This window comes from Brevundimonas sp. (genome assembly GCF_046295775.1).
In the GTDB taxonomy this organism is placed as follows: domain Bacteria; phylum Pseudomonadota; class Alphaproteobacteria; order Caulobacterales; family Caulobacteraceae; genus Brevundimonas.
Genome location: NZ_JBKBML010000001.1, coordinates 1 through 54957 on the forward strand (window position 1 = coordinate 1; position 54957 = coordinate 54957).

Sequence of the window (54957 nt, forward strand, 5' to 3'; positions counted from 1 at the left end):
CATGTTCCTGCGTCCCACCGTCGTTCGGGCGCGTGAGGATGTGGACGCTTTGGGCCGGGAGATGGTGGCGCGGCTCAGCGCGCTAGGCCTGCCGGTGGAACGCGTTGCGCCCTGAGCCTGCTAACAGTCGGCGCAAGCGGGCGGGTTATGTGTCGCTGCTAGCGACGGCGTCTGCATTCGGGCTTGCGGCCCTTGGGACCGGTTTAGGCGCTGCGCTGACCCACTACATCCGATCCTCGATCGACCGTGAACGGGGGATCGTCGATCGCATAAGCCTGGAAAGCGCAGTGGCGTTAGCGGCCGGGCGTCTGGCGGCGGGCGCCGAACATCGCCTGGCGCCGCATGATGTCGAACCTGTCGTGCTCAATGGTCGAAGCGTGGCGCTTTGGATGTCATTGCCGGAAGGCAAGCATGACCTGGTGATGGACGAAGAGGCTGAACTCGCGGAAGTGCTGGAGGCGAGCGACCTGCCCAGGTCGCTGACCGTCACGGCTCAGAACGAGACGGGAACCGGACTGGCGAGGCTTAGCGCCTCATCGAAGTTGACCGCGGCGCAGGAGGACCAACTGCGCAGACGCTTCACGGTCGGTCGCGCCCCGGAGCCTCTGGCCCCAGAGGCGATGCAGCCAGACGGCGACGATGTTCGCACGATCGCGCCGGGCGACCAGATCGACCTGCGAGCGGAGCTTGCGTCGCAACGCTTTCAGTCAGTCCTGTGGGTGCGGCTGAGGTTTGGTGGTGAGCGGGTGTGGCGAACGCACGACTATCGGCAGCTTCGGGTCGGCGAATAATGGATGTGTCATCAAGTGGCGGCCCACGTCGCCGTCGCCAATAGCTTCGTTAGATATCAGCTACCGTCAGCATTGATCAGCCAGTTTAATCGCACTTTGGCAGGAACCTGCACGGCCTCATCTTCCATCACCGGGAGCCGGCCCCACTTTCAGCCGGGCCCAGAAGCCACCGCACGCCTCCTTCAATCAACTTGGCGTAGGGCACGTGCGTGCGGAAAGCCGCCAACGCCACCTCCCGTATCCGCACTAAAGCGCCTTTTTCGGTTGTCTCGCCTTCTGAAACGGCGTTCGGCGCCGTGGAGCCTGAAGCGCCGGCAATCGGTCGGCCCACTGTCGCGCTAAGGCTTTGGAGTTGCGCCACGAGTGCTGCAGCGACGCCCGCTCCCCACTGGCCAAGCGCTACGTCCTGAGTATCTGAGCCATCCACTAAGATTACTGTGCCATCAGGTATGAACTGCATTACGTACGGGCCGCTTGCTCCCGGCGCCTCTGCGGCCGTCGCGGTGTGCCGAAACGACGATAGGATCTCCGCTGAGCGTCCGTAGGCGTAGGCGTTCAACAGCTCATTGCAGGTCGTTGGATGGGAATTGGATGCGGGGTCCCGAACGGGCCACCGGACTAGAATCATGTTGGGCGCCGCCGCGCCTTGTTCGTTCAGGACGGCACTCAGGTCCGGCACCACAGCGGCGAAGCCCTCGCAAAAGCGGCGATTCCGGATCCCTTGATCCTCACGGAGTAGCACGACCGCGGTAGGCATTGGCCCAAGATAGGTGTTTGGCCCGACGGGTTGACGAACTGCGATCGCGGCGCCCGGCCTTCCGAGGCCCGAAAGCGATTGCAGTCCCGCAGCTTCGGACGTTCCTGCTGCTGAGAGAGAACGTGCCTGTTCAGTGGCGGCGCATCCCCCAAGCGTTAGAGCGATTAAGGGTATCCAGATCTTGCCCATCGCGTCCTCCCTCTGGTTCAGAAAACACTGAACTGCGAAGGAGGCAAGTATTCACCGGAGGGCAAGCGGCCAGGGATGCGCGTGGTGAAACTTGCAGCGCCTTATCGGGCCGTTGAAGTGTGAGGCAATCTGGAAGGATCGCAGAAGGTTGAATGGAGAGGGGCGAGGCCAACTTCTGTGAATGCCGCTTATGCGCATTTCGCGAACAAGGTGGGAACAGGGGGGGCGGGCGACCGCTTTGCGTCAGAAGCACACATTGCCGCCCCAGCCAAAACCTGACGTTTTGCCAGCATAAGTTTCAAGGCGTGACGCCGCCGGGGACGTCGCTCGGATTTCGTGCCTGATGACTGGCTGCTATCGGAAGTCAGCCTGCGCTTCTCAGCACGGGCCCGGCCGCGACTATGGCCTGCGATCGAGAGTTGACCTCCAGCTTGCGCAGGATGGCCGAGACGTGTTGCTTCACCGTGCCTTCGGTCAGGTCCATTTCGGCGGCGATCTGCTTGTTCAGCTTGCCGTCCGCCAAGGCGCGCAGGACGCGTAACTGGGCCTTGGACAGGCTCGCCAGTCGTCGATGCATGTCGATGCTGACGGGGTCGGGCTGGACGCCCGCGGGAAACAGCTCCTCGCCCCGCAGGATGGCGCCGACGGCGTTGACCAGGGTTTCGACAGGCTCGGACTTGGACAGATAGGCGCGGACGCCGAAGGCGCGGGCCATGGCGACGGTGTGCTGGTTGACGCGGGCCGACACGATGGCGATGTGGGTTTCGTCGAGAAGTTGCTGCAGACGCAGCAAAGCGCTGAAGCCGTCGGCGTCCGGCAGCATCAGGTCCAACAGGACCAGCTTCACCCGCGAACCGTTGAGCCGGACGTACTCTTCTGCTTCCGCCGCGCTGGTGACCCGCCCGACATCGAGGTGCGGGTAGGCGGCGCGGATCGACAGCTCGAAGGCCTGACCCACGAGCGGATGATCGTCGACGATGAGCACGATCCAACGCAAGGGCCGCTCCTTTCACACACGGCCAGATTGACCCTGATAGTCTTAACCGCGCCTTTCGATTGTGCATTGTGGAGGGGCGCACATGCCTGATCTGGGTCCGAACCTATAACTTTGGTTCGATTTAGCCGGTTTTGGCGGGTCGGTTTGTGGACCGCGCGGCGGATGTGGCTGATTTGGACGGCCAACGCAGTCACCCCTCTCGTTGGAGCTCATCATGTTCATCAAGACCCTCGCCTTCGCCGCCGCAGCCCTGACCGTTTCGGTCGCCGCTCCCGCCATGGCCCAGTCCGCCTCGACGACCGGAACCGGGTCGATCACGGTCCTGCGCCCCCTGACCCTGACCAAGAACGCCGACCTGAAGTTCGGCACCGTCGTGCGCCCCACCAGCGGCGCCGGCACGGTGGCGGTCAGCGCTGCGGGCGCCCGGTCGGTTGCGGGCGGCGTGGTCGGCCTGAGCTCGGGCGATACGCCCCAGGCCGCGCAGTTCACCGTCGACGGTGAAGGCGGTCAGTCGATCTCGGTCACCATCCCCGCCACCTTCTCGATCGTAAACGGCACCGACACCCTGACCGTCACCACGACGAACAACCTGTCGGGTTCGGCCGCCAGCCAGACCCTGAGCAACGCCCTGGGTTCGGCCGGCTCGCTCAGCTTCCGTGTTGGCGGCAGCGTGCCGGTGGCCTCCACCACCCCGACCGGCGCCTATGCGGGGACCTTCACCGTCTCCGCCGCCTACAACTGACCGCAGCCGTGTTTCCGCTGAAGGATCCGGGGCTCGACGAGACGGGGATTAACCCCCTGAAGTCGGCAAGCTGTCATTCTGCGCGACGTTCCAACGCCAAGGCGCGCGCCATGCTGTATCGACTGTTGCTTCCCGTCCTTCTGTTGCTGGCCAGCGTGCTGCCGGCCAGCGCGCAGAGCGGCGCCGACCTGAACATCTCGCCCAAGCGTGTGGTGTTCGGGCCGGGAGAGCGCGCGGCGACGGTCTACATCTTCAACCAGGGCGACGCCGAAGCGACCTACACGGTCGAACTCGTCGACCGGGCTATGACGGCGGACGGGCAGATCGTCCCGGCCGCCGACCGGCCTGACATCGCCGTGGCTTCCGCACTGGAGCTGGTGCAGCACACGCCGCGCCGCATCACGCTTCAGCCGCGCGAGAGCCAGGCGATCCGCGTGCGCGCGCGTCCCGGTGCGGGCGGCGAACATCGCACGCACCTGACCGTGACCGCCCTGCCGGCCGAAACCGCCGGCTTCACCGCCGAACAGGCCGCGCGTGAGGGGGCCGACGAACTGTCGGTCCAGGTGGTCGCGCTGTTCAGCATCAGCATCCCCGTAATCGTCCGCGACAGCGTGGCTGACGCGCAGGCCGCTGTCGAAAACCTGCGCCTGGTCCAGGGCGAGAGCGCTCAGGGCGTGGGCCTGGACCTGGTTCGACTGGGCGAGAGCTCCGTCTATGGCGATATCGAAGTCCGCCAGGGCGCGCGGCCTGACGGCCCCCTGCTGACGGCGGTGCGTGGTGTCGCCGTCTATCCCGAGATCGAGCGGCGCGCGGCCGTGGTCGCTCTGCCTCGCGCCCTGGCGTCTGGCGAAGCCGTCACCATCGTCTATCGCGATGACGACGCCCGTCCGGGTGAAGTGCTGGCGTCGGCGACGCTCATCGCGCCGTGAAGACCGGGCTGTCGGCCGGTCTGGCGCTGCTCGTGCTGGGCGTCGCTGACGATGTCCGAGCCCAGGCAGTCGTGCGCAATCTGGTGATCGCCGCCGACCCGCAGCCATTCACGCCCGACGATCTGCTCTGGATGGAGGTCCGGTCCGGCGAGCTGCTGCTGACCGACTCCCTCAACGTCTACTCATCGCGCGCCGGCGTGTTCGTGCCGCTGGGCGAGCTGTCGCGGGTGCTGGACCTGGCCGTCGGCGTGTTTCCGGCGCAGCGCCGGGCGGAGGGCTGGGTGCTCTCGCCGGATCGGCAGCTGATCGTGGACCTGGCCGCCGGCCGTGCGACGGTCAACGGCCGCGTCACGCCGATCGCTCCCGGTCAGGCCGCCTTCTACGGCGACGACCTCTATGTGCGGCTGGACCTGCTGCAACAGTTGCTGCCGCTGCAGCTGCGCGCCGATCCGGCGGCCCAGGTCATGGAGCTGACCCCGACCGAACCGCTTCCGTTTCAGCAGCGAGAGGCCCGGCTGCGCCGTCAGGCCGGCCTGGGGCTCCTGGTCGGCGAGGCCGACGCCGTGGCGCTGGAGACACCCTATCGGCCGTTCACGCCGCCGGCGTTCGATGTGAACATCGGCGGCCAGCTGTCGCGAGACGGTTCGGACCTGGCGCGACGCTATGATGTTCGGGCGGCCGGCGATCTGCTGTGGGCGGGCTTCGAGGGCTATGTGGGCTCCGATGACCGTGGCGACATCGGCGACGTTCGCGTGATGCTGACCCGCAAGGATCCAGGCGGACGCGCGCTAGGCCCGCTGGGCGGGACGCGGGCCGGTCTGGGCGACGTCTTTTCGCCGTCGATGGCCATGGGCGCGGCCGGATACGCGGGCCGGGGCGTATTCTACACCTCCGCCCCGCTGGAATCGCTGGACCTCGCCACGCCGCTGAACCTGCGGGGAGAACTCGCCCTGGGCGAGGAGGTGGAGCTCTACGTCAACGAAGTGCTTCAGGCGGCCCAGACCTCGCCGGTCCAGGGACGCTATGAGTTCCTGAACGTGCCGCTGGCCTACGGCCTGAACACGATCCGACTGGTCTTCTACGGATCGCAGGGTCAGAGCCGTGAGGTCGTTCGACGCATCAACTTCGGCTCCGGCCAGCTGGAGCCCGGCCGTCTGGCGCTGCGCTTCGGCGCGGTGGAACAGGGCGCCGCCGTCTTCGACGTGGGCCAGGCGCCGTCCGTGCCCGACCAGGGACGGTCGCGCATCGTGGCGACGGCCGAGTACGGCCTGACGCCCGCGCTCACCCTGGCGGCGGGCGCGGCCCGCTATTCGCCCGAGACCGGCCCGGCGCGCACTCTGGGTTCATTGGGTCTACGCGGGTCGCTGGGCGCCGCCGCCAGCCAGCTGGACCTGGCTTTCGACGATCAGGGCGGCAGCGGCGTGGGACTGGGCCTGGCATCCCGGGTGCTCGGCGTTTCAGCGGTTGGGCGGCATGCCGAATATTCCGGGGGCTTTGTCGACGAGACGCGCCAGCTGGGCGTGATCGGACAGGCGCCGTTGCGACGCGCCACCGACCTGCGCCTAGACGGACAGGCTCGCGGTCCAGCAGGGCTGGCCCTGCCGGTGTCCTTCAATCTGCGTCGGCTCGAACGCATCGACGCCCGTGCGCTGACCAACGCCGAACTGCGCGCGTCCGCCCCGCTTGATCGCTACTATGTGTCCAGCAGCGTCGTCTGGGAGGACGAGCGCGGCGGCGGTCTGGAAAGCCGGCGACGGCTGGCCGGCGCCACCGATGCGGCGACCCTCGTCGCCTCCGTGGTCCAAGTGCGAGGTGGGCTGTCCTACGTGCTGGCGCCCGACGCCGCGATCGAGAGCGCCTATGTGCTGGCCGACTGGCAGACGTCGCGCTCGAACGCTTTACGGTTCGGCGCCATCCGCACCCTGGGCCCCAATCCCACGACCAGCCTTCAGGCCTCGAACCTCTGGCGCGCGTCGCGCTTCGATCTGGCGTTCAACGTCTCGTACGAAACCGGCTCACGCGACTGGCGCATCGGCCTGCAGATGGGCTTCGGATTCGGCTACGATCCCTTCGCGAGGGGGTATCGCTTCACGCGGCCGGGCGCGGCATCGGGCGGCGCCGTCGCCGTCAACGCCTATGTCGATGATAATGGCGACGGCGTGCGTCAGGCCGGCGAGATCGGCGTGGGGAACGTCGTGGTCGACATTCCCGGCAGCGTCGATCTGACCGACGATCAGGGCCGCGCGTTCGTGTCCGGCTTGGGCGACAGCGCCTCGGCGCGCATCCGCCTGGACGCGCAAGGCGTGGATGACCCTTTCCTGACCGCCGGACCGCCCGTGTTCAGCGTCACGCCGCGCGCCGGCCGGGTGGTGACGGTGGACTATCCCATGCGCCGCAGCGCCGAGCTGGAGCTGACGATCGCCCTGCGCCGCGGCGACGGCTCCGCCCGTCCCCTGTCCGCCGTCAACCTCTCCCTTGTGCCCGAATCGGGCGGCGAGCCGCTGGCCGGGCGCAGCGATCACGCCGGCGTGCTGTTCCTGGAAGGCGTGCGTCCCGGCGCCTATCGCGTAGCCCTGGACCCCGCCCAGGCCGCCGCCCTGGGCCTTGAACTGGTCGAGGCGCCGACCGTCGTCGTGCCGCCCAGCGGCGGCTTCGTGCGCGCCGGCGAAGTCGTCGTTCGCCTCGCCGCGGGAGAATCGTGATGCGCGTCATCTGGCTTCTGCTCATCCTCGCCCTGGGCTGGTCGATGGCCCCCGCGATGGCTCACGCTCAGCTCAGGGTCACGCCGTCCCCGGCCGGCGCGCCGGTTCTCGGCAACACGATCCGCGGCTCCAGCGCGACGGTCTTTTCGATTTCCACAACGGGGGGCGTGACGCGTGTTTCGGGCGACGCCATTCGCCTGGGTCCCGGCGTTGTCACCGCCCCGACCGTGACGATCGACTGCGGCTTCCTGAACCTTTCGAGTCTGTGCGCCCTGCGTTCGGTTCGCGTGACCATCACGCCGGTTAACGGGTCGAGCGCGGCCCACATTACCCGCTTCCGCGTCGCCTCGGTCAGCGGCATGAGCTATCGCAGCGGATCGGCGCCAAGCGAAGCCTCCAGCATGAGCTTTGACATCAACCCCATCGGCCTTTTGGGCTCGGCGGTGTTCCGATTGGGCATGGATATTCGCTTGGATGCGAACGCGCCGAGCGGGAACCAGCCAGTCAGCTATATCGTAACGGCGCAGTTCATCTAATGACGCTGATCAGGCACCTCATTATCGCCGGCGCCATCGCTGTTTGCGCCACCGGCGCTCAGGCTCAATCCGCCGAGGGCGGCGCAGCCCTGCAGGTTCATCGCAGCCTCAGCGTGGCGACCCTGAGTCCCATGCGCCTTCACCGCGACAGAGACGCAGCCGCCCTTGTCGCCCAGAACGGCGTTACCGCCGACAGTGCCGCAGTCATACGCTTAAGCGGAGATGCGGGACGAGCCTATCGCATCCGCCTGCCGCGCCGAAACCAAGCCGACTGGCGTGAGCTGAGCATCTGGAGCGCCAACGATGGCGACATATCCGACGGCCTTAGCGGTCGTCTGGATGCGGAAGGGCAGGACACGCTCAGGATCACCGGCCGAACCTCTCAGCATGCGGGGATGGCCGTGCTTCCAGTCAGCATCGACTACGACTAGGTGACCGCCCGCGCCGCGCGAATCAGGTCGCGCATCATGGCTTGATCGAGAGGATCGCGGCGAGCGAACTGCGCATCCAGCGCCACAGCCTTCTCGCTCAGTGCTCGATAACCGAAGAGCCCAGCCGCCCCCGCAAGTCCATGAACCACCCGCTCCATTTCCGACCGTTCGCCCTGCAACAGCGCCCGCTCCAGCACGTCAGCGTCGGCATTCGCGCGTTCGACGAAGCGCCGCCTCAGAGCCTCCAGCGGATCACTAGTCATGTCGTCCCGCCGCCAACAGGGCCCGAACGTCCGCCGCAAGCGCCATCGGATCGAAGGGCTTGTTGATAACGCCGATCGCGCCAAGGGTCGCGTAGCGATCACGTTCCTCCGCCTGCACGCGTGCTGTCATGAAGATGACCGGCGTGGTTTGAAGCCCGTCGATTTGGCGCAGCCGATCAAGGGTGCTCGGTCCGTCCATGCCGGGCATCATGACGTCCAGCAGAATGACGTCCGGCCTGAGGCCGGAGCCCAGCTTGGCCAGCGCCTCCGCGCCGGAAGATGCGGACGCCAGTCTGATGGCGGGATCGATCTCCAGCGCGTAGGCCGCAACCTCTCGGATGTCGTCCTCGTCGTCGACGTGCAGCAGATGCAGATCGCTCATCGCGCCGAGTCTCCCTTGCGTGTCAGTTTGCGTACAGTACGGGCCAGTGTGGCCAGAGACGTTCGTGATTTCACCAGAACCGCTTCGACATGGGCGCCCATTACGGCATCTGTCTCCTGCGCCGAATAGATGATTACGGGGATAGGGCCGCCGATGCCGTCTTCAATCAGCGGCAGGAGCTCAAGCCCTGATCCATCGGGCAATCCGAGGTCGAGGATAACGAGATCATGTCTTCGCTCGGCCAGCGCCTTTCGGGCCGCGGCCAGATCCTCGGCACGCTCCATGTCGGCGACGCCGGACAGGGCGGACGCTGTGACGGTCAGAATGTCGGGGTCGTCATCGACGTGCAGTATCCTCGGCCGCTGCACCCCACTGCGCGACAGCATGGCCGCTACAGCGCCGCGGAGTCGCGACTGATCAAAGGGCTTCTCCAGCCAGTCGACCACTTCCAATGACCGGCCTCTGGCGCGGCCGCGAGCAACATCGCCCGACACGACCACGACCGGAAGATCACGCGACGAAGCCCTGGCCCGCAGCGCCCGGATCAGGCTGACGCCGTCCGCGTCCGGCAGTTGCAGATCGACCAGCACCGCATCGTATCGGTCCGAATGCGCGGTAGCGAGCGCCTCGCGGGCGGTCGGGGCGATGTCGGCGACGAAGCCGTCCATGATCAGCATTTCGCGCAGAACCTGAGCCGCATCCGCATCGTCCTCGACGATCAGAAGTCGGGCCTGCTCGCCGCCTGCGGAGGGCAGGTCCTGCGTCATCGGCAGGTCGAGATGGAACGTGGCCCCCGCGCCAGGCTCGGATTCGAACCACAGGCGGCCGCCATGCCGCTCCGCGATCTCGCGCGCGATGGCCAGGCCGAGGCCCGTGCCGCCCTTGGCGCGCGTGTCGGACCCGTCAGCCTGGGCGAACTTCGAGAAAATCCGCGACCTGAACGCGTCTGGAATGCCCGGGCCTTCGTCCCGCACGCTGAGGCGAGCCAGGCGGGATTCGGGATGCACCGACACCTCGACCACGCCGCCGGTCGGAGAAAACTTGGCGGCGTTCGACACCAGATTCACCACCACCTGGATCAGTCGATCAGCGTCTCCGCGCACCGGGGCCGCCGCGCCTTCGGCCAGAGTGATCTCTACGCCCAGGTTCTCGGTGAAGCCGCGCAGACTTTCGATCGAGCGTTCCGCGACATCGCGCAGATCGACCGGCGAGAGGTCCAGCGTCATCTGGCCGGATTCCAGCTTCTCCATGTCCAGAATGTCGTTGATCAGCCGCACCAGACGCTGGCTGTTGGCGTGGGCGATGGCGATGAGGCGCGCCGGACGCTCCGGCAAAGCGCCGGCCGCCCCGCCGGTCAGCAGGCCCAGCGATCCGGCGATCGAGGTCAGAGGCGTCCGAAGCTCATGGCTGACGGTCGACACGAACTGCCGCTTCATCTCTTCGACGCGCCGCCGCTCGGTTATGTCGCGGATGACCGCGACCAAATGCACGCCGGTCGGCAGTGTCATGGGGCTGAGCGCCACATCGACCGGGAACACGACGCCGTCACGCCGTCGCGCCGTCATCTCGCGCACCAGGCCGCCTTCGAAATCGCCGTTGCGGGCGCCCAGTCGCGCGAGAAAGGCGGCCTCGTCATCCCCCGCCACATCGAGCAGAAGCGAGACGTCGCGGCGCGTGATGTCCTTCGCCGACCAGCCGAACATCTTTTCCCCGGCGGCATTCAGCGTTTCGATGCTGCCGCTGGGGTTCAACGTCAGGATGGCGTCAATGGCGCTGTCGAATATCGTCGTCTGGCGCGCGGCCACCGCCTGCACCTCTGACAGCAGACGTCGCCGGGTGACGACGTAGCGCCAAGTCAGGATGAAGGCCGTCGCTACGCTGGCGAGGAGCAACAGGAACAGCACGCCGACGAGAGTCTCGGTCGACCGGGTCCGGCGGTCCGCCCGACTTGTGACCTCACGCAGGGCCTCGGCCTCGACCGCGACCATGCGGTCAATCTCCTCCCGGATCGCGTCCATGGCGGCCTTGCCGGATCCGCTGGCGACAAACGCCAGGGCGGCATCACGACCCTGTTGCTGGCGGGTCTGGATTCCTTCAGTGAGCGTCGCCTGCTTGCGCGCCACCAGCGCCCTCAGATCGACCATATCCTGGCTTCGAGCGGCGTCGCCGCCGTACAGGCCTTCCAGGCGTGAGATCTGTTCATCGAGATTCGTCTCGGCGACGTCATAAGGCTCCAAAAACCGCTCGTCGCCGGTGATGATGAAGCCACGCTGCCCGGTCTCGGCGTCTTGCAGCAAGGAAAACACACGCTCGATCTGCGCCCGGGTTTCATGGGATTTTTCGACCTCTTGCCGAATCTCGCGAGACCGTTCGAACTCCCGCGCCAGTTCGAAACCGATCACCCAAAGGCTGAGCACGACCAAGGCGATGCCCACAAAGCCCAGCCAACGCTTGAGGCTCCCGGACGCGTGGCGATCAGGTGCAGAACGGATCATGCGCGCATTCAGCGGTGAGCTTCATCATCAGACCGTTAAAATCGGCATGATTACGCCATGAGGTTGAAGTGGTGGATTGCGGCTATCTCTGGAAGGGTCGCAGGTTCCGGAGCCTGTCGCCCATCGCCCTGGAGATCACCGGCACGCGCTGGAACGGCCCGAAGTTCTTCGGCCTGAGGCCCAGGGGATGACTGCATCACGCTGTGCCATCTACCCCGCAAGAGCTCCGACGAGGGTCTGGAGCAGGACTTCAACTCGCTCGACGCCCAGCGCGAGGCCTGCGCCGCCTATGTGACGTCGCAGAAGGGCGAGGGCTGGGTCGAGTTGCCGAAGCGGTATGACGACGGCGGTTACTCCAGCGGCAACATGCAGCGACCGGGCCTACTCCGGCTGCTCGCGGACATCGAGGCCGGGCGCATCGACGTGGTGGTGGTCTACAAGGTCGATCGCCTGACCCGGTCGCTGTCGGACTTCGCTCGCATCGTCGAGAGGTTCGACCGGTGCAATGTCAGCTTCGTCTCGGTGACCCAGGCGTTCAACACCACCACCTCCATGGGGCGTCTGACCCTGAACGTGTTGCTGTCCTTCGCCCAGTTTGAGCGCGAGGTCACCGGCGAGCGTATCCGCGACAAGATCGCTGCGTCCAAGAAGAAAGGAATGTGGATGGGCGGAAACTCCCCGCTCGGCTACATCCCGGACGGCCGCACCCTGAAGGTCATACCGGAAGAGGCCGACACCGTGCGCTGGTGCTTCGTCCGCTATTTGGAGCTGGGCTCGGTCTATGAGCTCCAGCGAGAGATGAAGGCGGCGAGCATTGTCTCTCGAATACGCACCTCGAAGGCGGGCAATACGACCGGCGGGCAACGTCGCCTCCCATTGAGCCGCGTGCTTGGAGTTATTCCAGGCGACCTTGTTGGCCTTGATGTAGGCTTCGGCGGCCTGTGAGAAGGTGACCGCCTTCGCGTCCTCGAGCTTCCTGGAGACGCGTTCGGCGTTCCGCGCGTCGATGGGGTCGATGCCGCGGAGTTTCAGCTTGCGCGCCTCAAGTGCGAGCTCCCGCGCTTCAGAGAACCACACCGATCCGAGCGGAGAGAACGCCCTTCTTTTGGCAGCTTGTGCGGGGCCGCAGGCGGTTGCCTGTGGAGGTGCTGTGCTTGTCACGACGGCAGTTGTCTACTGCGCGGCCTCTGAGGGGTGCCGAGGAGCAGTCGGGAGCCTGTTCGGAAGCATTGTTGATCTGTTCCGATCAGGGCCAGTTTACAACACCCCGGCCATCGAGGTGGGTGAGCCGATCACCGTCCCCGATGGCGAACAATCTCAGGAAGAGGGCGGTATTTACTGCGTCCCTGGCACGGCCACTCAAAGCGGCGACGACTACATCGGTAGCACCGACAATCCGGGAGACCGGCTAAGGGATACGAATGACGGGCGAGACAGAACGCAAGCCGAGGTCGTTGGGGGGTATCCACGCGGCGACCGTGACGCTCGCCGGAATGCAGAACAACAGACGATTAATGATCGCGGTGGAGTCAGAAATCTCGACAACAAGAGAAACGAAGTGCGCGAGCGTGATTGGGAGCGTCGGGGCGTCCGAACGCACCGCGCTTGAGACTGATCGAAGTCTCCAAACCGAAAGGGTCATGCTGTCCGAAGAAGCTGTTGTCGCGGGACGGGTTCTTGCGGAGCGGCAACTGATGGCCGCGGCGCAACTGCGCCCGCGTGAAGAACAACTGCTCGCCAACCGGCAACAGCTGAATGCGCTCAACCGACAACTTGAAGACAATCGATATCAGCAGGAGCAACTGGCCGCCCAACTCAGTCAGTTGGAGAGCGAGCGAGCAGAAGCCTTGGCCGCGATAGACGTGCAGTCGGCGCAGTTCGCCCAATCGCGGGTTTCTTCCCACGCAAGCTCGTCGCAAAACATCGTCGCGCCCCTGTCCGGTCGCATGTTGTCCGTCAACGTACAGCCTGGAATGCCCGTCGAACCCGGCCGGACGATCGCCACGATCCTCCCCGAGGGCGCTACGATCGAGGCTGAACTCTGGCTGCCATCGCGCGCGATCGGGTTCGTGCGCGTGGGCGACGACGTGGCGATCAAATATGATGCCTTCCCCTATCAGAAGTTCGGGACGTCACGCGGCGTCGTCCGGGCGATCAGCCGCTCGCCGACGTTGCCGAACGAGTTGCCGATACCGCTCGACGTAAAGGAGCCGCTCTACCGGGTGTCCGTTACCGTCCCGGTCGAGACGATCATCGCCTATGGCCAGCATTGGGATCTCGCCCCAGGGATGCGCCTATCGGCGGATGTGACGCTGGATCGCCGCAGTCTCGCCGAATGGCTGCTGGAACCCGTCATGGCGTTGCGCGGCAGGGACGGCGCGTTCCGAACGGCGCGGTAAATCATGGCGAACATCAACATCAATCAATCCGAGCTGTCGGAATGCGGGTTGGCTTGTGTCGCGGTCTGCTCGACATTGCTGGGGCAGGAAATCAGCCTCCGAGAACTGCGCACGCGCTACAACGTGCCGTCGCGTGGCATGACGGTGGCCGACATCGTCGACCTTGCCGCGTCAATGAACATCTCGGCGCGGCCTGTGAGTTGCGACCTCGACGAACTCGGCAAACTCAGCATGCCGGCCATCCTGCACTGGGACATGACGCACTTTGTCGTGTTGAAGCGATATCACCGGAACCGAAGCGCGACGATCTTTGATCCGGTATACGGCGAGCGCGTGGTCTCGTACGCCGAACTCAACCGGTCCTTCACCGGCGTCGCCGTCGAGATGAGCAAGAGCGCGGGTTTCACGCGACGTCGGGAACGGTCTCCGCTTCCCATCAACTCGTTCATCGTATGGTCGCAGCCATTCAAGAGGGCGCTGCTTCAAATCCTGCTGCTGTCGTTGGTCATCCAAGTCTATGTCCTGGCGAGCCCACTCTATCTGCAAGTCGCCGTCGACGAAGGCGTTGCCAGAGGCGACCAATCCCTGCTCATGACGCTCGCGATCGGTTTCGGTCTGTTCGCGTTGTTTAACAGTGTCGCCGAGCTGCTTCGCGGGTTTCTGGTCCAGCGCGCGTCCCTTCTTCTCAACTGGGACATGTCGACAAGGCTGATGAACTCGCTGGTCCGGCTTCCCCTCGGGTGGTTCCAGCGCCGACATCTTTCCGACGTGCTTGTCCGCATCGAATCTCTTCAACCTATCCGGCAGCTCTTCACCAATGGGCTGGTGAGCGTGGTCGTGGACGGCCTCTTGTCGATCACGACTTTACTGATGATGTTTCTCTTCGCGTGGCAGCTCGCGGTCATCGTGCTTGTGACATTCGCGCTGGCGACTCTCGTCAGGGTGCTGAGCATCCGTAGATCCATCCGGCTATCGGCCGACGTGCTGCAAGCGACGACACTCGAGCAGGGCAAGCGGATCGAGACTGTCCGCGCGATCCAGACCATCAAGTCAATGGCCGGAGAGAGCGCCCGCTATCGCGAATGGAGCAACGAGCTGGTGAACTTCCTGCGCGCGGTGCAGAGAAGTGGAAATTTCAGCATCGCCATAAAGTCGGTGAGCGCCACGCTCGACGCCGTCTCGCTGATCCTTGTGGTCTATGTCGGCGCGACCATGGCGCTGGGCGGAGCGATCACCGTGGGCGTGCTCTTCGCATTTTCATCTTACCGGCTTCAATTTCAGAACCGAGCGACCACGCTGATCGAGACGGCGCTGGCGTGGAAGATGCTCGACCTTCATGCCGACAGACTCGCAGATATCGTTCTGACCCAGCCGGAGCCAGGGCATGACAGCCGCGAGACCGTCAATACGGCGCTCGACGGGCGGATCACGGTCGAGGGAGTGGGTTTCCGGCATGGCGCCAACGACCCTTGGATTCTGAAGGGCGTCAACCTCAGTGTCCAGCCCGGCGAGTTCGTGGCCATCGTCGGCCCGAGCGGTTCGGGCAAATCGACGCTGCTGAAACTCTTGGCCGCCCTCTACCAACCCACCGTCGGCGCAGTGACCATTGATGGCCGGTCGGTGTCGTCGTGGGGCGCCCGTGCAGTGCGCCGGGTCATCGGAACGGTTCTACAGGACGACGAACTCTTATCGGGCTCGGTGCTCGAAAACGTGTCGTTCTTCGCGGACCAGCCTGACGTAAAGTGGGCGGAGCAGTGCCTTGAGCGGGCGGCGGTCCTCGACGAAATCATGGCGTTTCCGATGGGGTTGAATACGCCGGTGGGTGATCTTGGGTCGCTTCTGTCAGGCGGACAGAAGCAGAGAATCCTCATTGCGCGTGCGCTATACAAGAGACCTTCGATCCTGCTTCTGGACGAAGCCACTAGCCATCTCGATCCGAAAACTGAAGGCGCCGTCAACGCTGCGCTGAAAGAACTTAGAATCACGCGCTTGATCGTCGCTCACCGCCGAGAATCAATCGAAGCTGCGGATCGCGCCGTCGTTCTTGTCGATGGAAAAATCCAATCCATGCCGCCTCCACCTCCACCCACCCGCGAAGCCGCCTGATCACGCCTTCGTGATTTCCTTAAGACTGTATCAGCGATGCAGAAAACTACCTGACCGCGAGTGGTCGCGGTGTTTGGGAGGCTTGGAATGCGATTACTCAGTGAGATCGAAATGCAGTCGGTGGCGGGTTGCGGCGCACAGCCTCAGGGCCAAGGTAAACGGGTGGGGGTCGACACCGACGGCGACGGCAAGGTCGACAAGATGGCGACGGTGTATGCAAACGGCGTTCTCGTCGTGGACGGCGAAGAGGCTACGACGAACTTCGCCTGGGCAGGGACAGTCACGTTCACCGCTTTCTTCCTTAGCCTGGGCTATTCCGACGGCGCCAACGGCCCGTCCGGCTACGCTGGCGTCGATGCAATCCCGTTTAACTGGAACTACAGCAATGTGGATAACAGCGTTCAAGATCCGTCATTCAACTACAATATCGGCAGTGATGGCCTGAACGCTGGCTGGTGGAGTAATCTGAGCCCGGAATCAAGCACAGGCTTCTACTCCGACCACTTCAACAGCTACAACCCATACACCGGCCACTGATGAACGGAGCAGGCGTGCATCAATCTGTATTGATAGATCTATGATCGCGCGCCTGCCAGTTCTGTTTCTCGTAGCGTGGCTTGCCGGATGCGGCCAGCAAGGTCAGCTTTCGAATCTGCCAGAAAACGCGATCGTTGTTAACGCGGATATCAATCAAGATACGTTCGACAACTACAAGCGTGAGTTCTCTCGCACCGGTTCTCGGGATCTTGTTATAAGTTCTCGGGGCGGCAACAACTCGGTGGCGTTAGAGTGGGCGCGGTTTATCGTCGATAACCGCATCCGGGTCACCGCCCGAACCTTCTGCGCTTCGGCGTGCGCCTCGCATCTGTGGATCGCGTCAGCGGACAGGGGCGTTTTCGGTCCGACCTTTCTCGGCTTCCACACGACATCCGAATCCAATCGCATCATGATTGACCTGACCCCGTCCGTGCCCACGGCACATGACGTCTTGGATCGGGCTGAAGGCGAGCGATCCCTCTATCAATCCGTAGGCGTGAGTTACGATCTGCTCGTCGACCCCGCGTGGCATCTCCAACCAGTGTGCGGTCAAATCGGCGAGGACGGTAAATTCGGGTTCGTAAGCAAGTTTGGGCTCTGGGCTGCCACCCCCGATCAGCTCGCCTCCTACAAAGTCAGCTACCGCGGGAGCCTGCCCGCCACACGCGAAGAAGCGGAACAGATTCTGGCGGACATCACCCGTTCCGGCTCGGTGAGTTTCGCGTTCGGGGGCGACGCCTCGCCCCTAGAGGAATTGCCAAACTGCAATACCCTGCCGATGATCGTCGCGCCCTAGGCAAGTCCTTTGCGAGCCGTGTAAAGCCGCCGCGTCAGCGACGGCTGGCAAGTCGATCCGGCCGATCGGTTCATGCAAGAGGGAACTGGACTGGGTCGTCGTCCCAGGGATTGAAGATCGCCGCGCCGCTGTGAAGCACGTCACGGGTGTTGCGGATGGCGAGGAACAGCTCGTGCTCGAGAGCCGTCGCTGTGAGGAGCGTGTCGATGAGGCGGGTGCCTGGCCGGTCCGCCGCTTCGTTTCGCCAGAGATTTCGCCCCATCGCCGGACCACGAGATCGTCGACCGACAAAATCCGACCGGCGAACCGCCCCTCAAGCGCATCGCGGGCGGTGATGCATCTTGACGGCTGAGGATGTTCGTCCGGCAGGTTGTGGATGCCCTTCTTCTTCGTGCGCGTCGATCGGGCCGGGAACATCTCCAAGCTGCAGTCGGCCAGGGTGCCCAACCAGTTATTGATCTCGGCGCGGACCCGCGCGGCGTAAGCGCCTCTGAGGCCATCATCAGGGTGGTGACCCAGGATGATGGCGACACCGAGCCGAAGATCTGACTGGACGAACGTGCCGTAGAAATGGGCCTGAAGCGAATCGCGGAAGTTCCCAGCCGGCGCACAGACCAGAGGCGTGCTCGGCGGGAGCACGGGCGCATCCCCTTCAGTCGGCGGATGGATGCGGAGTTCGTCCCGAAGTGCGGCGGCGTAGAACCCGCCGCTGCTGGGGATGAGGGCGTTGTTTGCTTGAAGGCAAGATGGACGGTCTGAAAGACGCGCTGCTGGGGCCAGGGCAGCTGTATGAGTCGCTTCGGGCACGGACGACCGGCTGACGAGCACTGATCAGAAGGCTCGTTTCTAGGGCGGAAAATTAACTGCGCGGGACGGAAGGCAGACCGCTTCTGACTCATAGCGGCGGTTCGCGATGTCTGCTCTCGGGGCTAAGCGCCGAGGCCGCACGATAGGACCGAACCTGACGCTTTGCGGATTATCGAGATAATTGCTTCCAAGCTCATGCTTAGTGAGATGATTTAGAGCCATTGCGCGAAGCGCAACCAGAAACCATCGCTGATCGTATCTGCCGGCAGGCGCATTTGATCGCGTCGCTCCACTAACGATGTGAACCCATGCGCCGTGTGTCCTTGCTGATCGCTTTCGCAATCTTGTCAGCCTGCGCCGCCCCGTCGCCGCCCGAACGGGCTCAACCGACCAACGCCGCGACGGCGGTGTTCGCCGCAGGGTGCTTCTGGTGCGTCGAGCAGGCGTTCGAGAAGACGGAGGGCGTGGCCCAGGCGGTTTCCGGCTACACAGGGGGCATCACGGTCAATCCGACCTATGAGCAGGTGTCAGGCGAGGGGACCGGCCACTACGAGGCGGTGAAGGTGATATATGACCCGGACGTGGTCACTTATGCCCAGCTGCTGGATGTCTTTTGGAAGAACGTCGATCCGTTCGATCCGATCGGCCAGTTCTGCGACAAGGGCTCGTCCTATCGCGGCGCCATCTTTCCCGCGACGCCGGAAGAGGCGGCCGCAGCCGAAGCCTCCAAAGACGCCGTGGCCGAACGGTTCGGCCGCAAGGTCGAGGTGCAGATCTTGCCCTCGGCGCCCTTCTATGACGCCGAGGCGTATCATCAGGACTATTATCTGAAGAATCCGCAGACCTATGCCTTTTACAAGTGGCGCTGCGGTCGAGCTCAGAGGCTGGAGCAAATCTGGGGTCCGGCGGCGGATTAGACGGGCCGTCGGTACGTCTTTTGTCCGCACAGGCCAGATTAGCGAAAGGTTCCGATGATCCAACTTTCGAGGCGAGCCTTGATCGCCGGCGGGGCGGCCGCTCTGAGTTCTTGGCCCGCCTCTGCCCAGAGCGTGGCCGGGTTCGCGGTCAATCGCGCCGGCGCCGGCGCCGCCGATCATGCCGCATTTGACGCACTGCTGGCGCGACGCGCACGCAACTCTCGCGATGGCGTGGTGCGGGTGGATTACGCCGGTTGGAAGGCCTCGGCGGCGGACCGGGCGGCGTTGAAGGCCTATGTCGCCAGCCTGTCGCGCCTGGCGCCTCTGACCCTGACCCGGCCTGAGCAGTTCGCTTTCTGGGCCAATCTTTACAACGCCGTGACCATCGACGTGGTGCTGGACGCCTATCCGGTGCGCTCGATCCGCGACATCCGATCGGGTCTCAGCGCCGGGCCGTGGAAGCGCAAGGTCGCCTCGGTTGGCGGCGTCGAGCTGTCTCTTGATGACATGGAGCACAACATACTGAGAAAGGGCTGGAGCGATCCGCGCGTCCATTATGCGGTCAATTGCGCGTCCTACAGCTGTCCCAACCTGCCGCTCAGGGCGTGGCGAGGCGCGAGCCTGGGGCCGGCGCTGGACGCGGCGGCGCGGGCCTATGTGAACAGCGCGCGTGGCGTGACGTTCGAGGGCGACGTCCTGGTCGTGTCGTCGATCTACGACTGGTATGCGCCGGATTTTGGCGGCACGGACACCCGCGTCATCGCCCATCTGGCGCGTTATGCGAACGAACCGCTCAAGACACGGCTCCAGACCGCGACCCGGATCGGGCGCCACACCTATGACTGGTCGTTGAACGCGGTCCCCAGAGGCTAGCCCATGGACAAGATCAAACGCTTCCTGCCGCTCGTCGTTCTGATCGTCGCGGTGATAGCCATCTTCGCCAGCGGAGTGGGTCGCTATTTGAACCTGGAGGCGCTGCAGACGCACGAGACGGCGTTGCGCGGCTTCGTGGACGACAATCTGATCCTGGCGCTTCTGGCCTTTGTGGGCGTGTACGCCCTGGCCACGGCCGTCAGCTTTCCGGGGGCGGTGGTGCTGACCCTGGCCGGCGGCTATCTGTTCGGGACCTGGATCGGAGGGAGCGCGACGGTGGTGGGGGCCACGATCGGCTCTATCCTGGTCTTCTATGTGGTCCAGACCTCGCTTGGCGAGGCGTTGCGGGCCAAGGCCGAAGCCGATGGCGGCACGTTGAAGAAGGTCATCGACGGGGTAAGGGACGGGGCCTTCGGCTACATTCTGACGCTGCGTCTGATCCCGGTCGCGCCGTTCTGGCTGGTCAATGTCGCGGCGGCGCTCGCGAACGCCCCTCTCAAGGCCTATGCGTTGGCGACCCTGTTCGGAATCATGCCGGCGACCTTCATCTACAGCGGCATCGGCGCGGGCATCGGGGCCGTGATCGCGCGCGGGGAAACGCCGGATCTGGGCGTGATCTTCGAGCCAAAGGTGCTTCTGCCGCTTGTGGCGCTGGGCCTGCTGTCGCTGGGCACCACTCTGTACCAACGCCGCAAGGGAAAGACGCTGTGAGCGAGACGCTGAAGGTCGATCTGGTCGTCATCGGCGCCGGCTCCGGCGGGCTGTCGGTCGCGGCGGGGGCGGCGCAACTGGGTCTGTCGGTTGTGCTGTTCGAAAAAGGCGAGATGGGCGGAGACTGCCTGAACTACGGCTGCGTCCCGTCCAAGGCTCTGATCGCCGCCGCCGACAAGGCGCACCAGGCACGCGCCGCCGGCCTGGGGGTCGGAGCGACGGAGCCCGCCATCGATTTCGCCGCCGTCATGGCCCACGTCCATCAAACCATCTCAACCATCGCTCCGGTCGACAGCCAGGAACGCTTCGAAGGGTTGGGCGTCCATGTCGTCCGCGCCGCAGCCAGATTTGTCGATGACCGAACCGTGGCCGGAGGCGACGTGAAGGTGCAGGCGCGCAAGATCGTCATCGCCACCGGCTCTCGCGCCGCTGTTCCGCCGGTCCCGGGGCTGGACGCCATCCCCTATCTGACGAATGAGACGCTGTTCGGACTGACGGAGCTGCCGTCGCGGCTGATCGTGCTCGGCGGCGGGCCGATCGGGGTCGAACTGGGTCAGGCCTTCCGGCGCCTGGGTTCGGACGTGGTGATCGTCGAGGCCGCTGAAATCCTGGGTCGCGAGGATCCGGAGGCTGCGCGGGTCGTGCTGGATCAGCTGCGTGCGGATGACGTCGAACTGCTGGCCCGAACCAAGGCGGTCCGGGTTGAGGGCGTCGAGGGCGCCCTGGTTGTGACCGTCGATGGCGCTGATGGCGAGCGCCGGATCGAGGGGTCTCATCTGCTGGTTGCGGTCGGCCGGACCCCCTCGATGAGCGGCCTCGACCTCGACAAGGCGGGCATCGCCCACGACGCGAAGGGGATCAAGACCGACAAGTCGCTGCGGACCAGCAACAAACGGGTCTATGCGGTGGGCGACATCGCGGGCCGTGGCCAGTTCACCCACCTGGCCGGGGCCCACGCTTCGCTGGTGGTGCGGCGGGCGATTTTCGCCATGCCGGTCAACGCCGACAGCCTGGCGGCGCCGCGCGTGACCTATTGCGATCCGGAACTGGCCGCCATCGGCCTGTCCGAGGCCGAGGCCCGCAAGGCTCATGGCGACCAGGTGCGCATCGAGACCTTTCATTTCGCAGACAATGACCGCGCCCAGGCGGAAGGCGACGTCCGCGGGCTGGGCAAGCTGATCACGACGAAGAAGGGCAAGGTTCTGGGCGTCACCCTGGTCGGACGAAGCGCGGGTGACCACATCCACGTCTGGGCTCTGGCCATGTCGGCCAAGCTGAAGCTGAGCGCCCTGACCGGGATGATCGCGCCCTATCCGACGCGCGGTGAAATCGGCAAGAGGCTGGCGGGGATGTGGTACACGCCGGCGCTGTTCAGCGACCGCACGCGCAAGCTGGTGTCTCTCCTGAAACACGTGGCCTGACGATCAGGCGCGCGATCGCGCCACGAAGCCGAGATCCAGACGCCGCTTCAGCGCCAGTGACGCGCGACCCTGCCACCACAGACCGCCGCGCATCGCCAGGCCCGACCCGTCGCCCAAATCCATGATCGAAAGCCAGCGGTCCTGAGGTCGGTACTGCCGGGCAGGCGCGCCGGTTTCCAGAGCGCGCAGATTGGCGACCAGGATGTCGACGGCCCTGACGCCGAACACGCCGGCGAACGGTCGCGGCCACCCCTGGATCGTCGCGCAGTCGCCGACCGCGAAGACCCGGTCATCCTCTAGGCTCGCCAGCGTCGGCGCCACTTTGATCCGCCCGACATCGTCCAGCGCCAGACCCATGGTCCGCGTCAGAGGCGGGGCCCGCAGCCCTGTGGCGAGGACCAGATGGTCGCAGGCGAGTTGCCCGCCGTCGGACAGGCGGACGCAGTCCTCGTCCAGCGCGGCGATTTCGCCCGCAACCCGTTTCACGCCTCGCCTTTCGAGGTTGGCGATCAGGCCGCACCCCGCACGACCCGGCGCCCAGCGCGCCTGGGGGTCGGGCCCCGCCAGGACCAGCTTGACGGTTCGGCCGTGGCGCTCGTGCAGGCCCGTCAAGGCGGCGGCGATCTCGAAGCCCGTCGGCCCTTCTCCAGCGACGACGATGGCGGGTGTCGGCGCACCGGCGTCGAATCTAGCCTCGAGCGTCAACCTCAGGGCCGTCAGGGAAGCGAGCGGCTTGACCGGCCACACGTTCGCACGGCCGGTCAGCGCCTCATGATCGCCCACGCGGCTGCCGATGTTGAAAGACACCGCGTCATAAGCCTGGATCGACCCGTCGCTTAGGGTCAGGCGCCGGGCGGCGCGATCTACGGCGACGACCTCGGATTCGAGGTGTGGGACGTCATGCTTTCGCGCCAGGGCCACGACATCGATCCTCGCGCTGTGGGCGGCAGGGCACCGGAGAGAACGCCGGTGATCAGACCGGAGTAGTCGAAGGTCGGCGGAGCGATCAGGATCGGTTCGACACCGGCGGCGCGTAGCCGGCTCGCCTGCGCCAGCACGGCAAGATGCGCATGTCCCGCCCCGACGAGCGCCACCATGACCGTCATGGGTTCGGCCCCGCGCTCAAGCCGCCGCGGTTCGAGAGGCGCTATAGGCGGTCCGCCACATCGGCCAGATACCTTTCGATCCGCGCAGCATTGGCGCCCAGGTCGCTGAGCCCGACGCGCGAGGTCGATCGCACATCGATGACGGACCCGGCGCCTTCGGCTCGGACGCGGACCGCCACATCGTCATGAAAGCCGAACCAGAAGGTCGTCGCCGTGGCGTTCAGAACGCCAGCGCTGGCGTCCTGGCTGACGATGGTCCAGCCCTGATCTCGCGCCGCGGCCAAGGCGGCGTCATAAGCTGCGGCGGGGTCCGCCGCTGTGGTCAGGGGCCTGACGGCGGGATAGGCGTCGGCCGCGATCTCGCCCAGCGAACGGTCGGCCATGTCGGCGAAACGCGGGCCTTGGTATTTCTCGAGGCTGGAGACCGGCGCGGTCAGGCTGACGATCGGATTGACGTCGGGCGTCAGGGCCCTTTGGGCCAGCGTTTCCGCTGAGAACAGCGGCGGATCGGCGGGCCGGGTTGAAACATCGTGGATCGGGGGGATGTCCTGGGACTGGCCACGCACCCAGGCCAGATAGCCCAGTGCGCTGGCGGCGATAAGGCCAGCGATCAGGGCGGACCGCCAGCCCGTCCGGGGGGCTTTCAGCAGCACGGCGAGCAGGATCAGCGAGGCCAGGATCAGAACGCCGATGATCAGTCTCGGTCCCCATCCGACGATCAGCGTGCCCAGGCCGAACCGCCAGTCGAACACGTCAAACCGAGAGCCCAAGGCCGCGACGGCGAAATAGACCGGCAGCAACAGCGCCAGGATCAAAACCAGTCGGGCGAGTGTCGAACGCATGATGGGAGATCTCCGCAGGCCTCGTTTCGCATTCCTTCCACGCCTTCGCCCGCAGCGCCAGACAGGGCCAGGTGATGAAACCGCGCGGGCGCTGGGGTCGTACTTGAAGGCTGACGACTTGCCTTGGCCGTACGCCCCCTTCAGATGTCGAGACAATGACCCTGGCCGCCACATCCCCCTTTGTCACCGAGCGCCCCCGCACCTTGTCGCCTCGCAAGTTCGTCGATCCGCTGCGCACGCTGGACGGATCGCCGCGCGCTAGCGTCGCCCTGGAGCGGATGGCGACGCTTTGGTTCAACACTGGAACGCTGTGCAATATCGCCTGCGCGAACTGCTACATCGACAGTTCGCCCACCAACGACGCCTTGGCCTATCTGAAGCGCGCCGACGCTCGTGCGTTTCTGGACGAGATCGATGCGCAGGGCAGAGGGCCCGTCGAAATCGGCTTCACCGGGGGGGAGCCGTTCATGAACCCCGACATCCTGGCCATGATCGAGGATGCGTTGGCGGCAGGGCATCGGGTGCTGGTTCTGACCAATGCGATGCGCCCCATGATGCGCTGGGGCGATCGTCTGGCGCGGTTGGGTGTCGCCGGCGGGGACCGGCTGACCTTGCGTGTCAGTCTGGACCACTACAGCCAGGCCATTCACGACGCGGAGCGGGGCGAAGGGGCATGGGGCAAGGCGTGGCTGGGGCTGCGCTGGCTGCGCGACCATGGCTTTCGGGTCGCCATCGCCGGCCGTCGCTTGGCGCAAGAAGATGAGGCGGCGGCCCGCCGCGCCTTCGCCGCGGTGTTCACGGCCGAGCGCCTGGAAGTCGACGCCGGCGATCCGGGCGCGCTCGTCCTGTTTCCAGAGATGGAGCCGGCCGCCGACGTGCCCGAGATCACCGAGGCTTGCTGGGGCATCCTGCACAAGTCGCCCAGCGAGATGATGTGCGCGAGCAGCCGCATGGTGGTTCGGCGGCGGGGCGCCGCCGGGCCGGTCGTGGTGGCCTGCACGCTGACGCCTTACGACCCCGGGTTCGAAATGGGCCGCACACTGGCTGAAGCGTCGAGTCCGGTGTCGTTGAACCATCCCTTCTGCGCGCAGTTCTGCGTGCTCGGCGGGGCCAGCTGCAGCGCGTGAACAGGTTCGAGCGCCTGGATGTCGTCATTCCGACCCTGAACGCCGGGGCCACGCTGGCGCAGACGCTCGCAAGCCTTCCGTCCGGCGCGGCGGTGACGATCACCGACGGCGGCTCAGGCGACGACACCCTGTCCATCGCCCAGGGAGCCGGACGACGGATTGTCCAGGGGCCGGCGGGGCGCGGTCGCCAGTTGGCGGCGGGCGCCGCGGCGTCTGAGCGCCAATGGCTGCTCTTTCTGCACGCCGACACGACTGTTGAGACCGGTGGCTGGGGGACGATCGCCGCCCACATGGCGCGTCCGGAAGGCGAGGGCGTGGCCGCCTCGCTGCGCCTGGCGATCGACGACCCTTCCTGGCCGGCCCGGATCATCGAGCGCGGCGTGGCCCTGCGCGTCCGATGGCTCGGCCTGCCCTACGGAGACCAAGGTCTTTTGATCCATCGCGATCTGTACCGCGCCGTCGGCGGTTATCGCGATCTGCCCTTGATGGAGGATGTGGACATCCTGCGCCGCATCGGCCGCAGGCGGCATGTCGCTCTGGACGCCGAGGCGCATACGTCGGCCGTGCGCTGGCGCAGGCGCGGGTGGCTGGGTCAGACCCTGCTGAACCTCACCTGTCTCTCTCTGTATGGTCTCGGTGTGCCCGCCGAGCGGATCGCGAGACTCTATGGGCGCTAGACAACGCCACCTGGTGATCTTCGCCCGGCAGCCCCGGCTGGGAGTGGGAAAGCGCCGCCTGGCCGCCGACGTCGGTGATGTCGAAGCCGTGCGGTTCGCGCGCCACGCCCTGGACCGGCTGATCCGCGTTCTGGGCCGCGATCCGCGCTGGCGGCTTTGGATGGCCGTGTCCCCTGATCGTCCGCTGGACTGGGTGCGAACCGGCACGCCTCTCCCGCAGGGACAGGGGGACTTGGGCGCGCGGCTGGCCCGAGTCATCCAAGCCCTGCCGCCTGGACCGGTGGTGATCCTGGGCAGCGATACGCCGACCGTGGCGCGCGGAGATGTGGCGGACGCCTTCGCGGCGCTAAGGGCGAGCCGCGCGGTGTTCGGGCCGGCGCGGGACGGGGGCTATTGGTTGATCGGCCTTCGTCGCGCGCCGGGAGAAACGCTGCCGTTCTCGAACGTGCGCTGGTCCACCCACGACACCCTGTCCGACACCCTGGCCAACCTGGAGGGCGAGCGTGTGAGCCTGCTGCGCGAGCAGGAGGACGTGGACGACGGCCCCGCGCTGCGGCGCTACCGCGCCCGCCGCCTCTAGCCGAACTTTCGGGGGCAGATGGCTGACAGCCGGGCCTTCAGCGCGGGGTCCCATCGTTCGGGCGGCGTGACCACCGCCATGTCCAGGGTGGTGTCGAGCGGCGATGGCGCCCGATCCGCTGGCAGAGCCTTGACCAGGGTTGCGACGAGGCTCTTGGCCGCTTCGGCGTTGGATCTGAGAATGGCCAGCACATCCGTCACCTGAACGTCGGCGCTCTCCGCACGCCAGCAATCGTAGTCCGTGACCATGCCCACGCAGGCGTAGGGCAGCTCGGCTTCGCGAGCGAGGCGCGCCTCGGGCATCCCCGTCATGCCGATCACGTCGCAATCCCAGGATCGATACAGATGGCTTTCGGCCCGGGTTGAGAACTGGGGGCCCTCAATGGCGACATAGACGCCGCCCCCCACAATCGAGATCCCCTCGCTTCGGCCCGCCTCGAGCGCGAGGTCTGACAGGCGGGCGCAGACCGGGTCGGCCATCGAAACGTGGGCGACGATCCCCGACGAGAAGAACGACGAGGGCCGCCCGACCGTGCGGTCGATATACTGGTCGACGACCACGAAGGAGCCCGGTGCTCGCTCTTCCTTGAGCGATCCGACGGCGGAAACCGAAAGCAGGTCGGTGCAGCCGATCTTTTTCAGTGCGGACACGTTGGCCCGAGCGTTGAGATCGCCCGGTGGTATGCTGTGTCCGCGGCCGTGCCGCGGCAGGAAAGCGATCCTGACGCCATGCAGGCGACCGGTCAGTATTTCGTCGGACGGCGATCCCCACGGGGTGTCGACGCTCTGCCAGGCCGCGTCTTCCAGTCCCTCAATGCCGCTCAGTCCAGAGCCGCCGATCACGCCCAAATACCACTCACTCAAGACCGCGCTCCTACAGTTGATCTGTCTCCGTTTAACCCGCGACGGATTGTGGTCGCTAGTCGGGCTGGTCCCTACGGCTTCCTCCGATGCGCCCGAAGATCATCCGCTCAATTCCAGGGCGTGAAACCCGCAGTGAACGCCGGCGGCTACGACCCGAAGCTGGCAGACGGCGGCCAGGAAGGCCTGCTTGGGATCGCTCTGTGGAGTCCAGACGCCGTGGTGATCGACTTTGGCCTCAAGATCGAGGCCTTCCACCGCAGCGCGAACGACTATGTGGAATAGCCGTTCGGCGTCGGCGAATTCCTGGCCCCGCATCCGCGCCGGCTTGCGCCAGACGTCCGATCCCACGGTGCATCGGGGGCCGATCGTCGCCGGGGATATAGTCATTGATCTCGACAGTCGGCTGGTGACGCGTCACGGCCAGCCCGTGCGCCGGACGCCCAAGGAATACGATCTGCTCGGACGTTCGCGCGGCATGCCGGCAAGTTGGTCGGTCACGCGAACCTGCTCAGCGCCGTCTGGGCGCAGCGTATGCCGCTGAAACCCAGTATCTTCGGGTCGTCATAGGCCAGCTCCGGCACAAACTGGAAGCCGACCCCGCGCAGCCGTCACTGATCCTGACTGAACCCGGCGTGGGTTACCGACTCCAAGCTTGACTGGGCATTGAACGGCCGCTTCTGGCGGAGGGACCAATGTCTGGTCTTAGCGCACCCCGGCAGTTCCGCTCAGTAGGCTGAAGCTCCCTCGGTCCACGCACAGCGACGTCGCCGTCTTAGGCCGGGCTTAAGCGAAAGAGCGCATGATCGGCTAGTGAAACTGTCCAAGACCTCTTCCAATCCGACTTGGGCCGCGTTCCGCGCGTCGATGGGGTCGATGCCGCGGAGTTTCAGCTTGCGCGCCTCAAGTGCGAGCTCCCGCGCTTCAGAGAGGCTTACGGTATGCAGGGGGCCAAGCCCCATTTCTCGCTCCCGGCCCTCCATCGCGTACCGGAAGATCCACGATTTTGACCCGCTTCGGCTGACCTGCAGATAAAGGCCGCCCCCATCTGCATACATTCCCGGCATCTTCTGGCGGCTGACGGCGAGCGCGCCTAGGCGATTATGAAGTCGCAAACTGACCCCCGAGTCTACCCACGTTTATAGATTGGACTATGTCGAGCGCTAAAAGCCGTGTCCAGATGGAAGCGGACAAAAAGGCCAGCAAGTACGATAGTTTGCCGGATGTTTGCGGACACGTATGGATGTGCTGAAAGTGCGCCGTGGCGGACAGAGAGGGATTCGAACCCTCGGTAGGCTTTCACCTACACACGCTTTCCAAGCGTGCGCGATCGACCACTCCGCCACCTGTCCGTTTTCCACGCCCGGCGTGAACTCCGCCGGGTGGTCGCCCGGGGAGGCGAGGCAGATAGAACAGGTCGGGCGGCTGGGCAAGCCGGGTTGGACGCCCCATATGGCGTTCGAGACTTTTTCGGAGCCTGACCATGCTGTTCTCGAAGCCCGCCGAACTGCCCACCGCCGACACCGCCCTGCCGGGGCGCGACCAGCCGCTGAAGACCGACGAGGTGCATTACGTCACCGGCCGGCCGCTGAAGGGTCCGCATCCCGACGGGTTCGAGACCGCCATCTTCGGCATGGGCTGTTTCTGGGGCGTGGAGCGGGTGTTCTGGAACCTGCCGGGCGTCTGGGTCACCTCGGTCGGCTATTCGGGTGGGATCACGCCCAACGCCACCTATGAAGAGGTGTGCTCGGGCCGCACCGGCCACAATGAGGTGGTGCAGGTCGTCTTCAATCCGGCCGAAACGAGCTACGACCAGCTGCTGAAGGCGTTCTGGGAAAACCATGACCCGACCCAGGGCATGCGCCAGGGCAATGACGTGGGCACCCAGTACCGATCGGCCATCTATACGCTGAGCGACACGCAGCAGCAGGCGGCCGAGGCGTCTCGCGACGCCTATCAGTCGGCGCTGGACGCGGCCGGGCGCGGCCGGATCACGACCGAGATCGTGCCCGCCGGGCCCTATTATTTCGCCGAGGACTATCATCAGGGCTATCTGGCCAAGAACCCCGGCGGCTACTGCGGCATCGGCGGGACCGGGGTGACCTGCCCGATCGGCGTGGGCGTGGAGGCCTAGGCGGCCGGACGCGCACGCTCAGCCGCGATCCAGCCGTCCATGTAGTCGTCCAGCAGGGCAAGCGGCAGCGGGCCGGGCACCAGAAGGGCGTCATGGAAGCGGCGCACGTCGAAGCGGTCGCCCAACGCTGCCTCGGCGCGGGCGCGGATCTCGCGCAGGCGGATCTCGCCGATCTTGTAGGCCGTGGCCTGGCCGGGCCAGCCGACATAGCGCTGAAGCTCGGTCTCGATGTTGTGCGGGGCGAGCGCGGAGTTGTCGCGGAAGCAGGCGCGCGCCTGTTCGACCGACCAGCCCATCCAGTGCATGCCCGTGTCGGCCACCAGGCGGCAAGCGCGCCACATCTCATAGCTGAGGCGGCCGAACCGCTCGTAGGGCGTGCGATAGAAGTTCATCTCTTCGCCCAGGAACTCGGCGTAGAGGCCCCAGCCCTCGGTGAAGGCGGTGACGCCCGCACGCTGGCGGAACCACGGCTGGGCGGCGGCTTCCTGCTGGAGGGCGATCTGGAGATGGTGGCCGGGCACGGCCTCGTGCAGCGTCAGGGCCGGCAGTTCGTAGAGCGGGCGCTGGTCAAGACGCGAGGTGTTGACCAGATAACCGCCGGCCACCCCGTTCGCCATTGAGCCCGAGCTATAGCGGCCGGTGGTGTAGTTGGCTTCGATCTCGGCCGGCACGGGGCGCACGCCATAGGGCAAGCGGGGCAGGGTTCCAAACAGGCCGGGCAGGGCGTCGTCGGCGCGCTTGGACATCTCGGACGCCTTTTCCAGCAGCTCTTCGCGGCTGACGGCGTAGAATTTCGGATCGGTGCGCAGATACTCGAGGAAGCCCGCGAAATCGCCGGTCCAGCCCGAGGCTGCCATCTCGGTATCCATGCGGGCGCGGATGCGGGCGACCTCTTCCAGACCGATGCGGTGAACGTCGTCGGGCGTCAGGTCCGTGGTGGTGTAGCGCTTGACCTCATAGGCGTAGATTTCGCGCCCACCCGGGCGGTTGACCAGGCCAGGGGTGTCGGGCGCGGCGGGCCGGGCTTCGTCGGTCAGGAAGCTCAGCCAGGCTTGACGGCGCGGCGTTACGTGTCGGGCCACAGCCGCGGCGGCGCGCTCGCGCAGGGCCTGGCGCTGAGCTTCAGGCAGATTGGCGGCGTCGAAGGGCTTTAGCAGGGGATCGGTCTGCGGCGTCAGGGCTGTGTCAGCCCGAGCCTGGACGATGGCGCTCTCGACGACGGAGCGGGGCTGGGCCAGACCGGTGGTCAGGCCGCGACGGGCGTTCTCAAGGGCATTGTCATAGACGCCGCCAAGCGCGGTCAGCCGCGCGATCCAGGCCTCAGCATCGGCCTGAGACCGAATGCGCGCGCCTGAGCCCAGATAGACGGCCCATGTGCCTGGCCCGCCCTCGGAGTTGAAGGCCAGGCGGCTGGTGTCCAGGTCGATCCCCTCAAGCCGCCGGGAGACCAGGGTGATGATGAAGTCGCGGTCGATGCGGTCCGACTGAGACAGGGCGCCGGCCGATATGGCCTCGGCCCGAGCCAGGAAGTCTTGCAGGGGCGCGCGCTGCGCCATTTCGAAGGCGCGCGACGTGTCGGGCAGGCGCGACAGGGCGGCGCGGTCGCCGTCGTTGCCCGCCGCTACGGGGTCGTTTGCGCGCAGATAGGCGTCGTAGTCGGCGATCAGGGCGGCGAGCCGTGCATCCCTGGCCGGCGCTGGCGCGGCGGCGGCGGGCGGCGTGGTCTGAGCCGTGGCCAGGCTCGGCGTGGCCATAATCAATCCGGCGGCGACCATGACAGCGCGCATGCGACTTCCCCTCTGTGCGTCGATAGCCGGAAGGGGAGCGGACGCGAGCGCCAGCGTCAAGCCAAGGGCGCGGATCAGCCGCAGGTGGCGAAGAAGCGGTCGATGTCGGGGGTGGTCGCCGGATGAGCTGTATAGACTTCGCGGGTCTGACCCCGCCAGCGCGCGATCCAGCCGAGGGTACGAAACCGCTGAAGCACCGGTTCCTTCGCCCCGGTCTCGGTGGTCAGGAAGACGCCGTCGCGCACGCCCAGAGGCTCGGCCTCGGCGCGGTACCGTTCGGTGTCACCGCCGGATTCAAGATGAAGTTCGCGCTCGCCCGCTATTCCCGGCGCCATGATGGCGACCCGGCTCGCCCCGGCGGCGCACTCGAAGGCGAGTTCAAGATCGTCGGAAGCTTCGGATCCAAAGGCCAGCTTAGCTTCGCCGCCGTCCTGCGTCAGGCGCCAATCCAGCCCGGAGACGGGCGCTGGAGCCCCCGAGGACGGGCTGTCCGTCGTGACCGGGGCTGTGGCGCACGCGCCGAGCGTCAGAACGCCCAGGGCGGCTACGGTGTAAGCGATGCGCCTCATCCGCTGCACAACTCGGCGAAGCGGCGCAGTCGGGGCAGGGCGGCGCGGCCGATCTCTACGACCTCTTCCCGGTCGGCAAATTCCAGCTCGAGCCGGCCGCTGGCGGCGAACGTGGCGAAGACAGGGTGGTCGGTGCGGAGAGCCGTCTGCAAACGGCCGCGCGTGCTGGTCACCTCGACCGCGGCGGTGGCCTGGCCAGATCGGGCTGTGGCGAAACCGGCGGCCGCTGCGGCCTCATAGAAGGATACGCGCGTTACGCCCGATCCCGGCTCGCATTCGAGCGTGGCCCGAAGGCGCGGCGTGTCGGGTATCTCATTGGCCAGCACCAGGGGGCCTTCGCCCTCATAGAGAGTCCAGGTCCAGGCGGAAGGGTTTACGGTCTGGGCCGCGGCCTGACCGCCCAGCACCGTAACCGCAGCCGCCAAGGCTCCGAGCAGATGGATCATGGCTTCAGCCCCCGCTGACGACCGAGACGGTCATTGTGGCTCAGGCGCGGCTGGAACCGCAATAGGCCAGGAAGGTCGCGGCCATGTGACGCTCGTCGTCGCTGGCGGTCAGGCGCGCTTCGCCGGCCTCGCCTCGCACCGGCAGGGCCCGGCCCTCAACCAGGCCGCGCAGGGCGGCGTCGTTCAGCGGCAATGTGCTTTCCTCGAAGTCGCCGGCGGACAGGGGGTCGAGGTTCTGAGTACCCATGGAGGCGCGGACCAGATGCGGCGTGTCGGGCTTCATGTCGCCGTAGATCACGACCTCCGCGTCGCCGGGCGAACAGGTCATCATCAGAGCGAGCTGATCAGAGTTGGGCATGCCGTAGGCCAGCTTGGCCATGTCGTCTTCGTGGCTCAGATGCCAGCCGGCGCCGTCCGCGCCCTGGTCGTCGGTCGCGTTGGTGTGCACCGCGAAGGCGGTGACGGCGAGGGCGGCTAGAGCGGGGACCACAACCTTGATCATGATCGCTGAACGCGGGTTGGGCGTTAAGAGTTCACGGCTCAGCTTGGAGAGAATTGGATTCTTTCGCACAGACGGCTATCAGGCGGCCCTTCCTGTTCGCGAGCGCCTTCATGTCCGACGCCCAGCCCGACCAACTGCCCGACCGTCTGTCCGTCGATCCCGACAGCCCTTTCCACGACGCCGATCTGCTGGCGCGCGGCATCGGCGTCCGCTTCAAGGGCGAAGAGAAGACCAACGTCGAGGAATACTGCGTTTCAGAAGGCTGGGTCCGGCTGGCCCTGGGTAATCGCGTCGACCGTCGCGGCAAGCCCCTGACGGTGAAGCTACAGGGCGCGGTCGAGCCCTATCTGCAGAACGACTGACGCTTTCGACAGCGGCGACTCAGGTCTAGGGTCCGGCGTCTCTTTTCGCCGGAGCCGCTCGTGAACCGTCTGTCTCGCCTCGTCGTCCTGGCCGCATCGGCCTCCATGCTCGCCGCGCCTGCACTGGCTCAGGACGCGCAGGCGATCCGAACAGCTGAGCAGCTTCGCGACCGCGCCATGGCGGGGTCGGGCGCCTATTCTATCGTCGAGGCCATCACGACGCGCTTCGGCCCGCGCCCGGCGGGCACGGCGTCCGAGCGCGCGGCGGCCGAATGGGGCGTCGGCTATCTGCGCGCCGAAGGGTTCGACAACGTCCGCCTGCAGGACTTCCCCCTCAGCGCCTGGTCGCGGGGTCAGGAGTCGGTGGAGATCGTCGGCCGCCACGCTCAGCCCCTGGCCGCCGTCGGCTTGGGCGGCGGAGAGGCCACTCCGCCTGAGGGCATTGAAGCCGAGGCTGTGGTTTTCGAGACCTGGCAGGGCCTGCTGGATGCGCCGGCCAGTTCGCTGACGGGCAAGATCGCAGTCGTTCTTCAGGACACAATCCGCGCCCAGGACGGACGCGGCTACGGCTCGTCCTCAGTCATGCGCTTCCAGGGGCCGACCGAGGCGGCGGCCCGCGGCGCGGTCGGTTATGTGCTGCGCTCGCTGGGCACCCACGATCACCGCTTCCCGCACACCGGCGCGACGCGGGTGGGCGAGGGGACCGTCCCGGCCTTCGCCATCAGCCCGCCCGACGCCGACCAGATCCGCCGCCTGGTGGCGCTGAACGAGGGCCCGATCCGGCTGCGCCTGAAGTCCACCGCCGCCTTCCAGGCGCCCGGCCGGTCACAGAACGTCATCGCCGAGGTGCGCGGCCGCGAACGTCCCGACGAGATCATCACCATCGGCGGTCACCTGGACAGCTGGGACCAGGGCACGGGCGCCATCGACGACGCGGCCGGCATCGCCATCACCACCGCCGCGCTGAAGCTGATCGCCGACCTGCCCCAGGCCCCGCGCCGCACCATTCGCGTCGTCTGGTGGGGCGCCGAGGAGGTCAGCCAGCCCGCGCCCGCGCAGGGCCTGGCCGGCGCCCGAGCCTACGCCGACTCTATCGCGAACGAGGTCGCCAACCACGTCGCCATTTCCGAAAGCGATTTCGGCGCCGGCCGCATCTACGGTCTCAGCCTGCCGAGCGGCCAGGCCGACAGCGACTTTCAGAAGGCCGCCATGCGCGTGCTGACCCCCATCGGCGTGCTGTGGAATCCGGCGCCCGCGCGCGGCGGCGGCCCCGACACCGGCCCCAGCGTCGCGCTGGGCGTGCCCGCCTTCCAGCTGGCGCAGGACGGCACTGACTATTTCGACGTGCACCACACCGCCGATGACGTCATCGACCGCATCGACCCCAAGGCGATGGATCAGAACGTCGCCGCCTGGGCCGCCCTGCTGTGGCTGATCGCCGACAGCGACGTTGACTTCCGCGCCGCGGCGCCGACGCCCTGAGGCTTGGCGCTTACCCGCACGGCCGATATATGAGGCTTCAGTGCGGGCGTGGCGAAACTGGTAGACGCAACGGACTTAAAATCCGTCGGGCCTAGCCCTTGCCGGTTCGACCCCGGCCGCCCGCACCATCAATCCTCGGCCTGATTGTCTGATCGGTCATGAGGCGATCAGCCTGTGGGCGCGGCCAGTTCAAACGACAGGCTGTAGCGCACGCCGGTCGGCACGTAGTCGATGCTCAGTTCACCGCCCAGGGTTCGCTCTATGCTGGAACGGATCAACTGAGAGCCGAAGCCCTGCCGGCTGGGGGGTGAAACCTTGGGGCCGCCGCGCTCGGCCCAGCGCATCACGATGCGCCCATCCATTGTCTGCCAGTCTACCTCGACGCATCCGTCGGGCGTGCTGAGCGCGCCATGCTTGGCGGCGTTGGTCGTCAGTTCGTGGAACACCAGACCTAGCGACAGGCCCTGCTCGGCGTTCACCCAGACTTCCGGCCCTTTGAGCATGGCCTGCTCCTTGGCGTAGGGCGCCAGCTCCGAGGCCAGCAGGGCCCCGATCTCGGCACGGGTCCACGACTGGGCGGTCAGCAGATTCTGCGTATTGGACAGGGCCTGGAGCCGCGCTTCGAACGCGGACAGGAAGCTGGACAGGTCGGGCGACCGACGGGCCGTCAGCCGAGCGATGGACTGGATCGAAGCGAGGGTGTTCTTCACCCGGTGATTGAGCTCGTTGATCAGGACGCGCTGGCGCTGTTCGCTGGCGGCGACCGCCTCGAACGCTGCGCGTTGATCGGTCAGGTCGGTGATGATGCCGCTGATCTTTAGTGTGCGCCGAGAGCGGCCACGGTGCACGCGGCCGCGCAGTCCGACCCAGCGTTCGTCGAGCAGTTGATATTCGGCCGAATAGTCTCCGCCCTCTTCGAGAAGGCGCGCGACAAGCGCCGCCCGTTCTCGACGCGACCCGTTTGACATCCTGTCAGCCCATTCCTGGTCGCTGAGCAGCGTTCCAAGCGGCAGGCCCATCAGCGTACGCGCACGCGCGGAGGCCTGGACGGCGCCGGTGGACGGATGCATCTCCCAATGACCCACGCCGCCCGCGTCGAGCACCTCCAGCAACCTCTGGCGCTGGTCGTGCAGCGACGCCGCCAAGGCTCCGAGCAGGGCGACGGCTGTGACAGCCGCCAGGCTTACAGCGAGAAACGCGGCGGATCCGCCACCCGTCGCGCCGGACGGGTCGGCGGAAGCCGCCGTCACGCCGATCATGGCGGTATAGTGCATGCCGGCGATGGCCAGACCCATGAGCCCGGCCGCCGCCATCCGCCATGCTGACGAGGTTTGACGCGGCGCCGCCCAAAGCGCCGCAGTCGAGGCGCTCACGGCGACCGCGAAGGCCAGCATCATCCACACCGGATCGTGTCTCAGTTGGACCATCCGGATCGCGGCCATGCCGACATAGTGCATGGTCCAGATCGACAGGCCCATGGCTGCGCCGGCCGTCACAAGCCGCAGCGCGCCTTGCCCGCTAGAGACGGCGAAAAAGGCTCCGGCCGTGCCGACGATCGCCACGACCAGGGAGAAGGCTGTCAGTCCGGGATCGTAGTCGAGGGGCACGCCGACATCGAAGCCCAGCATGGCGATGAAGTGCATCGACCAGATGCTCAGACCCATGGCCGTCGACGCGACGCCGACCCAGACCATGCGTCGTTCGCGCGTGTCGGTTCGGGTGCGCTGAAATAGTTCGAGCGCCGTCCAGGCTCCCCCGATCGCGACCGCAAGGGAGAGGACGACGAACAGCACCGGATGGTGATGATGCAAATGGACCTCGCGGTGCGGGCGAATGGCCCAGCGTCAGGGTGAAGCTTGGGCGCAGCGATTGCAACGCGCCAGGTCGGCCGGTCCGGCGCTGACCCCAAAAATCCGCTCTGCGACAGCCTTGACCCTCCAGGTCCGGGACGCCAAGGCCGTGGCCTCGCCGCACTGGATCGCCGCATGCCTCAGCATAACGACACCGTTCACGTACGTTTCTCGATGCGGGGAGCGGGTGGGCCGTTCTGGCAAACCAACGCCGTCATATCGTCCGCAGCCGGCGGTCTGGTCGTGCTGGACGGCTTCGACCGGCAGGTGACGGCGGCGGTCAGCGAACTGAAACCCTCCGGCGCGAACCGGTGGACGCTGGACTGGGAAATCCGGACCCGGCCTTAGATCAAATGGCGTGTCACGAACGGGGTCGATCCAGCCGCCACCAAGGTCGCCAGGGTTCGAGGTGGTGCTCGTGATGCCGGCCGAAATGGAAGCAGGTCAGCAGCGACAGCAGGGAGCCGAAGCCGTTGCTGCGAGCGTTGTGATGATCGGCGAACGGAACGTCGCTGGCCCGGTGCGGCAGCCAGGTGCCGAAGGTGAAGAGCTGCAGAGCCGAGGCCAGGGCGGGGACGGCCCAGAACAGCAGCAGGTTGGGTATGCGCGCGCCGAGCAGCAGGACAGCTGCGGCCACCAGGGCGGACAGCACCGCCATCTCGCGCCATCCGAAGTAGGTTCGAAAGAACCGCCAGAACCACTGCCAGAAGGCCTTGGGGTCGTCGGCGTGGAAATCGGGATCCTCGGCGGTGCCGGGCGCGCCGTGGTGATTGAAGTGCGCGGCCTTGAGGCGCTTGAAGTGAAAACCGGCGTATAGGCCCAGCGCCAACTGGCCCATGAACGTGTTGAGGCGCGGACGGCCCGGCGCCAGCGAGCCGTGCATGGCGTCGTGCGCCACGATGAAGAGGCCCACCGATAGCCAGGTCTGGACCCCAATCACGACGGGCACGATGAGCACGCTCCACCCGGTCCAGCGATGAAAGTAGACGCCGTAAATGTGCAGGGTCAGCCAACTGGCGATCAGTCCGCCCGCCAGCGCGAGCCCGATCAGGGTTTGGCGCGGCGCCACGAAGGCTGTGTGAGTGGCGACCATGGCCCAATCCTAGCGCATTGTCGCGGCGACGTCGTCCTGTCCTTGCTCCGGACGGCGGTGCGTGTCACCTGTCGCGCATGCAGGCCGACGCCTTCGATGATCTTGGGCCGGACCTCCTCCTTGTCGGCGGCGGCCTGGCCAATGGCCTGCTGGCGCTGCGCTTGTCGCAGGTTCGGCCGGACCTGGACGTGCGGATCGTGGAGGGCGCCGACCGCCTGGGCGGGGTGCACACCTGGTCGTTTTTCGACGCCGATCTGACCGAGGCGCAGCAGGCGTGGATCGCGCCGCTGATCGTGCATCGCTGGCTCGCCTATCACGTCCGTTTTCCCCAGTTCGAGCGCCGTCTTTCGACGGGGTATCGCAGCGTGACCGCCGAGCGGTTCGCGCAGGTCGTCCAGGCCGCGCTGCCGGAGCGGATCATGCTGAACGCGCCCGTTGTGTCGGTGTCGCCGCGCGAGGCCGTTCTGACCGACGGGCGACGGCTGAGGGCACGCGCCGTGATCGACGGGCGCGGGCCGACGGCCACGCCAGACCTAGCGCTGGGCTTTCAGAAGTTCGTCGGGCTGGAGGTGCGGCTGGCGCAGCCCCATGGTCTGACCGAGCCGATCGTCATGGACGCCTGCGTCGATCAGGCCGGCGGCTATCGCTTCCTCTACACTCTGCCGTTCGATGAGCGGACGCTGTTGATCGAGGACACGCGCTACACCGACGGCGCCGACCTGGACCGCGAGGTGTTTCGCCAAGGCGTGCTGGACTATGCGGCGCAACAGGGCTGGCTGATCGAGACGATCCTGCGCGAAGAGGACGGGGTGCTGCCGGTGGCGCTGGATGGCGACATCACCGCGCATCTGAAACGGCATGGGCCGGTCGCGCTGAGCGGGCTTCGCGCGGGACTGTTTCATCCGACCACCGGCTATTCCCTGCCGGACGCGGTGCGGCTGGCCGACCATCTGGCGAAAAGCCTGCGTGTCGACGATGTCGCAGGCGACATCCGACGCCGTGCGCGCGACGTATGGGCCGAGCGAGGCTTCTATCGTCTGTTGAATCGGATGTTGTTTCGCGCCGCGAAGCCGCAAGAGCGTTACAAGGTGCTGGAGCGGTTCTATCGTCTGCCCCAGCCGCTGATCGAGCGCTTCTATGCGGCTGGATCGACGCTGGGCGACAAGGCGCGGATTCTCAGCGGCAAGCCGCCGGTGCCGGTGGGCGCCGCGCTGACCTGCCTGATCGAAAAGGGACGTGCGTAATGCGGGCTGCGGTGATCGGATCGGGTTTCGGGGGGCTGTCGCTGGCCATCCGCCTGCAGTCGGCGGGCATTCAGACCACAGTCTTCGAGGCGCGCGATAAGGCCGGCGGCCGCGCCTACGTCTATCAGGACAAGGGCTACACGTTCGACGCCGGCCCTACGGTCATCACCGACCCTTCGGCGCTGGAAGAGCTGTTCGAGGCCAGCCGGCGCAAGCTGTCGGACTACGTCGAACTGCTGCCCGTCGCGCCCTTCTATCGGCTGTGCTGGGAAGACGGCGACGTGTTCGACTACGTCAACGACCAGGACGAGCTGGATCGCCAGATCGTGGCTCGCAATCCGGCCGACAAGGAAGGCTATCGCAAGTTCCTGGCCTATTCCGAGGACCTGCTGAAGGAAGGCTATCTGAAGCTGGGGGCCGTGCCGTTCCTGGACTTCGCCAGCATGGTCAAGGCGGCGCCTGAGCTGATGCGCCTGCAGGCCTGGCGGTCGGTCTACGACAAGGTGGCCAGCTATATTGAGGACGAGCACCTGCGCCAGGCGTTCAGCTTCCACTCGCTACTGGTCGGGGGCAATCCGTTCGCCACTTCGTCGATCTACGCCCTGATCCACGCGCTGGAGCGCCGCTGGGGCGTGTGGTTCCCGCGCGGCGGCACCGGCGCCCTGATCCAGGGCATGGTGCGACTGCTTCAGGACCTCGGCGGCGAAGTGCGTCTGAACAGCCCGGTTGAGCGCATCACCATGGCCGACGGGCGCGCGACCGGCGTGGTGGTGGACGGTCAGACCATCGACTTCGACATGGTCGCCTCCAACGCCGATGTCGTGCACACCTATCAGCGTCTGCTGGGCCAGGAGCCGCGTGGCAAGAAAGAGGGCGCGCGCCTGGCTGCCAAGCGGCACTCCATGTCGCTGTTCGTCATCTATTTCGGCCTGAAGCGCGTGCACCCCGAAGTGCGCCACCACACGGTCCTGTTCGGCCCGCGCTATCGCGAGCTGATCGCCGAAATCTTCAAGGGGCCGGACCTGCCCGACGACTTCTCGCTGTACCTGCATGCGCCCACGCGGACGGACCCGTCCCTGGCGCCCGAGGGCTGCGATGCCTTCTACGTGCTGGCGCCGGTGCCGCACCTGGCCTCGGCCGACATCGACTGGGAGGTGGAAGGGCCACGCTATCGCGACCGCATCCTGGCCTATCTGGAAGAGCACTATATTCCGGGCCTGACGGCGGATCTGGACACCTGCCGCATCTTCACGCCCGTCGATTTCCGCGACCAGTTGAACGCGCACCAGGGTTCGGCCTTCTCGCTGGAGCCGATCCTGACCCAGAGCGCCTGGTTCCGGGTCCACAATCGCGACGACCAGATCCCGAACCTGTATTTCGTGGGCGCAGGCACCCATCCGGGCGCGGGCGTGCCGGGTGTGGTCGGCTCGGCCAAGGCGACCGCCGGCCTGATGATCGAGGATGCAAGGCAGACCGCATGACCGACGTCGTCCTGGATCACAGCCGCCAGTCGATGGAGCAGGGCTCCAAGAGCTTCGCGGCCGCCGCGCGCCTGTTCCCTCCGGCGATTCGGGACGACGCCTGGATGCTGTATTCCTGGTGCCGGCATTGCGACGACGAGATCGACGGCCAAGTGCTGGGCCACGGCGCGGTCGGCATCGATCCGGTGCTGGCGGGGCAGAAGCTGGACGAACTGCGCGCCCGAACCACCGCCGCCCTGGCGGGCGAGCCGCAGACCGATCCGGTCTTCACCGCCTTCCAGCGCGTGGCCATGCGCCACGGCATCCCCGCCGACGAGGCCATGGATCTGCTGCAAGGCTTCGAGATGGACGTGCTCGGCCGGCGTTACGACACGCTGGAGGACACGCTGGACTATTCCTATCACGTCGCTGGCGTGGTCGGCGTGATGATGGCCCGGATCATGGGCGTGGACGATGCGCCGACCCTGCAACGGGCGCAGGACCTGGGTCTGGCGTTCCAGCTGACCAACATCGCCCGCGACGTGGTCGAGGATGCGCAGGGCGGCCGGGTCTATCTGCCCGGCACCTGGCTGGACGAGGCCGGCGTGCCGCGCGATCAGGTCGCCGCGCCCGAGCATCGCGCGGCCGTGGCCCGCACCGCCCAGCGCCTTGTCGAGGCGGCCGAGCCCTTCTACGCCTCGGCCCGCTGGGGCCTGCGCGATCTCAACCCGCGCTCGGCCTGGGCCATCGCCACGGCGCGGGGCGTCTATCGCGCCATTGGGCGGCATGTGTCGCGCGCGGGGCCGGCGGCCTGGGACGGGCGGACCTCGGTGGATAAGGCCGGCAAGCTGGTCCTGCTGGGACGCGGCGGGCTGATCGCCCTGTGGTGCAAGACGCTGGACGCCTGGCGCGAGCCGCCGCCGCGTCCGGCTCTGTGGACCCACGTCTGAGGTTCAGCCGCGACGGCGCTCAAGGTTTAGGGCCGCCCCCAGGCCGGCCACGCCCAGCGCCGCCAGCACGGCCCAGCCGGACAGGACGACCGGCGTAAACTCGCCGCGCCAAACCAGCGACTGATAAGCTTCGATGGCCCAGGCGTGAGGCGTGGCCCAGCCCAGGGCGCGAAAGGCCTCGGGCATCAGGAAGCGCGGCGCCATGGAGCCGCCCAGCGCCGCCAGCAGCAGGACGACGAAGGTGGTCAGCGGTTGGGCCTGCTCGCGCGATCGGCACGCCGCCGTTAGGGCCAGGGCCAGACCGGCGGCGGCGAAACCGACCAGGACGGCGGTAACGGCCGCACCAGCGATCTGCCACGCCGCCAGGGCCGGCAGGCGCGTCCAGGCGGCGGCGAAGACCGCGCCGGTCTGCATGACGCCCACCGCCGTCAGCCACGCGGCGCGCCCGCCAAGAATGGGCGCGAGCCCCCCGCGCGCCAGCGCCAGCCGCGCCTGCAAGCCCGAGCGCCGCTCGTCCAGCCCGCCCATGGCGCCGTGCATGGCGGCGAAGAAGACGAACATCACGCTGACGGCGCCGGCGTAATAGGCGGCCTGAACGTCGCCCGTGGGTCCGACCTCTCGGATCGCGACGCGGGCGGCCGGCGGTGAGGTTTGCCCCGCCAGCGCGGCGGCCATGGGCTCGAGCCGGGCCTGCAACGCCGCCGCCGCGACATCTCGCCCGGCCGCCGAGACGACGGACACCTGGGGCGGGCCGCTGACCGAGGGGCGGATCAGGACGCCGGCGTCCGCGCGGCCGTCCAGAACCCCGCGCTCCAGTTCAGCGGCGGCGTCGACAGTTCTCAGACGGCCGCCCAGGTCGTTTTCTAGCGCCTCGACCATCGCAGAGCTCGCTGGAGTGCGCGCCGCATCGTGCAGCATTACGGCCGTGTCGATGTCGCCGCGCGCGCCGGCGCCGAAGATAGCCGCGAACAGCAGATAGACCAGCGGCGGCAGCAGCAGCGTCAGCACGACGCCGGCCCGATCCCGCCAGAAGCTCCCCGCCCAGGCGCCCGCCACGGCCATCATGACAAACCGCCCGAAAGGCGCGCGACCAAGTCGTCGAGCCCCGGACGGCGCACGGCGATCTCTCCGCCGTCCGAATCCACCAGCGGCGCGAGCGTGTGTGCAAAGCTGAGGGCGTCTTCCGACAGGCGACGCCATTCCAGACCCTCGCCGTCTTCCGTCAGTCCGGCGCGGGCGAGCTGGCTCGCGACCTCGGCCGACGCTGGTTTGGGAAAGCGCACGCTAAGCAGGCGCGCCACGCCGAAGGCTTCGCGTAGCAGGTCGTGAGGCGCGCCTTCGGCGATCAGACGCCCTTGCGCCATGACGCCGACGCGGTCGGCGGTCTCGGCCACGAAGACCGCGTCGTGGCTGATCAGCAGGCACCCGGCGCCGCCTTGAGCCGTTGCGCGCAGGGCGTGGGCCAGAACGCCGCGCGTGGCGGCGTCGACGCCCTCTGTCGGTTCGTCGGCGATCAGAAGGCGCGGCGGTCCGACCAGGGCCGCGGCCAGATTGGCGCGGCGCCGCCATCCGCCGGACAGGGTGCGCACCGCCTGATCGGCGCGTGGCTCGCAGCCGGTCAGGGCCAGGGCGCGGTCCACAGCCGCGCGGACGCCCCCGCGCGCCAGGCCGCACAACCGGGCGGTCACCTCGACGTTCTCGCGGGGAGAGAGGGCGGGAAACAGCGCGCTGTCCTGGGGGGCCAGGCCGATGCGTCCGCGTGACTGAGCGCCGTCGCCGACCCTGACCTGTCCGCGCCGCGCCGGCAGCAGGCCGCAGGCGACACGCGCCACGGTGGACTTGCCCGCTCCGTTGGCGCCCAGCAGGGCGTAGATCGAGCCGGCGGCGATGGAGAGGCTGAAGTCCCGCAGCACCGGCCGGCCGTCGTAGCCCGCCTCGACCGCTTCCAGGACCAGCGCCGGCGTGGCGTCAGACGCCAAGGTCGGCATGCCGGAACAGGGCCAGGACATACTGATTAAGCGCGCTGTCATGACCGACGGCGTCTCCGGCGCGGGTCAGAGACTGGCGCACCGCCGCGCGCACGCGACCCTCGCCCCACAGGTCCACGAAGGTGGCCTCGTCGTCCTGTCCGACGTCCTTGCCCAGGGCTTCGACAGTGGAGTAGGCGTCCAGCAGGTCGTCGCATAGCTGAAACGCAAAGCCGATGGCCTCTCCGAACGCCGTCAGCCGGGCGATGTCGGCCTCGTCGCCGCCGCCCAGCCGCGCGCCGCCCTGCACCGCCGCGATGAAGAGGGCGCCGGTCTTCAGGTCGTTGATCTGGCGCAGGCCCGCCGCGTCGCGGTCGCCCGGCGCGTCGCGCAGATCGCGCATCTGACCTTGGGCGAGGCCCTCGAAGCCGACCGCGTGGGTCAGCAGATCGATCGCGGCCAGGCGGTCCTCGATGTGCAGAGGCGTCTGCAGGATGACACGGGTCGACTGGTTCAGCAGCGCCACCGCCGCCAACACCGCCGCGTCCTCGCCCCGCCGGCGATGCAGCGTCGGCTGGCCGCGCCGAAGGGCCGCATCGTCCATGCAGGGCAGGTCGTCCAGCACCAGCGAGGCGGCGTGCACCATCTCGATCGCGCAGCCGTAATCCAGGGCGTCTTCTGCCGCTCCCCCCACATGGCCGGCCGCCATCATGGCCAGCAGCGGGCGAACGCGCTTGCCTGGCCCCAGCAGGGCTTCGCGGGCGGAGATCGACAACAGGCTGTTGTCGGCCGGGACCAGCTCAACCAAGCGGGCCTGGACCTGAAGGTGCAGCTCCGCGGACGAAGCGGGGGCATAGGGCGTATTCGTCTGGGGCCGTGCGCCGGCGATGGCCATGCTGTCTCCCGGTCCCGCGCCGGCCCGCCGCGTTGCGACGTTGATCCGAACCGCTATGCTGCCATCAGGCATCACGACTGCGTCGGATGCAACCCGCCGGGAGCTGTTTCCGATGCCTTCAGACGCCGACGCCCTGATCCGGCGCAAGGACGAGCACATCGATCATGTCCTGGCCGGACGCGGCGTCAGCCGGGCGGCTTCGGGGCTGGATGCGGTGCGGTTCGTCCATGACGCCCTGCCGGACCTGGACCATGACGCCATCGACCTGTCGACCCGGTTCCTGGGACGCCGCGCGGCCCTGCCGTTTCTGATCAGTTCGATGACCGGCGGTCCGTCGCGCGCCGAGGCGGTGAACGCCCGCCTGGCCGAGGCGGCCCAGGCGCTGGGCGTGGTTCTGGCGGTCGGGTCGCAGCGGGTGGCGCTGGAGACGAACGGGGGCCTGGGACTGAATCTGGACCTGAGGCGGCGCGCGCCCGACGCCATGATCCTGGCCAATCTGGGCGCCGTTCAGTTCGCCTTGGGCTATGGGGTCGGCGAGGCCCGGCGGGCGGTCGAGATGATCGGCGCCGACGCCCTGATCCTGCATCTGAATCCGCTGCAGGAGGCTGTGCAGCCCGAGGGCGACCGAGACTGGCGCGGCGTGGCGCGAGGGATCGAGCAGGTGGCCGCCGCCTTTCCGGGCAAGCTGATCGTCAAGGAGACCGGGGCCGGTCTGTCGGGCCCGGTCGCGCGCCGCCTGGCCGACATGGGCGTGGCCGCGCTGGACGTGGCGGGCGCTGGCGGCACCAACTGGGGCCTGATCGAGGGCGCGCGCGCGACCGGGGGCAGGGCGGAGGCGCTGGCCGCCCCCTTCGCCGGCTGGGGCGTGCCGACCGCCCGCAGTCTGGTCGACTGCGCCCGCGCCGCGCCGCAGCTTGAGCTGATCGGTTCGGGCGGCATCCGCGATGGCCTGGACGCGGCCCGCGCCATTCGACTAGGCGCGCGACTGGTCGGTCAGGCGGCCGGTGTGCTGGATGCGGCCCTGACCTCGACCGAGGCCGTCGTCGATCATCTGGAGCTTATGGCCGCTCAGCTTCGTCTGGCCTGTTTCTGCACGGGATCGGCCGACCTGTCCGCCCTGGCTCAGGCGCCGTTGCTGGACGAGCCGCGCTTCTGAAACAGTTCGGCCTTCAGTGCCCGGGCCGACCGCACCCACAGAAAGCCGAACGAGACACAGCCTTCGCGCGTGCGCACCGCGTGATGCAGGCGGTGCGCCTGGATGCGGCGCCGCCAAAAGCCGGACCGGCCGTCGATCCCCGTTGGGAAGCGCCGATGGACCAGGCCGTCGTGGAAGAAGAAATAGACCAGTCCGTATGCCGTCACGCCCAGGCCGACCGGCAGCGCCCATGACCAGACATGCAGGCCTATCGCGATCAGAACGATGGCCGGCGCCGCGAAGACCACGGCGAACAGGTCGTTCTTCTCCAGCACGTGATCGTGCGGCTCGTGGTGGCTGCGATGCCAGCGCCACAACAGTCCATGCATGACATAGCGATGCATGGCCCAGGCGAAGACCTCCATGCCCAGGAAGGTCGCCACGAACAGCAGGATCATCACCATCAGGGACATGAAGCCATCATAACCGCGACACGCCTCGGCCGCCATGACTTGACCGCGCTGGCGCTTTGACCGCCTGTGCGCGGATGCTGACTGACCTGCTCGTCACGACCCTGGCGCTAAGCCTGATCATCGGCGTGCGCTACATCGTGGTCGGCGTCGTGACCCATGCCCTGTTGTGGCGAGGGGCCGGGCGCGGTCGCCAGCTGAACCATCGCCCGCCGGACCGCCGACGGATGCGGCGCGAAATCGTCGCCTCCCTGATCGCCTGCCCGATCTACGCCCTGCCGGCCGCCCTGGTGCTGGAGTGGTGGAAGCGCGGCGGCACGGCGATCTACGACGATCCGAACGCCTGGCCGCTGTGGTGGCTGCCGGTCAGCTTCGTCGTCTATCTGCTGGCGCACGACGCCTTCTATTACTGGGTGCACCGAGGTCTGCACCATCCCAGCGTCTTTGGCTGGGCGCACGCCGAGCATCATCGATCCCGCGACCCCAGCGCCTTCGCCTCCTTCGCCTTCGACCCGGCCGAGGCGGCGGCGACCGCCTGGTTCCTGCCGGCGCTGGCCCTGGTCGTGCCGATCCACTGGGGCGTGGCTCTGGCGCTGCTGACGCTGATGACGGCGACGGCCGTGCTCAATCATGCGGGCCGCGAGGTCTGGCCCGAAGCCTGGCTGAAGCGCGCGCCCCTGCGCTGGCTCATCACCGCCACCCACCACGACCTTCACCACAAGCAGTTCAACGGCAACTACGGCCTGTACTTCCAGATGTGGGATCGGTGGCGATCCACGGAACTTAAAGCCTCACGCAGCAGGGATTGAGGGCGGTCCGTCCCGCCTGCTCTCAGTTGCGACAATCTGTCATGCAAAGGTCGCTCAAGCGTAGCCGAACATTGGCTCGGCCGTCATCGAACCTCGGCGGCTCCGTCACACCGCGTCGCTAAAGCCGGTCGCGGGCGGGCTGCGGCGTTTTGTCGTGCGGACGACGCATGGGGCGTCGTCGGGTCTGTCCTCACCGGCGGACACACGGACCATGACGGCCTGCCTCAAGATCAAATCCCTGCTGAGCGTCGCGGCCAGCCCACTGGCGATGTGCTGCGCGGCCGCCTTCGCCGCTCCGGCTCTGGCTCAGCCGGTCCAGCCGGTGGATCCTCTGGACCCGACCGCCGGCCCCGTGGCCAGTGTCGAGGAGATCATAGTCACCGCCACCAAGCGCGAGACGAACCTGCGCGACACCCCCATCGCCATCGCGGTCGTGGGCGCTGAGACGCTGAAGAACAGCCAGATCTCGTCTCTGCTGGACATCGCCAACAGCGTGCCGACCCTGCGGATGACAACCTTCGAGTCCCGCTCGACCGCCCTGACCGTCGGCATTCGCGGTATCGTGCCCAACGACGCGAATCAGCCCGCCCGCGAACAGGGCGTCGGCGTTTATCTGGACGGCGTCTATCTGGGCCGTCAGCAGGGTCTGAACGCTGCCATGCTGGACATCGAGCGCGTCGAGGTTCTGCGCGGACCTCAAGGCACCCTGTTCGGCCGCAACACCGAAGGCGGCGCGGTCAGCATGGTCACGCGCCGTCCGACCGGAGAATACGGCCTGCGCACAACCGCCGGCGTCAGCAACTTCAACGGCTATAACTTCGACGCCCACCTGGACCTGCCCGAGTTCGCGGGCGTCAGCGTCAAGCTGGACGCCGCCCTGCAGCGCCACGACGCCACCACCGAGAACCCCATGGAGGGCCAGGTCGGCTGGAACTACCTGAACCGCCGCGGCTTCCGCGCCCAGGCGCGCTGGGCCCCGACCGACGCTTTCGACGCCATCTATTCCTATGACACGGGCCACAGCGAGACGAGCCCGTTTCTCAGCCAGCTGGTCAGCTACAACCCGCTGAACCTGCCGATCTCGACGGTCTTCCCGCGCCCTGCCGGCACCATCTCGCCCCTGCCGCCGGGCGTGAACGTCCACACCAAGCGCCAGAAGGTGGCCGACATCGGCGTGCCGCAGCAGCCCAGCATCGACGAGGTCGAGGGCCATTCGCTGCACATGAACTGGCGCATCAATCCGAACCTGGAGCTGCGCTCCATCACCGCCTACCGCACCGTCGATGTCGAACAGTACGATAACGCCGGCGGTCCGAACCGTCCGCCGGTGTTCCAGCCCAATGCGCCGGAGGGCAACTCGGCCCGCAACTTCTCGCGCTACAGCCTGTCGGATCTGGGTCAGTCGCAGACCAGCCAGGAGTTCCAGCTGGTCGGCACGACGCTGGAAGACCGCCTCGATTACGTGGTCGGCCTCTACTACTTCCGCGAAACGGCCTGGGAAGAGGCGGCGACGCCCAGCACCCTGACCTACGTGGGCTCCAACGGGAACTATGTGGTGCGTGATCCGCGCGTGGCGGGCATCACCCGTGGCTTCCGCGCCATGACCGAGGCAGCTCGGCGGTATCCAAGAGCGCGGGCCTGTTCGTCCACACCGTCTACACGCCGCCGATCCTGGACGACCGGATGAAGCTGGTTTTGGGCGGCCGCTACACCCGCGACGATAAGGAGGGCGTGCTCTATCGCGTCAGCAACACGCCGCGCGACTTCCGCTTCGAGCTGAGCGAGAGCCGGTTCGATCCGGTGGCCACAGCCTCCTACGACCTGACGCCGACGGTGAATGTCTACGCCACCTACGCCACGGGTTACCGCGCGGGCGGCGCCAACTCGCGCTCGCTGACCTACACGCCCTTTGAATCCGAAGAGGTCGAAAGCCGCGAACTGGGCCTCAAGGCGCTGTTGATGGATCGTATCAACCTGAACCTGGCGGTCTATGACATGGACCGCACCAACACCCAGATCGAGTTCACCCTGGTCGCGCCGGACCCGATCACCGGCAACACCCGCAACACGGTTGAAACGGTCAATGCGCCCGGCACGTCCAAGATCAGGGGCGTGGAGTTCGACGTCTCGGGCCGCCTGACGCAGAACCTGCGCGCCTCGTTCGCCTATGCCTACACCGACACCTCGGTGCCGCCGGCGCTGAACCCATTCCCCGCCACGCCGAACTGTCCGGCCTGCGGCACGGTCCAGCCGGTCTACATCATCTACACGCCCGAGCATGCCGCCAGCCTGTCGCTGGACTACACTTGGCCGCTCAGCTTCGCGGATCTGCGCCTGCACCTGGACGGCAACTTCGCCACCGGAACCCAGAGCTTCGAGCAGTCCGATCAGCGCACGCAGGACTCGCTGATCTTCAACGCCCGCGCCTCGCTGGCGGATTGGCAGGTCGCCCCCGGCCAGCGGATCACCTTGTCGGTGTGGTCGCGGAACCTGCTCAACGAAGACCACATGTATCGTCGGTCGACCGAGCACCGCTCGGGCACCAACGCCATCGGCGACTACGCCAACTTCAACGAGCCGCGCATGTTCGGCGCCGAGATCAGCCTGCGGTACTAAGCTGCAGCCTGATGACGAGATCGCGCCCCGCCCGAAACGGCGGGGCGCTTTTCGTTGCGCCGAGGCTGGCCGGGTCATCTCGCCTGTCCTAGGAGGTCGCCTTGCCGCACCGTCCCGTCATGCGCCTGCAACAGGCGCCGGCTAAGGTGGGCTGTCGCTTTCGAGGAGTCGCCAAGAGTGTTTTCGCGTCTGGCCGTACTGGCCCTGCTCGCCGCCCTGCCGTCCACCGTTCAGGCCGCCGAGCGCCCACCGCTGATCGTGGCGGTCTCGATCGACCAGCTGAGCAGCAACCTGTTCAACCAGTACCGCAGTCAGGTCTCGGGCGGGTTCAAGACCCTGATCGATCAGGGGCGGCTCTACGCCAACGGCTATCAGACTCACGGCGTGACCGTGACCTGCGCGGGCCACGCGACCCTGCTGACCGGCCGCCATCCGGCCACCAACGGCATTCCGGCCAACGACTGGATAGACACGACGACCGGCGAGACCACCTACTGCCTGGCCGCGCCTGACAACCATCTGGCCCACGGCGACGACACATCCGACAACGGACCGGTCGGCCCGCAGCGCATGACGGCCACGACGCTCGGCGACTGGATCAAGGCCGGCGATCCGGCCGCGCGTGTCTTCGCCGTCTCGGGCAAGGACCGCGGCGCCATCGCCATGGCCGGCCAGCGGCCTGACGGCGCCTTCTGGTTCACCGGCGCATTCGGCCTGACCACCTATGTCGAGCCGGGCCAGACCGCCGAGGCGCGCCTGGCGCCCGTCGCGGAATTCAACCAGGCCTTCCAGGCCGCCGCCGCGCAGATCGAGCAGGGCGGAGCCGAGCAGGGCGAAGGCGACGCAACTTCTGACGACATCCCGCCGTTCTGGTCGGGCGCCTACCCGCAATGCCAGGCTCTGGCCCGTGGGTGGACGGTCGGCGACTTCACCTTCGCCTCGCAGGTCCCGCCCGCGTCGCAGCAGTTCGACACCTCGCCGCTGCTGGACGAGGCGACGCTGGACGCCGGCCGGTATCTGATCGAGAGCCAGCAGCTGGGCGCGCGCGGTCACACAGATGTGCTGAGCGTCAGCCTGTCGGGCACCGACCGCATCGGCCACAGCTATGGCACGCAAGGCCCCGAGATGTGCGAGCAGATGCACCGGCTGGACGCCGCGCTCGGCCGCTTCATGCAGGCGCTGCCGGCCGGGACGGTGCTGGTGCTGACGTCTGACCACGGCGGCTCCGACTTTCCCGAGCGCATGGCCGAGCAAGGCTCCGTCGACAGCCGCCGGCTGGACCCGGCCATGACGCGTCGGATCAACGACACCCTGCGCCAGCGTTTCGGCCTGGACGCCAATCCTCTGGTTTCGGGCGGTGGCGGCTTCGTCATCGTCGACGGCGAGCGGCGAGCCCTGGCTGAGCCGATGCGGTCACAGGTCCTGGCCGCGGCCGTCGAGCTGCTGAACGCCGAAAGCGACGTCGAACTGGCGGTGGCCCGCGACGAACTGCTGGCCGAACCCCTGCCGACCGAGGTGAACCCGGAGAATTTGACGGTGCGCGAGCGTCTGCGGCTCAGCGCCGTGGCCGAGCGGTCGCCTGACATCCTGCGCGCCTGGAAATGGGGCGTGAACAGCGCCGTGCGCCAGGGCGGGGCCGTCGCCAGCCACGGCTCGCCCTGGGACTATGACCGCCGCGTGCCGATCGTCTTCTGGAAGGCGGGCGAGCCCCTGCCGGCCCAGGAGCGGTTCTGGCCCATTCGCACCGTCGACATCGCGCCGACCCTGGCCGCCATCGTTGGCGTCACACCGGCAGAAACCATCGATGGGCGATGCGTCGAGCTGAGCTTCGGCGACGCACCGGTCTGTCCCGCGCCATGAGGGCGCGCCCGTAAACTCTTGTTTCCGGCAGGGTGGGGGAGCTTACCCCCCGGCCGGATCGTTGGCACAACGGGTGTCTCCCACCCTTGCAGCCAGCGAGACGAGCATGAACCGAGCCCGCCGCGCGCGCATCGTCGCCACCCTGGGGCCCGCCAGTCGCGCCCCAGGCACCGTCAAGGCCCTGGCCCAGGCCGGGGTGGATGTGTTTCGCCTGAACTTCAGCCACGGCTCGCACGAGGATCACGCCGCCGCCCTGAAGGCGGTGCGCGGCGCCGAGATGGCGTTGCAGCGACCGCTGGGCGTGCTGGCCGACCTTCAAGGCCCCAAGCTGCGCCTCGGCCGGTTCGCCGATGTCGAGATTTCGGTCAAGCCCGGCCACACGATGCGGCTGGACCTCGATCCGATGCCAGGAAACGAGGCGCGGGTGCAGATGCCGCACCCGGAAATCTTCAAGGCGCTGCGCACCGGCATGCTGCTGCTGATCGACGACGGGCGGGTGCGCCTGCGCGTGGGCGAACGCGCCGATACCTGGGCTGATGTGACGGTTGAGAGCGGCTCCAAACTGTCGGACCGCAAGGGCGTGGCCGTGCCCGAGGCGGTGGTGCCGGTTTCGGCCCTGACGCCCAAGGACCGCGAGGACCTGGCCTTCGCGCTGCGGCTCGGCGTCGACTGGGTCGCTCTCAGCTTCGTTCAGAAGGCCGAGGACATGGCCGAGCTGAAGCGGCTGGTCGGCGGTCAGGCCGCCTGTCTGGCCAAGATCGAAAAGCCCCAGGCCCTGACGGACCTTGAGGCGATCCTGGACTACTGCGACGGCGTCATGGTCGCGCGTGGCGACCTGGGCGTCGAACTGGATCCCGAAGAGGTGCCGGTCGCCCAGAAGCAGATCCTGCGCGCCGCCCGCCAGCGCGGCGTGCCGGCCATCGTCGCGACCCAGATGCTGGAATCCATGACGTCCAGCCCGGCCCCGACCCGCGCCGAGGCGTCGGACGTGGCCAACGCCGTCTATGAGGGCGCCGACGCCCTGATGCTGTCGGCCGAGACGGCGTCCGGCGCCTATCCCTTGGAGGCGGTGGGCATCATGAACCGGATCATGGAGCGGGTGGAGCGCGACCCCCTGTGGCCCGGCTTGATGGACGCCGACCACGCCGGCATGGACATCCACGATGTCGACGCCCTGGTCGCCGCCGCCCGCAAAGCCGCCGAGGCCCAGTCGACCGCCTGCATGGTGGTCTTCACCACCCTGGGCGGCACCGCGCGCCGCATGTCGCGCGAACGCCCGCTGCAGCCCGTGCTGGCCCTGACGCCCAAGGCCGAGACCGCGCGCCGCCTGTCGCTGGTCTGGGGCCTGGAGCCGCGCCTAGGCAAGGAGCCGACCTCGCTGGAGGACGTCACCGAGGACGCCGTCCAGTCGGCCATGAAATACGGCCTGGCCGAGCCGGGTCAACGCATCCTCATCCTGGCCGGAACGCCGTTTGGCGCGCCCGGCGCCGCCAACCTGCTGCGCCTGGCCCATGCGCCGGCGAAGAAGACGCGCAAGCGCTAGTCGCTTTCCGGCGAGGGCTTGCGGCGCTTCCACGGCGGGGTGTCCTCGCCGTTGGCCTTGCGCGTGATTTCCTTGAGCTTGCGGCCCTGGAGGGCTCACAGCGCCTGGCCGGGTGCGCCCTTTTCGGGATCGGCGAAGGCGCGGCCGTGGGCGCGGATGCGTTCGTCCACCGACTCCAGAAACTCGCCTTCCCATTCGGACAGCGAAACGCCCGCCTTCTCTGCCGAGCGGCGGGCGCGTTTCAGGGCGTTGAGCGCGGCCCGCTGGGCCGCTTTTCGCTGGGCCTCGAAGGGGCTCGGCGGTTTGTTGTTTGCGCTATCGCCTTTCAGACTGCTTGAGCGCGGGGCCTTGCCGCTATCCCGCTTCAGGCCGCTCGAGCGCAGCCCGCCCTTGGAGGGTCCGAGCGGGGTGCGCTTCAAGCCGGGTCGCCTCAGACCTCGCCGAGGGCCGAGAGGTAGAGGTCCAGGATGGCCTCCTCTTCCTGGCGCTTGGCCTTGTCCTGCTTGCGGATGCGGATGACCTTGCGCAGCACCTTGACGTCGTAGCCCTCGCCCTTGGCCTCGGCGAAGACCTCCTTCATGTCGGTCATGACGGCCTGCTTGTCTTCTTCCAGACGTTCCAGGCGCTCGATGATGGTGCGCAGGCGGCCCTGGGCCGTGGCGGTCAGGACGTCGGGCGAGGCGTCGAAGGCGGCGTCGTCGGCCATGAAGAAAACTCCGAAAAACTGGCGGGGAGGCTAACCATGTCCGCCAGCCGGCATCAACGGCGGACGCGAAAAAGGCTGCGGACAAGTCCGCAGCCTGAATACTCTTCGCTCAAACAGCGATCGACCGCGTCGATCGCGTTAGCGAACCAAGCTCTCGCTTAGCCCTGCTTGGCCTTGAAGCGGGGATCGGTCTTGTTGATCACGAAGACCACGCCCTTTCGGCGAACGATCTTGCAGTCGCGGTGGCGACCCTTGAGCGACTTGAGCGAGCTGCGGACCTTCATGGCCTTATCCTTAGTGCGCTACCCCTCGCCGCGCGGCGGCTCGCTGCTTGAGCGCGGCCGGGACGAGGAAACAATAGAAAAGCCGCAGGGACGGACCTTGCGGCGGAGGCGGTCGTATAGATAGGGAGTCGCCGTTCGTCAACAGGGCACGGCGCGGTGCTTCTGGACGACATTCGCTCAAAGCCGAGAGGTGCGAAAAGCAAATCGCGCTCAAGCGGAGAGCGACCGCTTCGCGAGCATAGCGCAAAAAAGAAGCAAATCGCGCTCAAGTGGCGAGGCTCCGCGAGCCGAGCATAGCGCACAAAAACTTTGGAGGCCTGGCCTCCGAGTCGAACGGAGGGTCTGACGGCTTGCGAGCCGCCCGCGTAGCCCCTCCGCCACCAGGCCGTCGAAAGGAACAGGGTGGACCTAGTCCCAAAGGCTTAACGCGCCGCTCCCGATCGCGGTTAACGCCCTGCGACACGCCGAAGCGGGCTAGACTTGTGCGTCCAGATTTCCGATTCGCAGGCGCATGACCGTTCACACCCCTCCGCCCGAAGGCGGCCGCATCGTCGAGGAGCCGATGGCCGAGGCGCTGTCCAAGCGCTACCTCGCCTACGCCCTGTCGACCATCACCAACCGCGCGCTGCCGGACGTGCGCGACGGGTTCAAGCCCGTGCACCGGCGCATCCTGTACGCCATGCATCAGATGCGGCTGAACCCGCAGGCGGCGGCGCGCAAATGCGCCAAGGTCGTCGGCGAGGTGATGGGCGGATACCACCCCCACGGCGACGCCTCGATCTATGAGGCGCTCGTTCGCCTGGCCCAGGACTTCGCCCAGCGCTATCCGCTGGTGGACGGGCAGGGGAACTTCGGCAACATCGACGGCGATAGCGCCGCGGCCATGCGCTACACCGAGTGCAAGCTGACGCCGGCGGCCGTGCTGCTGCTGGACGGCATCGATCAGGACGCGGTCGATTTCCGCGCCACCTATGACGATCAGGACGAAGAGCCGGTGGTGCTTCCGGCCGGCTTCCCGAACCTGCTGGCCAACGGATCGTCGGGCATCGCCGTGGGCATGGCGACCTCGATCCCGCCGCACAATGTCGGAGAGCTGATCGACGCCTGCCAGACGATCCTGGAGCGTCCCGACGTCACGACCGAGGAACTGGTGCAGATCGTGCCGGGGCCGGACTTCCCCACCGGCGGCGTGTCGGTTGAGGGTCACGCCTCCATCTTGGACGCCTATGAGACCGGTCGCGGCGGGGTGCGCCTGCGCGCGCGCTGGGAGACCGAGGACCTGGGCCGCGGCGTCTGGCGCATCATTGTGACCGAGATGCCCTATCAGGTGCAGAAGAGCCGCCTGATCGAGGCGCTGGCGGACCTGATCGAGAACAAGAAGGCCCCGTTGCTGGGCGACGTGCGCGACGAGTCGGCTGAGGACATCCGTCTGGTGCTGGAGCCCAAGAGCCGCACGGTCGAGCCCGAGGTTCTGATGGAGAGCCTGTTCAAGCTCTCGGATCTGGAGGTTCGCTTCCCGATCAACATGAACGTGCTGGACGCCACCGGCACGCCGCGCGTCATGGGCCTGAAGGACTGCCTCAAAGCCTTCCTGGATCACCGCCGCGAGGTGCTGAACCGGCGCAGCCAATGGCGGATCGCGCGCGTCGAAAAACGCCTGCATCTGCTGGAAGGCCTGCGTATCGTCTTCCTGAACCTGGACGAGGTGATCCGCATCGTCCGCGAGGAGGAGCAGCCCAAGGCGGTGCTGATCGCGCGCTTCGGGCTGAGCGAGCCCCAGGCCGACTACATCCTGGACACTCGTCTGCGCCAGCTGGCGC

General features: G+C 67.1%; 57 protein-coding genes, 3 tRNA genes and 1 pseudogene (1 of these 61 only partly in view). 37 read left to right on the top strand and 24 right to left on the bottom strand.

Features of this window, described 5'->3' with window-relative positions; all coding sequences use genetic code 11:
* Positions 1 to 149 precede the first annotated feature (149 nt).
* On the top strand, positions 150 to 791 hold the full coding sequence (locus ACK4I0_RS00005; RefSeq protein WP_409606872.1) for a hypothetical protein: 642 nt from the start codon (positions 150 to 152) through the stop codon (positions 789 to 791).
* A gap of 1310 nt (positions 792 to 2101) precedes the next feature.
* Here ACK4I0_RS00005 and ACK4I0_RS00010 read toward each other — a convergent pair.
* Positions 2102 to 2734, bottom strand: a complete 633-nt coding sequence (locus ACK4I0_RS00010; protein WP_409606873.1) for a LuxR C-terminal-related transcriptional regulator — start codon at positions 2732 to 2734, stop codon at positions 2102 to 2104.
* Between the two features lie 214 nt (positions 2735 to 2948).
* Here ACK4I0_RS00010 and ACK4I0_RS00015 point away from each other — a divergent pair, with 214 nt between their 5' ends.
* The 5 genes from ACK4I0_RS00015 to ACK4I0_RS00035 all read left to right on the top strand — a co-directional run bounded on the left by ACK4I0_RS00015 (position 2949) and on the right by ACK4I0_RS00035 (position 8074).
* Positions 2949 to 3476, top strand: a complete 528-nt coding sequence (locus ACK4I0_RS00015; RefSeq protein WP_409606874.1) for a DUF4402 domain-containing protein — start codon at positions 2949 to 2951, stop codon at positions 3474 to 3476.
* A 110-nt stretch (positions 3477 to 3586) separates the two neighbouring features.
* Positions 3587 to 4405, top strand: a complete 819-nt coding sequence (locus ACK4I0_RS00020; RefSeq protein WP_409606875.1) for a hypothetical protein — start codon at positions 3587 to 3589, stop codon at positions 4403 to 4405.
* Positions 4402 to 7107, top strand: a complete 2706-nt coding sequence (locus ACK4I0_RS00025) for a hypothetical protein (protein ID WP_409606876.1) — start codon at positions 4402 to 4404, stop codon at positions 7105 to 7107. Before ACK4I0_RS00020 ends, ACK4I0_RS00025 begins: the two co-directional genes overlap by 4 nt.
* Positions 7107 to 7643 carry a hypothetical protein gene (locus ACK4I0_RS00030; protein WP_409606877.1) on the top strand — a complete coding sequence of 179 codons (537 nt, stop codon included), beginning with the start codon at positions 7107 to 7109 and terminating at the stop codon, positions 7641 to 7643. The genes ACK4I0_RS00025 and ACK4I0_RS00030 overlap by 1 nt, the downstream gene beginning before the upstream one ends.
* Positions 7643 to 8074, top strand: a complete 432-nt coding sequence (locus ACK4I0_RS00035) for a hypothetical protein (protein WP_409606878.1) — start codon at positions 7643 to 7645, stop codon at positions 8072 to 8074. Before ACK4I0_RS00030 ends, ACK4I0_RS00035 begins: the two co-directional genes overlap by 1 nt.
* On the opposite strand, the gene ACK4I0_RS00040 is transcribed toward ACK4I0_RS00035, so the two are convergent.
* The 3 genes from ACK4I0_RS00040 to ACK4I0_RS00050 are packed head-to-tail and all read right to left on the bottom strand — an operon-like array spanning position 8071 to position 11214.
* The gene (locus ACK4I0_RS00040) at positions 8071 to 8337 is read right to left on the bottom strand and encodes an Hpt domain-containing protein (protein ID WP_409606879.1); all 267 of its coding nucleotides are present in this window, start codon (positions 8335 to 8337) and stop codon (positions 8071 to 8073) included. The two genes, ACK4I0_RS00035 and ACK4I0_RS00040, sit on opposite strands and share 4 nt — an antisense overlap.
* On the bottom strand, positions 8330 to 8719 hold the full coding sequence (locus tag ACK4I0_RS00045) for a response regulator (RefSeq protein ID WP_409606880.1): 390 nt from the start codon (positions 8717 to 8719) through the stop codon (positions 8330 to 8332). The genes ACK4I0_RS00040 and ACK4I0_RS00045 overlap by 8 nt, the downstream gene beginning before the upstream one ends.
* Positions 8716 to 11214, bottom strand: coding sequence for a CHASE3 domain-containing protein (locus ACK4I0_RS00050; RefSeq protein ID WP_409606881.1), 2499 nt, complete (start codon positions 11212 to 11214; stop codon positions 8716 to 8718). The genes ACK4I0_RS00045 and ACK4I0_RS00050 overlap by 4 nt, the downstream gene beginning before the upstream one ends.
* 65 nt (positions 11215 to 11279) lie before the next feature.
* On the opposite strand from ACK4I0_RS00050, the pseudogene ACK4I0_RS00055 reads away from it, so the two are divergent.
* The 11 genes and pseudogenes from ACK4I0_RS00055 to ACK4I0_RS00105 all read left to right on the top strand — a co-directional run.
* Positions 11280 to 11405, top strand: a pseudogene (locus ACK4I0_RS00055) (DUF2924 domain-containing protein); the annotation flags it as partial.
* Positions 11406 to 11451: 46 nt separating this feature from the next.
* Positions 11452 to 12159: a recombinase family protein gene (locus tag ACK4I0_RS00060; protein WP_409607295.1), complete on the top strand. Its 708-nt coding sequence runs from the start codon at positions 11452 to 11454 to the stop codon at positions 12157 to 12159.
* A gap of 476 nt (positions 12160 to 12635) precedes the next feature.
* Entirely contained in the window at positions 12636 to 13613 is a 978-nt protein-coding gene (locus ACK4I0_RS00065) for an HlyD family efflux transporter periplasmic adaptor subunit (RefSeq protein ID WP_409606882.1), read from the top strand.
* Between the two features lie 3 nt (positions 13614 to 13616).
* The gene (locus tag ACK4I0_RS00070) at positions 13617 to 15719 is read left to right on the top strand and encodes a peptidase domain-containing ABC transporter (protein ID WP_409606883.1); all 2103 of its coding nucleotides are present in this window, start codon (positions 13617 to 13619) and stop codon (positions 15717 to 15719) included.
* Between the two features lie 87 nt (positions 15720 to 15806).
* The gene (locus tag ACK4I0_RS00075) at positions 15807 to 16256 is read left to right on the top strand and encodes a hypothetical protein (protein WP_409606884.1); all 450 of its coding nucleotides are present in this window, start codon (positions 15807 to 15809) and stop codon (positions 16254 to 16256) included.
* Between the two features lie 40 nt (positions 16257 to 16296).
* Positions 16297 to 17052 carry a hypothetical protein gene (locus tag ACK4I0_RS00080; protein WP_409606885.1) on the top strand — a complete coding sequence of 252 codons (756 nt, stop codon included), beginning with the start codon at positions 16297 to 16299 and terminating at the stop codon, positions 17050 to 17052.
* 376 nt (positions 17053 to 17428) lie between these two features.
* Positions 17429 to 17536 carry a short-chain fatty acyl-CoA regulator family protein gene (locus ACK4I0_RS00085; protein ID WP_409606886.1) on the top strand — a complete coding sequence of 36 codons (108 nt, stop codon included), beginning with the start codon at positions 17429 to 17431 and terminating at the stop codon, positions 17534 to 17536.
* A 631-nt stretch (positions 17537 to 18167) separates the two neighbouring features.
* Positions 18168 to 18776 carry a peptide-methionine (S)-S-oxide reductase MsrA gene (gene msrA / locus ACK4I0_RS00090; protein WP_409606887.1) on the top strand — a complete coding sequence of 203 codons (609 nt, stop codon included), beginning with the start codon at positions 18168 to 18170 and terminating at the stop codon, positions 18774 to 18776.
* Positions 18777 to 18908: 132 nt separating this feature from the next.
* Entirely contained in the window at positions 18909 to 19649 is a 741-nt protein-coding gene (locus ACK4I0_RS00095) for a DUF547 domain-containing protein (protein ID WP_409606888.1), read from the top strand.
* 3 nt (positions 19650 to 19652) lie between these two features.
* Positions 19653 to 20360 carry a TVP38/TMEM64 family protein gene (locus ACK4I0_RS00100; RefSeq protein WP_409606889.1) on the top strand — a complete coding sequence of 236 codons (708 nt, stop codon included), beginning with the start codon at positions 19653 to 19655 and terminating at the stop codon, positions 20358 to 20360.
* A complete protein-coding gene (locus ACK4I0_RS00105; protein ID WP_409606890.1) occupies positions 20357 to 21781 on the top strand; it encodes a dihydrolipoyl dehydrogenase family protein in 1425 nt (474 codons plus the stop codon). The genes ACK4I0_RS00100 and ACK4I0_RS00105 overlap by 4 nt, the downstream gene beginning before the upstream one ends.
* 3 nt (positions 21782 to 21784) lie before the next feature.
* On the opposite strand, the gene ACK4I0_RS00110 is transcribed toward ACK4I0_RS00105, so the two are convergent.
* The 3 genes from ACK4I0_RS00110 to ACK4I0_RS00120 are packed head-to-tail and all read right to left on the bottom strand — an operon-like array spanning position 21785 to position 23729.
* The gene (locus ACK4I0_RS00110; RefSeq protein ID WP_409606891.1) at positions 21785 to 22702 is read right to left on the bottom strand and encodes an NAD(P)/FAD-dependent oxidoreductase; all 918 of its coding nucleotides are present in this window, start codon (positions 22700 to 22702) and stop codon (positions 21785 to 21787) included.
* Positions 22645 to 22887, bottom strand: a complete 243-nt coding sequence (locus ACK4I0_RS00115; protein ID WP_409606892.1) for a hypothetical protein — start codon at positions 22885 to 22887, stop codon at positions 22645 to 22647. The genes ACK4I0_RS00110 and ACK4I0_RS00115 overlap by 58 nt, the downstream gene beginning before the upstream one ends.
* A gap of 41 nt (positions 22888 to 22928) precedes the next feature.
* A complete protein-coding gene (locus tag ACK4I0_RS00120; RefSeq protein ID WP_409606893.1) occupies positions 22929 to 23729 on the bottom strand; it encodes a DUF1499 domain-containing protein in 801 nt (266 codons plus the stop codon).
* A gap of 155 nt (positions 23730 to 23884) precedes the next feature.
* Here ACK4I0_RS00120 and ACK4I0_RS00125 point away from each other — a divergent pair, with 155 nt between their 5' ends.
* From ACK4I0_RS00125 to ACK4I0_RS00135, 3 genes are read left to right on the top strand one after another with little or no spacing between them, the layout of a single operon-like run.
* Positions 23885 to 24856, top strand: coding sequence for a radical SAM protein (locus ACK4I0_RS00125; protein WP_409606894.1), 972 nt, complete (start codon positions 23885 to 23887; stop codon positions 24854 to 24856).
* Positions 24853 to 25533, top strand: coding sequence for a TIGR04283 family arsenosugar biosynthesis glycosyltransferase (locus ACK4I0_RS00130; RefSeq protein ID WP_409606895.1), 681 nt, complete (start codon positions 24853 to 24855; stop codon positions 25531 to 25533). Before ACK4I0_RS00125 ends, ACK4I0_RS00130 begins: the two co-directional genes overlap by 4 nt.
* A complete protein-coding gene (locus ACK4I0_RS00135) occupies positions 25523 to 26113 on the top strand; it encodes a DUF2064 domain-containing protein (RefSeq protein WP_409606896.1) in 591 nt (196 codons plus the stop codon). Before ACK4I0_RS00130 ends, ACK4I0_RS00135 begins: the two co-directional genes overlap by 11 nt.
* Here the strand turns inward: ACK4I0_RS00135 and mtnP are convergent.
* Positions 26110 to 26955, bottom strand: a complete 846-nt coding sequence (gene mtnP, locus ACK4I0_RS00140; RefSeq protein ID WP_409607297.1) for an S-methyl-5'-thioadenosine phosphorylase — start codon at positions 26953 to 26955, stop codon at positions 26110 to 26112. The two genes, ACK4I0_RS00135 and mtnP, sit on opposite strands and share 4 nt — an antisense overlap.
* A 141-nt stretch (positions 26956 to 27096) precedes the next feature.
* Between mtnP and ACK4I0_RS00145 the strand changes: the two genes are divergently transcribed.
* The gene (locus ACK4I0_RS00145; protein ID WP_409606897.1) at positions 27097 to 27258 is read left to right on the top strand and encodes a hypothetical protein; all 162 of its coding nucleotides are present in this window, start codon (positions 27097 to 27099) and stop codon (positions 27256 to 27258) included.
* A 281-nt stretch (positions 27259 to 27539) separates the two neighbouring features.
* Positions 27540 to 27632, top strand: a complete 93-nt coding sequence (locus ACK4I0_RS00150; RefSeq protein ID WP_409607299.1) for a helix-turn-helix domain-containing protein — start codon at positions 27540 to 27542, stop codon at positions 27630 to 27632.
* A gap of 69 nt (positions 27633 to 27701) precedes the next feature.
* On the opposite strand, the gene ACK4I0_RS00155 is transcribed toward ACK4I0_RS00150, so the two are convergent.
* Positions 27702 to 28040 carry an Arm DNA-binding domain-containing protein gene (locus tag ACK4I0_RS00155; protein WP_409607301.1) on the bottom strand — a complete coding sequence of 113 codons (339 nt, stop codon included), beginning with the start codon at positions 28038 to 28040 and terminating at the stop codon, positions 27702 to 27704.
* Between the two features lie 195 nt (positions 28041 to 28235).
* A tRNA-Ser gene (locus ACK4I0_RS00160) sits at positions 28236 to 28325 on the bottom strand.
* Positions 28326 to 28456: 131 nt separating this feature from the next.
* On the opposite strand from ACK4I0_RS00160, the gene msrA (ACK4I0_RS00165) reads away from it, so the two are divergent.
* Positions 28457 to 29107, top strand: coding sequence for a peptide-methionine (S)-S-oxide reductase MsrA (msrA, locus tag ACK4I0_RS00165; RefSeq protein ID WP_409606898.1), 651 nt, complete (start codon positions 28457 to 28459; stop codon positions 29105 to 29107).
* On the opposite strand, the gene ACK4I0_RS00170 is transcribed toward msrA (ACK4I0_RS00165), so the two are convergent.
* The 4 genes from ACK4I0_RS00170 to ACK4I0_RS00185 all read right to left on the bottom strand — a co-directional run bounded on the left by ACK4I0_RS00170 (position 29104) and on the right by ACK4I0_RS00185 (position 32411).
* A complete protein-coding gene (locus tag ACK4I0_RS00170) occupies positions 29104 to 30894 on the bottom strand; it encodes a DUF885 domain-containing protein (RefSeq protein WP_409606899.1) in 1791 nt (596 codons plus the stop codon). The genes msrA (ACK4I0_RS00165) and ACK4I0_RS00170 overlap by 4 nt on opposite strands.
* Before the next feature lie 74 nt (positions 30895 to 30968).
* A complete protein-coding gene (locus tag ACK4I0_RS00175; protein WP_409606900.1) occupies positions 30969 to 31463 on the bottom strand; it encodes a hypothetical protein in 495 nt (164 codons plus the stop codon).
* Positions 31460 to 31909 (bottom strand): hypothetical protein, encoded by a 450-nt coding sequence (locus ACK4I0_RS00180; RefSeq protein ID WP_409606901.1) that lies wholly within the window; start codon positions 31907 to 31909, stop codon positions 31460 to 31462. The genes ACK4I0_RS00175 and ACK4I0_RS00180 overlap by 4 nt, the downstream gene beginning before the upstream one ends.
* A 40-nt stretch (positions 31910 to 31949) precedes the next feature.
* Positions 31950 to 32411, bottom strand: a complete 462-nt coding sequence (locus tag ACK4I0_RS00185; protein WP_409606902.1) for a hypothetical protein — start codon at positions 32409 to 32411, stop codon at positions 31950 to 31952.
* 110 nt (positions 32412 to 32521) lie between these two features.
* On the opposite strand from ACK4I0_RS00185, the gene ACK4I0_RS00190 reads away from it, so the two are divergent.
* From ACK4I0_RS00190 to ACK4I0_RS00200, 3 genes are all read left to right on the top strand, one after another.
* Complete coding sequence (locus ACK4I0_RS00190) at positions 32522 to 32773, top strand: DUF3297 family protein (RefSeq protein ID WP_409606903.1); 252 nt, start codon at positions 32522 to 32524, stop codon at positions 32771 to 32773.
* 60 nt (positions 32774 to 32833) lie between these two features.
* Positions 32834 to 34255, top strand: coding sequence for a M20/M25/M40 family metallo-hydrolase (locus tag ACK4I0_RS00195; RefSeq protein WP_409606904.1), 1422 nt, complete (start codon positions 32834 to 32836; stop codon positions 34253 to 34255).
* 42 nt (positions 34256 to 34297) lie between these two features.
* Positions 34298 to 34383 (top strand) — tRNA-Leu (locus ACK4I0_RS00200).
* A gap of 39 nt (positions 34384 to 34422) precedes the next feature.
* Here ACK4I0_RS00200 and ACK4I0_RS00205 read toward each other — a convergent pair.
* The gene (locus ACK4I0_RS00205; RefSeq protein ID WP_409606905.1) at positions 34423 to 36066 is read right to left on the bottom strand and encodes an MHYT domain-containing protein; all 1644 of its coding nucleotides are present in this window, start codon (positions 36064 to 36066) and stop codon (positions 34423 to 34425) included.
* Positions 36067 to 36240: 174 nt separating this feature from the next.
* On the opposite strand from ACK4I0_RS00205, the gene ACK4I0_RS00210 reads away from it, so the two are divergent.
* The gene (locus ACK4I0_RS00210) at positions 36241 to 36453 is read left to right on the top strand and encodes a hypothetical protein (protein WP_409606906.1); all 213 of its coding nucleotides are present in this window, start codon (positions 36241 to 36243) and stop codon (positions 36451 to 36453) included.
* A 13-nt stretch (positions 36454 to 36466) separates the two neighbouring features.
* On the opposite strand, the gene ACK4I0_RS00215 is transcribed toward ACK4I0_RS00210, so the two are convergent.
* A complete protein-coding gene (locus tag ACK4I0_RS00215; protein ID WP_409606907.1) occupies positions 36467 to 37198 on the bottom strand; it encodes a fatty acid desaturase in 732 nt (243 codons plus the stop codon).
* A gap of 77 nt (positions 37199 to 37275) precedes the next feature.
* Between ACK4I0_RS00215 and crtY the strand changes: the two genes are divergently transcribed.
* Genes crtY through ACK4I0_RS00230 form a run of 3 tightly spaced genes read left to right on the top strand, consistent with a single transcriptional unit; the run spans position 37276 to position 40852 of the window.
* Positions 37276 to 38442, top strand: coding sequence for a lycopene beta-cyclase CrtY (crtY, locus tag ACK4I0_RS00220; protein ID WP_409606908.1), 1167 nt, complete (start codon positions 37276 to 37278; stop codon positions 38440 to 38442).
* The gene (locus ACK4I0_RS00225; RefSeq protein WP_409606909.1) at positions 38442 to 39923 is read left to right on the top strand and encodes a phytoene desaturase; all 1482 of its coding nucleotides are present in this window, start codon (positions 38442 to 38444) and stop codon (positions 39921 to 39923) included. The genes crtY and ACK4I0_RS00225 overlap by 1 nt, the downstream gene beginning before the upstream one ends.
* Positions 39920 to 40852 carry a phytoene/squalene synthase family protein gene (locus ACK4I0_RS00230; RefSeq protein ID WP_409606910.1) on the top strand — a complete coding sequence of 311 codons (933 nt, stop codon included), beginning with the start codon at positions 39920 to 39922 and terminating at the stop codon, positions 40850 to 40852. The genes ACK4I0_RS00225 and ACK4I0_RS00230 overlap by 4 nt, the downstream gene beginning before the upstream one ends.
* Positions 40853 to 40855: 3 nt before the next feature.
* Here ACK4I0_RS00230 and ACK4I0_RS00235 read toward each other — a convergent pair whose 3' ends face one another.
* The 3 genes from ACK4I0_RS00235 to ACK4I0_RS00245 are packed head-to-tail and all read right to left on the bottom strand — an operon-like array spanning position 40856 to position 43714.
* Positions 40856 to 41917: an ABC transporter permease gene (locus ACK4I0_RS00235; RefSeq protein ID WP_409606911.1), complete on the bottom strand. Its 1062-nt coding sequence runs from the start codon at positions 41915 to 41917 to the stop codon at positions 40856 to 40858.
* Positions 41914 to 42831: an ABC transporter ATP-binding protein gene (locus ACK4I0_RS00240; RefSeq protein ID WP_409606912.1), complete on the bottom strand. Its 918-nt coding sequence runs from the start codon at positions 42829 to 42831 to the stop codon at positions 41914 to 41916. The genes ACK4I0_RS00235 and ACK4I0_RS00240 overlap by 4 nt, the downstream gene beginning before the upstream one ends.
* A complete protein-coding gene (locus ACK4I0_RS00245) occupies positions 42821 to 43714 on the bottom strand; it encodes a polyprenyl synthetase family protein (protein ID WP_409606913.1) in 894 nt (297 codons plus the stop codon). Before ACK4I0_RS00245 ends, ACK4I0_RS00240 begins: the two co-directional genes overlap by 11 nt.
* Before the next feature lie 112 nt (positions 43715 to 43826).
* Between ACK4I0_RS00245 and fni the strand changes: the two genes are divergently transcribed.
* Positions 43827 to 44870: a type 2 isopentenyl-diphosphate Delta-isomerase gene (fni, locus tag ACK4I0_RS00250; RefSeq protein ID WP_409606914.1), complete on the top strand. Its 1044-nt coding sequence runs from the start codon at positions 43827 to 43829 to the stop codon at positions 44868 to 44870.
* On the opposite strand, the gene ACK4I0_RS00255 is transcribed toward fni, so the two are convergent.
* A complete protein-coding gene (locus ACK4I0_RS00255) occupies positions 44837 to 45322 on the bottom strand; it encodes a sterol desaturase family protein (RefSeq protein ID WP_409606915.1) in 486 nt (161 codons plus the stop codon). The two genes, fni and ACK4I0_RS00255, sit on opposite strands and share 34 nt — an antisense overlap.
* A gap of 74 nt (positions 45323 to 45396) precedes the next feature.
* Here ACK4I0_RS00255 and ACK4I0_RS00260 point away from each other — a divergent pair, with 74 nt between their 5' ends.
* From ACK4I0_RS00260 to pyk, 5 genes are all read left to right on the top strand, one after another.
* Positions 45397 to 46128, top strand: a complete 732-nt coding sequence (locus ACK4I0_RS00260; protein WP_409606916.1) for a sterol desaturase family protein — start codon at positions 45397 to 45399, stop codon at positions 46126 to 46128.
* 211 nt (positions 46129 to 46339) lie between these two features.
* Positions 46340 to 47815 carry a TonB-dependent receptor gene (locus ACK4I0_RS00265; RefSeq protein WP_409606917.1) on the top strand — a complete coding sequence of 492 codons (1476 nt, stop codon included), beginning with the start codon at positions 46340 to 46342 and terminating at the stop codon, positions 47813 to 47815.
* On the top strand, positions 47767 to 48744 hold the full coding sequence (locus ACK4I0_RS00270; RefSeq protein ID WP_409607303.1) for a TonB-dependent receptor domain-containing protein: 978 nt from the start codon (positions 47767 to 47769) through the stop codon (positions 48742 to 48744). The genes ACK4I0_RS00265 and ACK4I0_RS00270 overlap by 49 nt, the downstream gene beginning before the upstream one ends.
* A 177-nt stretch (positions 48745 to 48921) precedes the next feature.
* Positions 48922 to 50604 carry an alkaline phosphatase family protein gene (locus tag ACK4I0_RS00275; RefSeq protein WP_409606918.1) on the top strand — a complete coding sequence of 561 codons (1683 nt, stop codon included), beginning with the start codon at positions 48922 to 48924 and terminating at the stop codon, positions 50602 to 50604.
* A gap of 106 nt (positions 50605 to 50710) precedes the next feature.
* A complete protein-coding gene (gene pyk / locus ACK4I0_RS00280) occupies positions 50711 to 52147 on the top strand; it encodes a pyruvate kinase (RefSeq protein ID WP_409606919.1) in 1437 nt (478 codons plus the stop codon).
* Between the two features lie 95 nt (positions 52148 to 52242).
* Here pyk and ACK4I0_RS00285 read toward each other — a convergent pair whose 3' ends face one another.
* From ACK4I0_RS00285 to ACK4I0_RS00300, 4 genes are all read right to left on the bottom strand, one after another.
* Entirely contained in the window at positions 52243 to 52566 is a 324-nt protein-coding gene (locus tag ACK4I0_RS00285; RefSeq protein ID WP_409606920.1) for a hypothetical protein, read from the bottom strand.
* Positions 52567 to 52577: 11 nt separating this feature from the next.
* Positions 52578 to 52853 carry a DUF2312 domain-containing protein gene (locus tag ACK4I0_RS00290; protein ID WP_135063746.1) on the bottom strand — a complete coding sequence of 92 codons (276 nt, stop codon included), beginning with the start codon at positions 52851 to 52853 and terminating at the stop codon, positions 52578 to 52580.
* Between the two features lie 158 nt (positions 52854 to 53011).
* On the bottom strand, positions 53012 to 53137 hold the full coding sequence (gene ykgO, locus ACK4I0_RS00295; RefSeq protein WP_054111010.1) for a type B 50S ribosomal protein L36: 126 nt from the start codon (positions 53135 to 53137) through the stop codon (positions 53012 to 53014).
* Between the two features lie 310 nt (positions 53138 to 53447).
* A tRNA-Ala gene (locus ACK4I0_RS00300) sits at positions 53448 to 53524 on the bottom strand.
* 124 nt (positions 53525 to 53648) lie between these two features.
* Between ACK4I0_RS00300 and parC the strand changes: the two genes are divergently transcribed.
* A protein-coding gene (parC, locus tag ACK4I0_RS00305; protein WP_409606921.1) for a DNA topoisomerase IV subunit A crosses the window boundary here: on the top strand, positions 53649 to 54957 show its 5' portion. 893 nt of this gene lie beyond the right edge of the window; 1309 of the gene's 2202 nt are visible here — the first part of the coding sequence; its start codon is at positions 53649 to 53651; the stop codon falls past the right edge of the window.

Coding starts and splice junctions, on each gene's coding strand:
- ACK4I0_RS00235 (WP_409606911.1), bottom strand. CDS start 41,917: ATGATGGCCGTGGCGGGCGCCTGGGCGGGGAGCTTCTGGCGGGATCGG.
- fni (WP_409606914.1), top strand. CDS start 43,827: ATGCCTTCAGACGCCGACGCCCTGATCCGGCGCAAGGACGAGCACATC.
- ACK4I0_RS00210 (WP_409606906.1), top strand. CDS start 36,241: ATGCCTCAGCATAACGACACCGTTCACGTACGTTTCTCGATGCGGGGA.
- ACK4I0_RS00175 (WP_409606900.1), bottom strand. CDS start 31,463: ATGAGGCGCATCGCTTACACCGTAGCCGCCCTGGGCGTTCTGACGCTC.
- ACK4I0_RS00030 (WP_409606877.1), top strand. CDS start 7,107: ATGCGCGTCATCTGGCTTCTGCTCATCCTCGCCCTGGGCTGGTCGATG.
- ACK4I0_RS00185 (WP_409606902.1), bottom strand. CDS start 32,411: ATGATCAAGGTTGTGGTCCCCGCTCTAGCCGCCCTCGCCGTCACCGCC.
- ACK4I0_RS00125 (WP_409606894.1), top strand. CDS start 23,885: ATGACCCTGGCCGCCACATCCCCCTTTGTCACCGAGCGCCCCCGCACC.
- ACK4I0_RS00020 (WP_409606875.1), top strand. CDS start 3,587: ATGCTGTATCGACTGTTGCTTCCCGTCCTTCTGTTGCTGGCCAGCGTG.
- ACK4I0_RS00015 (WP_409606874.1), top strand. CDS start 2,949: ATGTTCATCAAGACCCTCGCCTTCGCCGCCGCAGCCCTGACCGTTTCG.
- ACK4I0_RS00080 (WP_409606885.1), top strand. CDS start 16,297: ATGATCGCGCGCCTGCCAGTTCTGTTTCTCGTAGCGTGGCTTGCCGGA.
- ACK4I0_RS00170 (WP_409606899.1), bottom strand. CDS start 30,894: ATGCGCGCTGTCATGGTCGCCGCCGGATTGATTATGGCCACGCCGAGC.
- ACK4I0_RS00085 (WP_409606886.1), top strand. CDS start 17,429: ATGCCCTTCTTCTTCGTGCGCGTCGATCGGGCCGGGAACATCTCCAAG.
- ACK4I0_RS00115 (WP_409606892.1), bottom strand. CDS start 22,887: ATGACGGTCATGGTGGCGCTCGTCGGGGCGGGACATGCGCATCTTGCC.
- ACK4I0_RS00190 (WP_409606903.1), top strand. CDS start 32,522: ATGTCCGACGCCCAGCCCGACCAACTGCCCGACCGTCTGTCCGTCGAT.
- msrA (WP_409606887.1), top strand. CDS start 18,168: ATGCGCCGTGTGTCCTTGCTGATCGCTTTCGCAATCTTGTCAGCCTGC.
- ACK4I0_RS00225 (WP_409606909.1), top strand. CDS start 38,442: ATGCGGGCTGCGGTGATCGGATCGGGTTTCGGGGGGCTGTCGCTGGCC.
- ACK4I0_RS00120 (WP_409606893.1), bottom strand. CDS start 23,729: ATGCGTTCGACACTCGCCCGACTGGTTTTGATCCTGGCGCTGTTGCTG.
- ACK4I0_RS00035 (WP_409606878.1), top strand. CDS start 7,643: ATGACGCTGATCAGGCACCTCATTATCGCCGGCGCCATCGCTGTTTGC.
- ACK4I0_RS00045 (WP_409606880.1), bottom strand. CDS start 8,719: ATGAGCGATCTGCATCTGCTGCACGTCGACGACGAGGACGACATCCGA.
- ACK4I0_RS00155 (WP_409607301.1), bottom strand. CDS start 28,040: ATGCCGGGAATGTATGCAGATGGGGGCGGCCTTTATCTGCAGGTCAGC.
- ACK4I0_RS00070 (WP_409606883.1), top strand. CDS start 13,617: ATGGCGAACATCAACATCAATCAATCCGAGCTGTCGGAATGCGGGTTG.
- ACK4I0_RS00135 (WP_409606896.1), top strand. CDS start 25,523: ATGGGCGCTAGACAACGCCACCTGGTGATCTTCGCCCGGCAGCCCCGG.
- ACK4I0_RS00230 (WP_409606910.1), top strand. CDS start 39,920: ATGACCGACGTCGTCCTGGATCACAGCCGCCAGTCGATGGAGCAGGGC.
- ACK4I0_RS00265 (WP_409606917.1), top strand. CDS start 46,340: ATGACGGCCTGCCTCAAGATCAAATCCCTGCTGAGCGTCGCGGCCAGC.
- ACK4I0_RS00100 (WP_409606889.1), top strand. CDS start 19,653: ATGGACAAGATCAAACGCTTCCTGCCGCTCGTCGTTCTGATCGTCGCG.
- ACK4I0_RS00075 (WP_409606884.1), top strand. CDS start 15,807: ATGCGATTACTCAGTGAGATCGAAATGCAGTCGGTGGCGGGTTGCGGC.
- ACK4I0_RS00245 (WP_409606913.1), bottom strand. CDS start 43,714: ATGGCCATCGCCGGCGCACGGCCCCAGACGAATACGCCCTATGCCCCC.
- ACK4I0_RS00255 (WP_409606915.1), bottom strand. CDS start 45,322: ATGTCCCTGATGGTGATGATCCTGCTGTTCGTGGCGACCTTCCTGGGC.
- ACK4I0_RS00050 (WP_409606881.1), bottom strand. CDS start 11,214: ATGATCCGTTCTGCACCTGATCGCCACGCGTCCGGGAGCCTCAAGCGT.
- crtY (WP_409606908.1), top strand. CDS start 37,276: ATGCAGGCCGACGCCTTCGATGATCTTGGGCCGGACCTCCTCCTTGTC.
- ACK4I0_RS00215 (WP_409606907.1), bottom strand. CDS start 37,198: ATGGTCGCCACTCACACAGCCTTCGTGGCGCCGCGCCAAACCCTGATC.
- ykgO (WP_054111010.1), bottom strand. CDS start 53,137: ATGAAGGTCCGCAGCTCGCTCAAGTCGCTCAAGGGTCGCCACCGCGAC.
- ACK4I0_RS00180 (WP_409606901.1), bottom strand. CDS start 31,909: ATGATCCATCTGCTCGGAGCCTTGGCGGCTGCGGTTACGGTGCTGGGC.
- ACK4I0_RS00260 (WP_409606916.1), top strand. CDS start 45,397: ATGCTGACTGACCTGCTCGTCACGACCCTGGCGCTAAGCCTGATCATC.
- ACK4I0_RS00040 (WP_409606879.1), bottom strand. CDS start 8,337: ATGACTAGTGATCCGCTGGAGGCTCTGAGGCGGCGCTTCGTCGAACGC.
- pyk (WP_409606919.1), top strand. CDS start 50,711: ATGAACCGAGCCCGCCGCGCGCGCATCGTCGCCACCCTGGGGCCCGCC.
- msrA (WP_409606898.1), top strand. CDS start 28,457: ATGCTGTTCTCGAAGCCCGCCGAACTGCCCACCGCCGACACCGCCCTG.
- ACK4I0_RS00290 (WP_135063746.1), bottom strand. CDS start 52,853: ATGGCCGACGACGCCGCCTTCGACGCCTCGCCCGACGTCCTGACCGCC.
- ACK4I0_RS00065 (WP_409606882.1), top strand. CDS start 12,636: ATGACGGGCGAGACAGAACGCAAGCCGAGGTCGTTGGGGGGTATCCAC.